A 57671-nucleotide genomic window follows, 5' to 3' on the forward strand; every position below is an offset into this window, starting at 1 on the left:
GTTATTTTCAGTTTGGGCTTATATTGAGGGGTATTACCCCCTATTTGCCAGCTGTATCCTCTCCGTTTCGGAGAGGGGCTTCAATATCCTGAGTTGGGTACGAAAAATTAGGGTTTTTAAGCCTCTCCCCGCTTCGGGGAGAGGAATGGAAGTGGGGTTCTTTAGAATCTGTCGAACTCACGTTAAATTAGCGTTTGTAACCTCAAGATGTTGAAAATTTAGATGGCAGTTAGTAGCGGTTAATATGAGGATAAAAAAGCGATCGCCCTCGTAATAGAGCGATCGCTTTCTTTACTTCAATCTCAAATTATTAGACCAAAAGCGTTTGCAACAAGGGTCTATCTTCTGATAACTTACCTGTACGCAACCATTCATTGAGTTCTTCTGGCGCTGCGGCTTGCTGGAGACGTTCCCGCAATTTTACGCCTTCCAGAATTTCTTGTTGCAGTAGTTCTTGTGCAGTCTCTTCTAGTAATGTGCGGTTATGTTGCAAAATACTTAAAGCGATGTGATGGGCATTATCTAATGTCTGCTTCACTTCGCGGTCAATTTCCTCTGCGACTTGAGGACTGATCGAACGGCGTGGATTTCCATAGCCTTCGATAAATTGCTGTTGAATCTTTTCAAATGCTACTGGCCCTAGTTTATCACTCATTCCATAGATGGTGATAGCGCGTTCTGCCAAATCAGTAGCTTTTTGAATATCGTCAGACGCACCAGTAGACACCTTTCCAAAGACAACTTCTTCAGCCGAACGTCCACCCAATAACGTTGCAATCCGTCCGCGAATTTCGTCTTCAACCATCAAAAAGCGGTCTTCTTCTGGCATTTGGATTGTGTAACCCAATGCACCTACACCACGAGGAACAACGGATATTTTTTCAACTTTACCAGCCCCAGGCATTAAAGCACCAATGATCGCATGACCAACTTCGTGATAAGCTACGGTCTTCTTCTCAGTTTCATTTAACACGCGAGAGCGTTTTTCTAACCCAGCCACCAAGCGCTCGATCGCTTCGTTAAAATCTGCCATGATGACCGCTTGCCGATTTTGACGAGCCGCTAGCAGTGCGGCTTCGTTGACTAGGTTGGCTAAATCTGCCCCAGCAAACCCTGGTGTGCGGATAGCGATGGTAGCTAAGTTAACATCCTCAGCTAATTTGACATTTCTCGCATGAACTTTGAGAATCGCTTCGCGACCGATTTTATCAGGTCGATCAACTACAACTTGGCGGTCAAAGCGTCCGGGACGGCGCAATGCAGGGTCAAGGACTTCGGGACGGTTGGTAGCGGCGATAATAATTACGCCTGTATTGGCATCAAAGCCATCCATTTCGGTAAGTAACTGATTAAGGGTTTGTTCCCGTTCATCATTACCACCCACAAATCCACCAGCACCACCGCGAGATTTACCCAGTGCGTCTAACTCATCGATAAAGACGATACAGGGAGCTTGTTTTTTAGCTTGCTCAAATAAATCGCGGACACGTGCAGCACCGACACCAACGAATAATTCGATGAATTCGGAACCAGAAATACTGAAGAAAGGAACCGCTGCTTCCCCAGCGATCGCTCTGGCTAACAATGTCTTACCTGTTCCAGGAGGCCCTACCAGTAATGCACCTTTAGGAATTTTCGCTCCCAAGCGGGTGTATTTGTCAGCATTCTTTAAGAAATCGACAATTTCTTCTAGTTCAACTTTGGCTTCATCGACACCAGCAACATCAGTAAATTTTACACCTGTGCTGCCATCAGAAGAGATACGCGCCTTGCTTTTACCTACCGTCAACGCCGCCGGGCCCCCTCCCTGACGATTCATTAAAAATCCCCAAATCCCGAAGAAAATTAATGGTGGAGCTACCCAGCTAAGTAAAGTACCCAGCCAGCCATTTGGATCTGGTGCTGGAGCTGCAAACTCAACATTATGCTCGCGGAGAATCTTCGGTAAATCGAGATCGAGAGCTACTGGTGTAGTAGTTAATACCTGTTCAGCAGCTTTGCCGTCGGAGGTTTGATTTTTGAGAACATACTCAATGCGATCGCTACCTACCATCGCCCGCTCAACTTTACCCGCTTGTACCTGAACAATAAAGTCGCTATAAGGAACTTGCGGCAATCGTGGACCTAAAAAACTTGGAACAATAAAGTTAAGCAGCAACAATGTAGTTAGTAATATCAGGAAGCTACCCCCGAACTGCTTTACTCTAGAAGGTTTCAATTTATTTTTGTTATTATTTTCAACAGGCATTTTTGATGTACCCTCAATTGGATTTTATCGTTAGTCATTAGTCATTTGTCCTTGGTTTTTAGAAATGATTAATAACTAGTTTTTCAAGTTAGTAGCAAAGCAAATAAACCAAATAAAGCAATGTCATCAAACACACCAAGACTGTTAGATACCAATGTGCGCAAGAAATTGCTGAGTGACAGTTGCAAGTGCGGAACGTGAATTGCAAAGTTTTGTATCTGTTAGGTCTATTCTAGAAACTAGATGGCGTAGACCAAATTCGTGTATACCCCACAGAACAATGCGTATTGCCGAACTTTTATGGAAAATAAGCTGGGATTGGTTGTGAAAGTGTTTCTACTCTCGATGATGCTCTCGCTCTTGATTAAGTACGCAGCGCCGAGTTTGATGATTCCGGGGACAGATACAATCGCCCTCGTTATGGTTCTGTTACCTGCTGTGATTATGGCGATCGCTTTATTGTGGCGATTCCAAGGACAAAAACAAAATTAGCTGATAACCCTGTAGGCGGAAGTTGCTAAAATCAACTAACCTAGCTGCATGATCTTGAGAATGCAGCTTGCCAACTGCTGGGAGTCTACCTGTGAACCTAGGTCAATGGATCGGCTTAATCGCCATCATCCTTTCTTTATATATCTTGTGGCAAATTAAAGAAGTACTGTTGCTGATGTTTGCCGCAATTGTATTAGCTACAACCTTAAATCGCCTAGCACGATGGTTCCAACGCTGGGGAATCAGACGTGGTTTCGCCGTCCTTCTCGCGGTTGGCATCTTTTTTGCCTTGATTGTAGGCTTTTTCTGGCTGATTGTGCCGCCATTTGCAGCGCAGTTTCACGAACTCACTTATCGAGTTCCCCAAGGTTTTGAACGCTTTAATAGTTGGGTTAATACCTTAAAAACACAGGTTCCCAATCAGCTAGTACCTTACATCCCCGATATAGACAGTCTGATCCAACAAGCACAGCCATTTATCAATCGACTAGTAGGAAACTCTTTTGCCTTTGTCTCTGGCTCGTTAGAAGCTGTCCTCAAAATTCTACTAGTGCTGGTTCTAACAGGAATGTTATTAGCCAATCCCCAGGCTTACCGTAAAGTATTTGTGCGTCTTTTCCCCTCATTTTATCGGCGGCGAGTAGATGGGATTTTGGATAAGTGCGAAACTTCATTAGGGGGATGGGTAATAGGCGCACTCATTGCTATGGGCGTAGTCGGACTGATGAGTGTAATTGGCTTATCAGCTTTAGGCGTGAAGGCGGCATTGGCTTTAGGTGTTTTGGCAGGATTTTTAAACTTGATTCCTAACCTTGGCCCGACAATGAGTGTAGTTCCAGCAATGGCGATCGCACTTTTGGATGCTCCTTGGAAAGCTGTTGCTGTATTGATTCTCTACTTTTTCATTCAGCAGGCTGAAAGTAATTTCATTACACCAGTCGTCATGGCTCATCAAGTTTCTTTACTACCAGCTGTGACATTAATTGCCCAGTTATTTTTCGTGACTTTCTTTGGTTTTTTAGGATTATTTTTAGCGCTCCCTCTGACTGTTGTCGCTAAAATTTGGTTGCAAGAAGTCTTAATTAAAGATGTTTTAGATGAGTGGGGACATAACTCTAAAAAAGAGGCTGAGTTAGTGATAGTTTCTAACTCTCCTGGGTTAGATGATCCTTGGGGAGAAAATAATCCAGATATTCATGCAGAAAGATCGATTGATGATGCTGTACAGCAAGAAGATTAGTAAAGCTGTGCGAAATTTACAACCATTTGATAAATGGTTAGACCACACATCGTAGGCTGGGAATCGCCCATTAAGATCTGCTCTCATGGACGTTTGAAGTACTGATGAGCACTGCCCAACCTACAAATATCGCAATCAAGCAACTGGGCCATCAGACATTAACTTTTACCCTTTACTTTTAAAAGAGTCTAGCCACTCTCGGACTTGCTCGCGGGCAATATCACGACCACCAAGACCAAAGGCTAAGGCAATAGCAACAGCGATCGCGCCTAGTAAAAGCCCAAATGCTAAATTCACAATGTCGCTAGCAACGCCAATCTGTCGCAGTGCCATTGCTGATACTAGAGTAATGATGGCAATCCGCGCCACTTGTCCTAAAATTCGTGCTTGAGGATTCTCAGAACTGGCAATGATACTAAAAGCTAGATTTGCCAAGAACAAACCAATGCCAAATACCAATAATCCGGCTATAATTCGCCCGAATATAATTAAAATGCCGGATATCAATGCTGTCAGCGCTGCAATATTTAGGATATTGACTGCTGCAACCGTCGCAAACAACAGAATGCCGACGAAGACGATAATCCCAACAATTTCTGATGGAGTCCGGGTTGGAGTCGATACTGGTGCGCCTGCTTCTGTGTATACGGCTGTTTGTCTCGGTGATGGCAAACCCAGGACAGCAAAAATATTGTTAAAGCCCAAACTAGTGAGGATAGTAGTAACCAGATCTGAAACAAACCGCCCCACAAAATAGCCAATAATTAGAATTGCTATGGCTGTAAAGATTGCGGGTAAGGCATTGAGAATTTGTTGTAGCATGGCGATCGCGGGAACTGAAATCGCATCAATTTTTAAAGCATTGAGTGCGGCGATCGCTACTGGAATCAAAATTAAAATATAGACAAGTGTGCCGAGAATATTTGACAACGGTTGTACACCCGCACTTGGAGAGAGTCCAAACCGACTACCTAAATGGTCTATTCCGGTTGCAATCAGCAAGTTAGTGACAATTCGACGGATGATATTAGCCAGAAACCAGCCGACAGCAGCAATTAATGTTGCTGCTAAGATATTCGGCAGAATTGACAGAATTTCTGTAATCAGAGCTTTTACTGGTTGTAGCGCCTCTCTTAGCCCCAGAGTATCCAGAACGGGGACGAGAAACAGTAAAAAGATGAACCAATACAGAGCATTGCCAATCGTTTCACTTAGAGATAACTGAGACACTCCGGTGGTAGCATCTTGTGTTTCTTGATTTAAACGCTCATCCAACCTTAAAATCTGGAGTCCGCGGACTGTAATAATCTTGACAACCGTAGCAAGTAGCCAAGCAACACCCAAAAGAATTGCCGCACCAACCAGCTTTGGTAAAAACCCCACAAGTTGATCGAGAAAATTATTGAGTGGTCGAGAGGCTACTTCCAGCCCCAAAGCTTGTAATACAGCTACCGCCGTCAACAGGATGATACTCCAAAAGACTAAGCCGGAGATTAACTGCTCCACCTGAGGAACATCCTCTCGACCAGTTACCCCTGAAGCAATGCGGTTATCTATGTTTGTGCGATTGAGGACTTTTCGCGTTGCTTTTGCAACAAAAAAAGCAAGTATCCAACCAATTGCCAAAATTGCCGCTGCTCCTAGCAAGCGGGGTGTAAACAGAATTATCTGGTCAAAAATAGCTTGAAGATCAGTAGTTCCCTGCCTCACGGCTGGTGGGTACGGTGGTAGACTTGGCGATTGTGCCAAAAGTGGCTGCACCCTCATCGACAAACCAATTTCCATTACCTGGATTCTTCCTAGCCAAGTTGCGTTCATGGTTTTTCGGAATTAAGAGTTAATTGTTAAGCCAGAACACTTAAGGTACTTCTGGCGTAGATTGTGATGCACAAACCGGCATCCCCGTAAGTTCACGAGTATTTTGCTTAACAATTTAACAGTAAAAACATATATGACATGCGGATCAAAAGTAATTTTTAACTAAATTCGCGAGGCGGTAATTCCTCCACTATGATGACGAACTCTTGGTTATTAACAGCCGATTTTGAGTTACTCTAAGTGCAGCAGCCGCATCAAAAATGTAGAATGTCGCAAGTTTTGGAACAATCAATTCAAATTAATGCCACAGCTACGGTGGTGGAGCACTGTATTACCGATCTAGCCCTCATGCACCGATGGCTTAACCCAGTTTTACGTTGCGAACCTGTAGGCAAAGTTTGGAGTACGGATGTAGGTAGTCAAAGTCGTTTTATCATCCAAATTCCTGTAATTCAGCCTACCTTGAACACTGTTGTCGTAGAACGCCAACCAGGTTTAGTTGTTTGGGGATTTAAAGGATTTTTTCAAGGACGCGATCGCTGGGAATGTCAACCAATATCCAAGGGAACGAACCTATTAAACCGTTTTGAGTTCGATATTCCCAACCCCCTAGTAAGTTGGGGCTTCAATACCTTTGCAGCATCTTGGACAAAAGAAGATATGCAAGCCCAACTGCGCCGCCTCAAACGAGTGGCTGAAAGTGTGTAACAAATTTAGTCAATAGTCAACATTCAAGAGTTATTTCTCCCCTGTCCCCCTTATCCCCTCATCTACCCAACTCAGCCAACAACCGTCGGATTGCGACTGAATCCTCTGCGTCAGGAACTTTGGTTAGATAAGTTTGCAAGTCGTCAGCAGCTTGGGGGTAGTAACCGAGTTGATAGTAAATAAGACCGCGATCGCGTAATTCTAAGCTCACGCCAGGAAACAACAGTAAAATTCGTTCAACCGCAGCTAAACTTTTTTCTAAATTTTTCTTTTTGAGGTAAATAAATTTGAGATTCGTTAGCATCCGTGCCAAAATTTGTCGATGGCTGACTGGAACTAAAAATTCTGGCTGTAACTGCACAGGTTGCTGAAACATTTGAGATAGCCGTTCTTCACAATCTTGAGCAAATAAAACTTCACCCCGATTGAATGCATCCACAAAAATTTCCATATCTGAAATATCTGGGCGGATCAGGAAATGTCCGGGCATTCCTATCCCCACCATTGGAAAATCAATTCGTCGGGACACCTCCATATAAACTAGAGCTAAAGTAATAGGAATGCCTAACCGACGGTCAATTACATCATTTAAAAAGCTGTTGCAAGGATCGTAGTAGTCTGCTTTATTCCCAGCAAATCCTAAGTCATCATATAAATAGTGATTTATACTTTGAATCACTCGTAAAGGATACCATGAATCAGGCAAGCGTTCTTGTAGTTCTGCTGCCATTGTATCGAAGGTATTCAGGTATTCTTCTGGGTCAAGGTCAGGATATTCTTCCTGTGCAATATATAAACTTGCCTTTACCAGGTCGATTTTCTCGTCAGACTGCTGAATCTCCTGGTAAAAATATTGTCTCGCTGACGAGAAATTCATAAGCACTTGCTCGGTGGAAGTATGAGGTTGAAGCTGGTCAACTGATAGCAGTTTTCCGTACCTACTTTTATCTTAAGGATATTCAGAAGATTTTGAAAATTTAATTTTTACAGAGGTTGCAGGCACTAAATATCTCCAAAGGATGAAGATTATTTAATAAGTTTTTCTATGTCAACAATCACCATTTTCCCTTAACATTCTGATTTTCTAGCTGTTTTTGCTATTTCAGTATAAAGACACAAATCAAAATAAGTATGTAAAGAAGGATAACTATATTACCACTCTCTTACCTTGTACCTTGTGCCTGATGAAAATAACCAATATTTACGCGAATCTAAACAATCTGCTTATTACCTTGATATTAGAAAATTCCATTGTGGAGGATTGTATCCTCTATCTATAGGAATCCGATTTGATTATTGTAAAAATCTACGTATATGTAGGGGAGCCATTTCTTCGGTTCAGTTAAGAAAATTCCTCTGTGGAGATAAGGGAACCTGGCCGTGCCAATAGAGTTGAACTTGCTTATACAAAGTGGAAGACTTTTGCATATGAGCTAGTTGCGACAGGCCCAACTACTCGTCTAGCTTTTGAGGATCTATGATGAAGCCTCTAATAGTCTGGGTGCATACCTAGATGATCTGAAGATAACTGCTGTTCCTGAACCTGCTACAGCTTTGGGTTCTTGGCTGTAAGTGCGGTTGTTGCTACTTCACTGCACAAGCGCAAACAGCAACAGAAACCTACGTATTAAAAGTATAAATTAGTTAATACTACTTATAAAGATGCTGTGTCTACCGTTGCTAGACATAGCTTTTTAAATCTGAGGTTACTTCAGACAATTGACAAACTAGCTTAATTTATTCTCTGAGACCCCAGTCTTAAGAATCAATTTATGGCGGTGAATGGGGTCGTTCAGTGTTAATCTGAAAAGTGACATTACTTCATCTTATGTCGTCTACGACCCTATCTGAAATATAGCTTCAATCATTAGGCTCAGCATGGTCACCACCGCAGAAAAAACAAACATCGGTTACATTACCCAAATCATTGGTCCTGTTGTAGACGTTAAGTTTCCCGGCGGGAAATTACCGCAAATCTACAACGCTTTGACCATCAAAGGCTCCAACGAAGCTGGACAGGAAATCAACCTGACTGTTGAAGTACAGCAACTGCTGGGCGACAACCAGGTGCGGGCTGTTGCTATGAGCTCCACCGATGGCTTAGTGCGTGGTCTGGAAGTCGTTGATACTGGCGCTCCCATTAGCGTGCCAGTTGGTAAAGCCACCTTGGGTCGGATCTTCAACGTCCTGGGCGAACCCGTAGATAATCAGGGGCCTGTAAATGCTGAGGCAACATTGCCTATCCATCGAGAGGCTCCCAAATTCACCGATCTGGAAACTAAACCTTCCGTATTCGAGACTGGAATCAAAGTTGTTGATCTCCTAACTCCTTATCGGCGTGGTGGAAAAATTGGTCTGTTCGGCGGTGCAGGTGTTGGTAAGACCGTGATCATGATGGAGTTGATCAACAACATCGCTACTCAGCACGGTGGAGTATCTGTCTTCGCTGGCGTGGGTGAACGCACTCGCGAAGGTAATGACCTCTACAATGAAATGATTGAATCTGGGGTAATCAACAAAGATAACCTCAACGAATCGAAGATTGCTCTGGTTTACGGTCAGATGAACGAACCACCTGGAGCAAGAATGCGGGTTGGTCTTTCTGGATTGACAGTAGCAGAGTACTTCCGTGACGTGAACAAGCAGGACGTACTGCTGTTTATTGACAACATCTTCCGGTTCGTACAAGCAGGTTCAGAAGTATCTGCGCTTTTGGGACGGATGCCTTCAGCGGTAGGATATCAGCCTACTCTGGGTACTGATGTGGGTGCATTACAAGAACGGATCACCTCAACTACAGAAGGTTCTATTACCTCTATTCAGGCAGTGTATGTACCTGCGGATGACTTGACTGACCCTGCACCTGCAACCACCTTTGCTCACTTAGACGGAACAACAGTGCTGTCTCGCGGTTTGGCTGCTAAAGGAATTTATCCAGCTGTGGACCCCTTAGGCTCGACTTCTACCATGCTTCAGCCCGACATTGTAGGGGATGAGCATTACAGCACTGCCCGTGCTGTACAGTCAACTCTGCAACGTTATAAAGAACTACAGGACATTATCGCCATTCTCGGTCTAGATGAATTGTCTGAAGAAGACCGTCTAATTGTGGCGCGCGCACGTAAGGTTGAGCGCTTCTTGTCCCAGCCGTTCTTTGTAGCGGAAGTATTCACTGGTTCTCCTGGGAAGTATGTGAAGTTGGAAGATACCATCAAAGGATTCCAGAAAATTCTGTCTGGTGAGTTGGATGACTTACCAGAGCAGGCTTTCTACTTGGTTGGCGATATTAACGAAGCGATCGCCAAAGCTCAAAAAATCAAAGGTTAGTCATTGGTCATCTGTCATTAGTCATTAGTGTAAGTGCTAGTGACTAATGGCAAATTACAAAGCGCAAAGTTGAGCCAGTCGTGTGGTGAGGCAGCGCGGTCTTGGGGGTTTCCCCCATGAGCGACTGCCGAAAGGGTCCCCCGACTTGAACGAACTGGCGTTGAGCAGAAGTTTCCTTCCTACACCCTTGGGTGTAGCCCTTGCCGTAGGGTAGGGGTTGCCGAAAGCATCAGACGGCAGTTCCTTTAAGCGGGGTAGCCCCGCCAACAGACTGCCTCAACTTTGTAACAGAGGACAAAGGACAAAGGACAAAAGACAAATGACATTAACCGTTCGTGTAATTTCCCCAGATAAAACTGTGTGGGATGCCGAAGCTGAAGAAGTAGTTCTACCCAGCACCACTGGTCAGCTAGGTATCTTGACTGGACACGCACCGCTTTTGACCGCCTTGGATACAGGTGTAATGCGAGTACGTCCCAGCAAAAATCAAGATTGGCAAGCGATCGCTCTTTTGGGTGGCTTTGCCGAAGTTGAAGAAAATGAAGTCACAATTCTGGTAAACGGTGCTGAACGTGGCAGTGCTATTGACCTAGAACAAGCTCGTGCTGCTTACAGCGAAGCACAAACAAAGCTAAATCAGGTAACAGCAGGCGATCGCCAAGCCCAAATCCAGGCAAACCAAGCCTTTAAACGCGCCCGCGCTCGGTTTCAAGCTGCTGGTGGTTTGGTCTAAAATTATACTTTGGATTTTAACTTCTGAGGGTGGGCTATTTGTCCACCCTTAAAAATATATTCATTCCGCTAAAAAAATTACACCAAGTTTAAGAAATTTTGTGCCGCCCAAGTGAAGTGATAACTTAGATAATTAGTTGCCCAGAAGGGCACACATTATGAATAGGTTTCAATCTTCCTTTGGTAAGCGCAAACAAAATAAATTAGTTCGTTTTGCTGGATCTGTTGTTGCATCATTAGCAATAGCTGGTAGTGTTAATTATGCTAATGCTGCTAAGGCAACAACCGTAAGAACACTTACAACAAACGAAATCGCCTCAGTTTCAGTCCAACCTGCGCAGCAACAACCCGTTATTGCTCAGTTACCAACCAGTACTACTCAATACCAGGCAATGCAATTGGTGCCTGGGGGAGTAATCCCAATTATTATTTTGGGGGGTGTGATCGTATTTGTCCCCCTATTCTTTGGTGGTTTGGTAGTGATTGGGGAACGGGAAGTTGGCATTGTAGTCAGGAAATTTACCCTCTCCGGGCGTGGACTGCCGGCAGGACGGTTGATTGCCCTGAATGGTGAAGCAGGTTTGCAAGCAGATACTCTGGCTCCTGGTTGGCATTGGGGTTATTGGCCTTGGCAGTACTCAGTTCGCAAAGAACAGGTAGTCGTTGTGCCTCAAGGTGAAATTGCCCTGATTGTAGCGGCAGATGGCGCATCCAACCCGCCAGAACGCATCCTCGGTAAAATTGTCGATTGCGACAACTTTCAAGATGCTCGAAAATTCCTTACCCACGGTGGGGAAAAAGGTCGTCAAATGGGTTTTTTGACGGCTGGTACTTACCGCATCAATACCGCTTTGTTTAAAGTGCTTATGGCATCAAATGCCACGGCTCATGGCATGAATCCAGAACAGTTGCGGGTATATAGCCTACCATCTGACAAAGTTGGTATCGTTACTACCTTAGATGGTCTGCCAATTCCCGGTGGTGAAATTGCTGGGCCGACAATCGCGGGACACGACAACTTTCAGAACGGACAGAAATTCATTGATGCAGGTGGACGCAGAGGCTTACAAGAGCAGATTTTACTCTCTGGTTCTTGGAACTTGAATCCTTGGTTTGTGCAGGTTGAACAAGTACCAATGACAGAAATTCCCATAGGCTATGTGGGCGTGGTCATTTCTTTCGTAGGTAAAGCCCAAGAAGATGTCAGTGGTGCCGCCTTCACCCACGGTAACTTAGTGAACCAAGGACATAAGGGTGTATGGGTTGAACCACTTTATCCTGGTAAGCATCCACTCAATTCCCGAATTATGAAGATTGAATTGGTGCCAACGACCAACATAGTTTTAAACTGGTCAGGTCGTACCGAACGCCACAGTTATGATGCTCAACTAGCCTCTCTGACAGTGCGATCGCGTGATGGGTTTGCCTTCGATTTGGAAGTAGCGCAAATTATCCACGTCGGTGCTTTAGATGCCCCGAAGGTGATTTCCCGCGTTGGTTCTATGCAAAATTTAGTAGACCATGTATTAGAACCCACTATTGGTAACTATTTCCGTAACTCTGCCCAAAACTGTACTGTCTTAGACTTTCTAACTGCTCGGAGTGAACGCCAAGTTGAAGCTGCGGACTATATTAAGGTAGCGCTACGAGCTTACGATGTACAAGCAATAGACACTTTAATTGGCGATATTCAGCCACCGGCGACTCTAATGCAGACACAGACCGACCGGAAAATTGCTGAAGAACAGCGTAAGACTTATGAAGTACAACAAGCAGCGCAAACTCAACGACAACAACTTGTCCGGGAAACAGCACTGGCTGATATCCAACAAGAAATGGTGAAATCAGAGCAGAGTGTCCATATTGCCGATTTGAAAGCGCAAGCCCAAATTAAACAGGCGAATGGTGAAGCTGAAGGTACAAAATTGCGGGCAATGGCTGAGGCGGAAGGTATTCGCGCCACAGGTAATGCTAAAGCTGAAACCTACCGCACTGGTGTGGAAGCTTTGGGGCCACAAGGTTATACAGCCATGCAACTGATGCAAATAATCGGCGATCGCAATGTCCGCCTAATTCCAGATATCCTTGTTGGTGGTAGCAATGGCAGCACTAATGGTTTAGTGGATGGGCTATTATCAATGATTTTATGGAATCAAACTGGCAAGCAAGGTGAAGCTTTACCAACACCATTGCATCCGCAACCAATCGTGAAAACTCAACCAAACGGACAAAGCAGTATTCCGCCAATAGTTGTTGATTTTCCTGTAGATAAGTAAAATTATTAAAACGTATTAGTTTTTAGGTAGTCAGCACTTTAGCGCTCAAGAATTTCTAAAGTGCTGATACTAATTCGATATGAAGTATTTTTTGTACCTTTGATTGAAACTTTCATACCGTTAATCAGCAATGTCTTAAAATTACTACTCTTGAGAATTCTCAAATAGAGATTTTAGATTATGTTTACCACTAACAACTCTGTTAATTGCGATCGCTAGTTTTTTCCATATATATAGTAATGAATTTTAAGCACAGGAGAGTATCAACCTAACAGCCCTACTCCTGTGCTGAATCAGAAATTTGTCCCCTAACCCAAGTGCGAAAAGCACGGGTTGTAGTGATTTCTCCATTCTGTTTACTCTCTTGAATAAATCGAGGCATTTCCCTCACTGCTACAGGCGTAAAGGTGGGGCTAACTTGGACTTCTAAATATTGCCCACTTTCTAGTTTGTAAATCCGCAACACACTGCCGTTGTAGCGCCAAAATTCGGGAATTCCAATTGCAGCATAAAGCTGCAACTTGTCTATTTTAGGCCTGGAGTATTCGACCTCTAAAACAAGGTCTGGCGGTGGGTCGGTTGACAAGTCTATATTTTCTTTGCCTCTAACTAAAAACTCATTTTGAATGTAGTAGCTGCTATCAGGCTCTCCTCCACGTTCTAAATCATCCCGTGTTAATGTTAGAGAGCCAGCCCGTTTAATCTCCAATCCCAACTCTTCGCATAGTACCACTACTAAGCCTTCAATTAGGCGGTTTGAGTTTTCGTGTGGCATGAGTGGAGTCATAATTTCTATTGTGCCATTGTCATAAGCCAGTCTATTTTTGCGTTCTGAACCCATCTCAGCCAGCATAGTTTTGAATGTCTGCCAGCTGATGTTCTCAAGTAAGACTCTCGTTTCTGCGGGTGTTGCGGTGGTCACCATTGTTTAATAAAGCTACTGTTATATCGAATTAGTATTACTACATTTATGTTAGATCTAATCTGGCTGATAACTCTGGCAGGGAAATTTTGCTAATACAAAATCGTTATCGTGTACTCCAGCTAATTGGTAAAGGGGGCTTCTGCAAAACCTACCTCGCTGTAGATGAGAATCAATTTCCCCCAGTTCCTTGTGTAATTCAACAATCATCCTCCCAAAATCAAACACCAGAAAGCTTTGTACAAAAAGCACAACAGCTAAATCTACTAGGCCAGCATCCTCAAATTCCTGCTTTACTGGGGCACTTTCAGGATGATCAACACTGCTACTTAATACAGGAGTTTATCGCAGGTAGTAATTTAGCTACCATATTAGAAGATGAAGGAGCTTTCAGTGAAAATCAAATTTGGCAACTTTTAGTAGATATATTACCAGTTTTGAAATTTATCCACGATCGCAACATTATTCACCGCGATATTAAACCAGAAAATATTATCCGTACAGCCACTGGAGAGTTAGTCTTAGTTGATTATGCTGTGGCTCAACTTGTTAGCGTAATTGACCAGTTTCGCAGTAAAGACTGCATCGGCAGCCCAGAATATATCGCACCAGAACAAGCAAAAGGAAAAGCAGTTTTTGCTAGCGATCTTTATAGTTTAGGTATCACTTGCATTTACCTAATGACCCAGATTTCGCCCTTTGATTTATATGATGTTGCTAATGATTGCTGGGTCTGGCAAGAGTATCTTAATATCAACTTAAATCAGCGCCTTACACAAATTCTCAGCAAACTGCTGCAAAAGTCCATCAGCCAACGCTTTCAATCAGTCGGTGGAGTCATGCTAGCAATGGGGATTGCAGATACACCCATTCATCAGCATTTATCTACGTCTATCAGCGGTGCAAAATTCCCCACTCCTCTGTGGCAATGCCTACATACATTAAGCAGTCTTCCTAGCGTATCTACGGGGATAAACTGTGTTAGTTTTAGCCCAGATAGCAAAACATTAGCTAGTGGTGATGACAAAATCATCAGATTGTGGGATTTAAATACTCAAAAAATCTTAGCTACCCTATCAGGGCATTCCCAAGCAGTAAAATCACTAGCCTACAGTCCTGATGGCAAGATATTGGCAACGGCTAGTGACGATAATACTATTAAATTATGGGATCTCAATCAATTCCAGGAAATCTGCACCTTAGTTGGACACTCACACGCGGTAAAATCAGTAGCTTTCAGTCCCGATGGGCAGATTATCGCTAGTGGTAGTTGGGATAAAACAATTAAACTCTGGGATGTAAATACTGGCAAAGCAATTTGTACCCTTACTGGTCATCGCTTACAGGTGAATTCAGTTGCGTTTAGTCTGCAAGGACAGCTTTTAGCCAGCGCTAGTTTTGACCGCACGATTTGCTTGTGGCAATTACCTACTACTGAGGTGTTGTTAAAATATAACGAAGCAACAGGAGAATTTAAAAACCGCCCAGATTGCACCTTGTTAGGCACCTTTTCAGGTCATGCATGGGCGGTTTTAACGATCGCTTTTAGTCCCGATGGGAAAATTTTGGCGACGGGTAGCGACGATAACACTATTAAATTATGGGAGGTAAACACTGGTCAGGTAATTACCACACTGTTAGGCCATTCTTGGTCTGTCGTAGCAGTGACGTTCACGGCTGATGGCACAATGCTGATTAGTGCTAGTCGCGATCGCACTGTTAAACTTTGGAAAGTTAGCACAGCAGAAGAAATTGCTACTCTTTCTGGCCATGCAGACTCTGTATCTACCGTTGCTGTTAGCCCTGATGCGCAACTGATTGCTAGTGGCAGCAGGGACAAGACCATCAAACTGTGGCAACTTGTAGAACAGCAGGGAGACTAATTGGGAAATTTCAAGCGCTACCTGTAAAGGCAACTTCAGGAAATTTCAACTGCGCTTCTGCCATTGGACGGTTTCTGCCTTCCTCTTGCCAGTAGTTAATTACTTCTGTGGCTTTATTGAGTAACTCAACCCGATCCAAATCGCTAATCCAGTGTTTAGACTCCAGTTCCTTCTTTAACTCTTCCCAAGCATCATTTCTGGGCCAGAAAAAGTACTTGGTTAGAGGACTTGTGCCTTTGCCTACAATTTGATCGACAGCAAGAGCAACGTTCTCGTCTAACCACAGAATTTTTAAAATAAACTTGGTCAATCAAACCTCCGGGGAATATCCAAGCATTACTTACTAAGTTCGCGATCGCTTATTTTAACGCAATACCTCACCACATGGCTAAAGAGTGATTGCTAATTAGCAGCCAGGATTAGATAATGAGCTTTTTTGAGTTTTCAATCTATACCATCTTATGACAGAACAACTTTCACCAAAAGCGATCGCAGTCTTCGATATTGACGGCGTTATTCGCGATGTTAGTGGTTCCTATCGTCGCGCGATCGCAGATACTGTCGAGTATTTTACCAATCAAGCTTATCGTCCGACACCATTAGATATTGACCAGTTGAAATCCGAAGGTATCTGGAATAACGATTGGGAAGCATCCCAAGAATTAATTTACCGTTACTTTCAATCTCAAGGACAGCCCCGCGCACAATTACAACTTGACTACAACACTATTGTTGGTTTTTTTCAATCCCGTTACCGAGGTACAGACCCCGAAAATTTCACCGGGTATATCTGTAATGAACCCTTATTATTACAACCTAGCTACTTAGAACAACTTACACAAGCTGGAATTGCTTGGGGATTCTTCAGCGGTGCAACGCGTGGTTCGGCTAACTATGTCTTAGAAAAACGCCTAGGCTTACAGTCTCCAGTTTTGATTGCGATGGAGGATGCACCAGGTAAACCAGACCCTACAGGACTTTTTGCAATTGTTCAAATCCTGGAAAATGGGTGTATGAATTTATCAACTGTATTATATGTAGGGGATACGGTAGCTGATATGTATACAGTTGAGAAAGCACGAAATTTGCACCCGCAGCGTATTTGGATTGGTGTAGGCGTTTTACCACCTCACGTGCTGGAAACAGCAGCCCGTCGTAATGCTTATGCTGAAACACTAAAAAAAGCGGGAGCAACAGTAGTTTTGAGCAACGTGGAGGAATTAACCCCAGGACAGATTCAGGAATTGGTAAAATCTTGATCTGAAAGATGGGTGCGATCGCCCATTACTTCTTAAAATAAACTACTGGGCAGCATTTACCTGTATGCAAAGCATTAAGTATTGATACTTCCCTAAGAAATCATTGGAGTTTCAAAAACTTATCCAAGGCTGCTACCAAGCTAGGCGGCCAACGGCGAGTATTTGTTACCCAGTTGATATCTTTGTAACGGCTATCCAATCCGACGGCTGCTACCCAGTTACTTTCGGCTTCGCCTTTTTGTCCCCCCACCCAGTATGCAGCTGTCAAAGCAGCACGCACATCGGCAAAGTTAGGATATTTGCGGGTGATGTTTCGCAATTCGCGGATGGCTTGGTCAGTTTGACCTGTTTCATAAAGCGCAACAGCATAGTTAGCGCGAGCAAAGGCGAAATTTGGAGCAATTTCAAAGGATTTTTTGTAATCAGTGATCGCATCTTCCCATTTTCCCAAACCTGCTTTGGCATTGCCGCGATTGTTATAAGCCATCGCATCCTTGGGATCTAGCTCTAGGACATGATTATAATCTGCGATCGCATCTTCCCATTTTCCCAACCCTTCTAAGGCTGTACCGCGATTTAAATAAGGATCGGTGACGTTCGGGGCAAGCTCTACGGCTTTGTTGTAATCGGTCAGTGCTGCTTGTAACTTGTTCTGGCTTACCCTAGAATTGCCGCGATTACTCCATGCACCAGCATTGGTAGGAAATTGCTCAATTATCTGTGTCCAGTAACTTTCAGCTGTGGCAAAATCACCCTGATTGGTAGCCGCAAAGGCTTTATTCGCCAACTCATCCCCTTGTTGTAACTGCTCTTGAGTCACGCTCGGAGGTTGGGATAGTGCCATGACTGGTGTACCCCAGCCAAACACAAGCAACAGACTGAGAAAAATACTAATTAACTTAATCATCTGGCTTTACCTGTGTCTATCTGCGGTTGAATCTCACAATTTATCATGGCGAAAACTTTCGCAAGCATCAAGGAGGAGAGCAGAAGAAGCTGGGGAACAGAACAAGAATAAATAGAATTTATTCTTGTGTCTCCTTGCCTCTGCGTCCCTGCATCTCCACGCCTCCTTGTCTGGGATGATTACAGCAAAGACAACTGTTCGTTAGGCGGCTTAAAACCCAAATGCTTGTATGCTGCGGTTGTCGCTGTTCTGCCACGGGGAGTCCGGCTTAAATAGCCAATCTGCATTAAATAAGGTTCGTATACTTCTTCAATAGTTTGGGTATCTTCACCTGTAGCGGCGGCTATTGTTTCTAATCCCACTGGACCACCATTAAATTGCTCAATAATTACACTCAACATCTTGCGATCTGTCCAATCTAAACCGCATGGATCTACTTGGAATAGTTGCAATGCCTCGGCTGCAACACTTTCATTTATTTCTCCGGATGTTTTAACTTCCGCATAATCACGTACTCGCTTCAGTAATCTATTAGCTATCCGTGGTGTTCCCCGCGATCGCCGAGCAATTTCTGTGGCTCCATCTTCTGTAATCGGAGTTTGGAGTAATTGAGCGGTTCTCAGTACAATTTTGCTCAGTTCGTCAACTTCATAGAATCGCAGTTTTTGCACTAAACCAAAGCGATCGCGTAGTGGTGAAGTTAAAGCGCCTACTCGAGTTGTGGCTCCCACTAGAGTAAATTTTGCCAGGGGTAAGCTTCTGATGCGAGCGCTGGAGCCTTTGCCAATGGTAATATCTAGGCGATAATCTTCCATTGCGGGATAGAGAATTTCTTCCGTCATCCGCGAAAGCCGATGAATTTCATCCACAAATAGGATATCTCCTGGTTTTAAGTTCACCAGTAGCCCTACAATATCCCGTGGACGTTCTAGTGCTGGCGCACTGGTAATTTTGTAGTTAACCCCCATCTCCGATGCTAAAATCATTGCCATTGTGGTTTTACCCAATCCCGGCGGTCCGTATAGTAGCAAATGATCCAGCACTTCACCCCGTGACTTGGCAGCTTTGATGGCAATATCTAGCACATCCTTTAAGTCTTTCTGCCCTATGTAATCGGCAAATCGCTGCGGCCGAATACTTTCTTCTTGTTTACCTTGTTCATCAATCGCAGCTTCAGGTTGCAAAAGTTCTTCATCTACAGAAGCTTTCACTGACTCCTGAGACTGCTTTTTTGGTTGTCCATTGGGGTCTTGAGGCTGTTTTTTCGAGGAGATAATCGCCATAATTCAGCTATCAACTTTGACTTGGGGACTGTGTGAGCGCTATTTTGATGAGTCCAGTCGGCGGTGTCGGTTTCCGTCCCGTCGCACTGGCGATCTTCGTAGCGGTAGCGACGTTCGCGTAGCGTCTCCCCTTGGGAGAAGGAGCGTCACCCGAAGGGCTACAAAACTAGACATAAACAAGGCATACAAAGATTTTCGCTTGAGAACACGCACGCCCATTTAAAATTTAAATTCCGGACAATTACCCAGGAGTAAAAAAATTATTATGTTATCTAAAAGAATCTTACCGTGCTTAGATGTGAAGGCGGGACGGGTTGTAAAAGGAGTTAACTTTGTCAACCTGCAAGATGCAGGCGATCCGGTAGAACTGGCAAAGGTTTACAATGATGCCGGTGCTGATGAGTTAGTATTTCTGGATATTACCGCGACTCATGAAGACCGAGACACGATTATAGATGTAGTTTACCGGACTGCTGAACAGGTCTTTATTCCATTAACTGTCGGTGGTGGGATTCAATCCTTAGAAAATGTTAAAGGTTTGTTACGAGCAGGAGCAGACAAGGTTAGTATTAATTCTGCGGCAGTACGTGAACCAGACTTGATTAATCGGGCAAGCGATCGCTTTGGTAATCAGTGCATAGTTGTTGCTATTGATGCTAGACGCAGAGTTGACCCAGGAAATCCAGGTTGGGATGTGTATGTGCGAGGTGGTAGAGAAAATACGGGCAAAGATGCCTTACTTTGGGCACAAGAAGTTGAAAAACGCGGAGCTGGAGAACTGTTGGTAACAAGTATGGATGCTGATGGCACTCAAGCTGGTTATGATCTGGAATTGACAAAATCTATCGCTAATACTGTACAAATTCCTGTGATTGCTTCTGGTGGTGCTGGCAATTGCGAACATATCCATGCTGCACTGACCGAAGGAAAAGCAGAAGCAGCATTACTTGCATCACTTTTACATTATGGGCAATTGAGCGTAGAACAAATCAAAAATTATTTGCGCGATCGCTCTGTGCCAGTAAGAATGCTTACCTAAACTATTATTTCTCCTTATATGCACATCTATCCTAGGTCAGAGACGCTTTCCCAAAACAGTGTTAATATAAATTAACTAGTATGAATAAATATTAATAAATATGTTGATCCCTATTTTATTATTTGATGTAGCGCTGGTGGCTTGGTCACTGCACCTAATGGAGAAAGCCTTTGAGCACAAGGAATTCTCTTTGATGTTGGCAGGCACCTTAGTTGCCCTCGCTGCTGCGGCTATGTTAGTAGTTTACTTTTTAATGGGGCACTGTATGAGCTACTTGCTGCAAGTATCTTAGCAAAGTGCTGAGTGTTTAGTTCTGCACTACAGCAATCATGCTTTAAATTAATTAATGACATATTTATAATTGACAAACTTTATTTTTTCAGGCATAATCAATAACGCATCTCAAGGGGTTATAGCTCAGTTGGTAGAGCGCTGCAATGGCATTGCAGAGGTCAGCGGTTCGAACCCGCTTAGCTCCACTTGTACATTAAATAATTGTTGTCAGTTTTAAAAAATTATTGTCCAATTTGACCAATCTAAAAGACATAAGTCACCTATTCTCTATTTCATAAAATATCGCCTGTCGAGGCGATCAAATTTAGTTCACAATTAATCCATTCTTAATATTAAATACTTTTTTAATTAAAATGAAGCAGAAAGACTGCCTCATCTCAAAGTTGTGTTTACGCCGCTAGATATCAGATGAATTGGACTTAGAATTAAGGCTACCTAAAGTTACCCCCAATTGCACAGCAACCATCCCAACTACCATACTACCTAACCAATAGAGTAGAGCTACTGTTGTATTGCCTTTATCTATTTGGGTAAATGTTTCTAATCCGAAAGTCGAAAAAGTGGTATAGGCACCACAAAAACCAGTTGCGATCGCTAACCGAATTTCCGGTGAAAGGCTTTTAAACTTTTGCTCGTTTAAGGTATAAAACAAAGCAATAATAAAACAGCCCATTACATTAATAAAAAACGTTCCATAGTAGGAAAAATCTTTACCAAAAGTTGCTTTGGTAAATTCAGTTATAAAGTAGCGTCCTAAAGCACCTGGAATAGCACCCAAAGCGATTGCCATGACGGTGCGAACAAAAGTATTTTGCATTATCAAAAGTTTTCTTTGTAATTCAGTAATTGGATACAAATTATTATTTTCGCTCTAGTAAATCGGTATTATCCTAAAATTAGCTGCGCTAAATAACGACCTAATATAATACCAATTACCGCTAAAATTGCACTGCCTGCCCAGTAAAAAATGCTGGCTCCCTGTTTACCATTCCGCCACAGCGTCAATGTATCGTATCCGTAGGTTGAAAAAGTTGTATAAGAACCTAAAAAACCAGTTCTTACCAGCAAATCCATCTCAGGTGGAAATCCTTGAATTCCCTTAAATAAGGTGAAGCAAAAGCCCATTAGTAAACAGCCTGTGAAATTGATAATAAAAGTACCGTAAGGAAAGTTTGTTCCTAAAGCTCTTTTGCAAAATTCCGTCAGATAATAGCGACTCACAGCACCAGGAATCGCACCGATAGCGATCGCAAGTACACTGAACAAAGTAACATTTTGCACTAATTAACACACCCCTTAGCTAATTACATCCACTCGCAAGGAATTTAACTACCGAAAGTCAAAACCCTTAAGAATTTAAGGTAATAGGACACGACCGTAAAGTCTAATGCTTTATAAGCATTCACGCCAAATCTGCACCTGTTTGCCGATAGCCATGCCTCAATGATTGCTCTGGTTGCAGCAGGGCGAGGGGTAGCCATCATGCCAAACGAGGCGGAAGCACTACCTTATCCCCAAGTTGTGTTTATGCGGCTCCACCATCCCATACACTACGCCCGATCGGCTGCCGTATGGCGGAAAGAAACACCTGCTAAATCTTTAGATAAATTTATCAAAATTCTGTTTGAGCATGTTCAAGAGTAATATCAGGTGCGGTTGCTCACCTGCGTTCGTTTTCATCTGATAAGGTATGTTATTGACTTTAGTCCTAACGCACCGTTAATTTACGACTTTTGGTCAACTAATGCCTGGTATTTCAACTTGTGGTCAATTAAATACTTGTAGATGGGTTTTTCTGCTGAGATCGCAGTTCACCTCATCACTGCGATCGCATACTCTATTGACTCCTCCCGCTGACACATATACAATTCAGATCGAGTAGAAGGGGAGTAGCTGCTGGTTTTGAATTACCAGCGCATCTGAATCAACATACTGGCGATGAGCCTGGTTCAGATGACAAATATTAGATATTTGGAAGCGAGACCTTCACTAAGTTCACACCAAAATGTGTGAAGCTTGGTGAAGTTTTAGCGCTTTCATCAAGCTTCACATCGTTCAACGATTTTTCAGGAGCTTGAGAGAGTGCTAACAGCTTTTACCGCAGGTTTGTTACTAATTACAGTTTCAGAGCTAGGTGATAAAACATTTTTTATCGCCGTAATTTTAGCAATGCACCACTCGCGGCGTTTAGTATTCATCGGGGTGATAGCCGCTTTAGCTGCAATGACAATCCTTTCGGTGATATTAGGACAAACGGTATCTTTGCTGCCAAAGGTTTATATTCATTATGCTGAAATCGCTTTGTTTATTGCTTTTGGTATCAAGCTCCTGTATCAAGCTAGTAAGATGTCTCCCGCCAGTTGTGATACGGAAGTAGTAGAAGAAGCCGAAGCTGCGGTGAAGCAAGCCGATTTACAATTACCTAAACGCAAAACGCAACTGGCAATTATCACCGAAGCCTTTGTTTTGACATTTATGGCAGAGTGGGGCGATCGCACGCAAATTGCTACTATTGCTCTAGCAGCCGGGAATAATCCAATTGGGGTAACTATAGGTGCAGTGTTAGGACACGCTATTTGTGCTGCGATCGCAGTGATTGGTGGCAAAATGATTGCAGGTAGAATCTCTGAACGTCAACTAACTTTGATTGGTGGATGCTTGTTTTTAGTCTTTGGTGTTGTTGCTGCTATTGAAGGAGCATAATCAAAAGCAAAGTTCAAATTGTTGGTGTCTTTGTGGTCAACAAATTATTTTTAAACTACGAAGACACTACGATACTAATAAAAATATCTTTTTGTACTAAAGTTTGGTTTAATCAGAAAGTGTATATAGTTTATAAGACTATTTAGTTTTTATCAATAGGAATTTCAATACAAAATTCTGTACCTTGTCCTACTTCAGATAGAAACCACATAGTTCCACCGTGTTTTTCTTCAATAATTTGCCGACTTATAGACAATCCCAATCCGGTTCCTTTGCCTACAGGTTTAGTAGTAAACATCGGTTCAGATAATCGCTGTTTGACTTCTTCTTTCATGCCAATACCATTGTCGGCAATTTGAATTATCACCACTGAACGCTGTTCATTAATATCAGTACGAATTCTAATCTGCCCTTGGTATTCTCTCACTGAAAAATTACTATTGACAAATGACTCTTCTATTGCATCAATTCCATTAGCGAAGAGATTCATAAAAACTTGGTTCAGCGGACCTGGAAAACATTCTACCAGTGGCAAAGTTCCATACTCTTTAATAACTTGAATTTCCGGACGTTCAGGGTTAGCTTTGAGGCGGTATTGCAAAATTAATAATGTAGAGTCAATACCTTCATGAATATCTGTAGGTTGGGCAATTGTATCATCTCGGCGGGAAAAGTGCCTGAGTGCATGAATCATCTGTGTCATCCGCTTTGTGCCTTTATGCATAGATGAGATGATTTCTGGAAAGTCGCATATCAAGTAATCTATATCAATTTCATCTATTTTGTTGATTATTTCTTCCTCAGGCTGAGGATAATATTTTTGATAGAGACGTAACAAATCAATAAAGTTTTGAGTATATTCTGAGGCGTGACCTAGATTGCCTAAAATAAAGTTGACTGGATTATTAATTTCATGGGCAATCCCAGCAACTAATTCACCAAGGGCAGACATTTTTTCTCGTTGTACCAAGCTAACTTGAGCTTGGTGAAGATTATGTAGAGCTTGAGACAGTTGAGATGTTCTTTCTTCTACGCGCTGCTCTAACTCTTGAGTCAGCTTTTGTAACTTCGCTTCAGCTGCAAGACGTTCTGCTACTTCTTGTTTAAGTTGCTGATTTTGAGCTTGCTGTTGCTTGGTGAGGTTACGTATTTTGAGATGAGTCTTAACACGAGCCAGTACTTCTTCTTGCTCAAATGGCTTAGTAATGTAATCTACCGCACCTAAACTGAATCCTTTAACTTTATCGACAGTTTCTGAGAGGGCTGTCATAAAGATTATCGGGATATCACAGGTCACAAGATTTGATTTTAAGCGATCGCAGGTGGTAAATCCGTCAATTCCCGGCATCATCACATCCAATAAAATGATATCAGGACAAGCATATTCAGCTTGAGCGATCGCACCTTCACCATTTACAGCAACCAATATCTCCCAACCAGTATCCATCAATGCTTCCGATAGCACTTCCAAATTATTGGGGTTATCATCCACAATCAAAATTACTCCTGTTTCCAGAGCAGATATATTCATTGTTCACCTTCTCGATATAGCTGAATAAATTCCTTGATTTTTTCGATTTGAAAGCTTTTTGCCAGTTGCAGTAACTCTTCAGCAAAAGGTACAAACTTTTCATCTAAATTTTTTAGCTGCTGTGCTTGCTCTCGAATAGCTTTAATGTTACCTCTCATTGCCAATTCCAAAAGTTGTTCAATTTCTTCAGGTGGAATCACAATTGAGTCAGTACTTTTTTGCTGAGCATTCACAGAAGTGACTTCTAGGGTTTTTTGTTCTTGTGGTGACTCATAAATCCACTCAAATTGCAAGTGTTGCTGTAACTTCTCAAATAATTTATCTGCTTGCACTGGTTTTAGTAGAAAATCATTGCTACCAGATTCTAGACTTTGATGCGCTTCAGATTGAAATATATCAGTAGAAGAAAAAATAATTGGCAACTCTTGAAATTCTGTTAGCCTTCGCAGGCGACGGCTCATTTCCAGTCCATCCATATCAGGCATAGCGAAGTCAGTAATAATCAAGTCTGGTTGAAATTGAACTGCTTTATCTAAGCCTTCTTGACCGTTAAATGCCTCTGCTATTTCAAAGCCCATATCTCCTATAAGATTAATAATTACCGAACTGTTTTCTATATTGTCATCGACAATCAAGATTTTTCGTTTATTGCCAGTAATTCCTATAATCTTTTTAGGAACAGCTACGCCAGAACTAGTTTGCTGATGAGTATTGATGAGTGTTTCACGATCCGATTTTCCTGGGCCATTTTCGTAAATCCATTCAATCTGTAAATATTTCTGTAGCTTTTCTAGTAAATCATCAGCATGTACAGGTTTGGGGAGAAAGTCATCTGCACCAACTCCTATACTCTTGTGTTCGTCAGATTCAAAGACGCTGGCAGATGAAACAATGATTACCAATTCCCCAAATTCTGGCATTTGTCGGAGGCGGCGTGTTAGTTCAAAGCCATCCATTACAGGCATTGTCAAGTCAGTAATTATTAAATCAGGCAAAAATTGCAAAGCTTTTTCTAAAGCTTCCTGACCATCAGTTGCTTCTGCCATTTCAAATCCAATTTCCTCTAGCAAATTGACAACAACAGAACGGTTTTCCCACTTATCATCAACAATCAAAATCCTGCGTTTACCATTGGCTATACCAACAATTCTGCCATCAGTTACAACTTTAGCCGATTGTATCCAGTCAGCCGATTCTTGTAAGTCTAAGTCAATCCAAAAAGTACTACCCTGACCTAACTCACTTTTGACCTGAATTTTACTGCCCATTAATTGCACAATCTTCTGACTAATTGCTAAACCTAACCCTGTGCCTTCTGATTGCTTTTTAGTATCTCCGACTTGCTCAAATGGTAAAAATATTTTAGCTACCTGTTCTTGGCTCATTCCAATTCCAGTGTCAGCAATTTGGCAGCGAATTGTCTTAGTTATTTGTTGGCTATTCTCGGTTAACGAAGGTTGCTCAACACAGCTAACATCAAACTTCACTCCTCCTTTTTCTGTGAACTTAATAGCATTGCCTAACAAATTAATTAATACTTGTCGCAGTCGCTTTTCATCTGCGCAAATGCCAATAGGTAAATCTGAAGTTGGTTGATAAATAAATGAAATACCTTTTTGGTCAGCACGAATCCGACAAATTTCCACAACACTTTGCAGAAATGCGGGAAAATGGAAGTCATGGTTGTAAAGTTCCATTTTCTGAGCTTCTATTTTGGATAAATCTAGAATATCAGTAATTAATGTTAGTAGATGTGAACCGCATTGATGAATAATTCTTAAGCCATTTTGCTGTTTAGTAGTTAAGTTTCGATCGCGTTGGAGAATTTGAGCATAACCCAGAATGCCATTGAGTGGGGTTCGCAATTCGTGGCTCATGTTAGCCAAAAATTCACTTTTGGCACGATTCGCTCGGTCGGCAAGTTCTTTTTTTCCTTCTAAGGAGCGGTAAGATTCAGCTAAGGTTGCAGCCATTTGATTAAATGCATCTGCTAGTTGTTCAATTTCATCTTTAGTTTGAATATTTAAGCGGTATTCTAGATTTCCCTTGCCGATGATTGCTGCTCCTTGTTGCAACTTTTGAATTGAGCGAATTACTGGGAGGAGAATCAACAATAATTGACCGACAAAAACCAGCAGCATAGATAAAATGAGAATTTGTCTGACCAGTTGAGTATTATGTTTAAAATGCTCAAATTCTTGCTTTGCTAACACATCCTGTTTTTGTAGCTTCTGAATTAAGACATCTAAATAGAGTTCAATATCCCTAGAAAAAGCGTTAATAACTCGAAAATCCTGTTGAGATTCGGCTAATTCTAGGGGTTTTTCGATATGAGATTGACTGGTTAGTTCTGTGACTAGTTCAGCAAGAAGACTATGGCGATCGCGGATTTTGCCTAACTCCGAAGCTATCCCTGGATTTAAATTTTCAAGCTCAGACAAATCTGTAACGAATGCAGTTAATGCGTCTTGGTATTTCACCAAACTGGCAGTATCGCGCCTTAGTAAAATTATGTCTTTGAGTGCAGCTACCTGGTTATTTAAAGCAACATTTATTTTTAAAATAGTTGTCAAAGCTTTAGCATTTTTAGCTTGAGTATCCTGCGCTGTACTTTCGGCTTGCCTGATGAAGATGTCACCGCCAATTAAAGTGGAAACAACTAGTCCAACGACAATCGCAGACGACCCAATGCACTTGGTCGTGATTCGCATAATTTTGTGTCGCCTTATTTAGTTGGAACTCGCTTTTGAAACTCTCTAATGATGTCGTAATCTCCATCTTGCACCAAAGTATATCCGGCTCCGATTGCGCCACTAGGATCTATCAGACCTGCTGGTGCGTCGATCAGTGCCTTTTTCAAGGTATGTTTCAATTCGATAGAGACTTTACTAGAAGCAACAATAGGTACGCTAGGAAGAGGAACAGATTCCCAGATAATTGTGTATTTTCTTGGGTCAAACTTTCCCTCTTTGACTTGCTCAGTATACGATCGCCGATCATCTGCGATCGCATCTACTTCTCCTTTGGCTAAAGCTTGCTTTGATTTATCATGACTGCCAGAGAAAACTACCAAGCTAAAGTCTTTGTTGGGGTTGATGCCAAATTCCTGCAATTTAGCCATTGGTACAACATATCCAGAAGTCGATAACTTGGTGACAAAAGCAAATCGCTTGCCTTTCAAATCTTGTAGAGTTTTGATACCACTAGTCTTGCTAGTAATAATTACAGATGTGTACCAAGGTCGCTTAGTGTCTCGATTAATTGGGGAAACAAGGGGTTCAATTTTAGGATCGCGAAGATGGGCTGCGATGTAGCTACTCGGCCCGAGGTATGCTAGTTCTGCCTTCCCTTGAATTAAGGCTTCAACGGCTTGATCGTAATCCTTGGTAATTTGAAATTTAAAGGGTCGCTTCAGTGCTTGAGACAAATAGTCAGCCAAAGGTTGAAGTTGCTTGTCTTGCTCAGTTGTAACCTGCCAAGGAATAACTGCCATTGTGAGAGTTGCTTGTTCGTCTCCTGCTTGATTGGGTGCGCTAGCAGGCGACTGAGCAGTAATTGGTTGAGTTGCAGATGAACTTTCACGAGTGGGAGTACAGGCTGTACTAAATATAGCGATCGCTAATGCTGAAATCGAGAAAGTAGCCTTTTTGCTAGGGAAACTATCCACAACTTTACAAAAAAGTTGCTGATACATAAATTTTTTCCTTTTGAAGCCTGTTCTGTGAAAAAAGCTTTACATCTTTATTAATCCCAAAACCGTACATTCACTCACATCAACGCTGCTAAATTTTTATTTTTTGGTTTTGTAAGTATTTATGCTTAAAATAGCAGTTTCCATTTGGACTTTAATAGAGTCAGGAAAACTTGACGGTGCAAACGTCCAATATGCTCGAATTCCATAGCGATAGCGTTACAGCATGAAGATTTTCCTCGTTTCAAAAGCACAGATAACCTACCTCAACTGCAACAATTGCATTTTGTCATAGTTCTTGGTTAGGGGAGTTTTGCTAAGTTAGGGGCTGCTATTACAATGGAAACTGATCGATTATGAGGATACAGTAAGCAATGACCCAAGTGCTTTTAGGAGAGAACGAAGGAATAGATTCAGCGCTGCGTCGGTTTAAGCGCCAAGTTTCCAAAGCTGGTATATTAGCTGACGTAAAATATCATCGGCACTTTGAAACACCGTTAGAAAAGCGTAAACGTAAAGCAGTGGCAGCTAGACGCAAACGACGTTTTAAATAAATCTATTTTCGTAGTGGCGCTGTTTGAAGACAAGTTCTTAAACAAACAACAAGACGTTGCCATGATTCTTACAAAAATTAATCAATATTTACCGCACCCTGATTGGGGTGTGAGTTAATTCCTTTCCCCATGTCTGGGGCGTCTCAAATGTCGTAGGTATGGTTGGATGGAGTTAGCGATAATCGCTACCCATCAACCAAAATCAATGTCAGATAACCGTTTAGTTTTTTCCGAGCAAGCTGACTAAGACTCAGAAGTTTCGATGGTGCGGCTGTTACAACGGTTCATAGCCTTTTCTACTCCTTGTTTGAGGCTGAGTTCTATGCACTCAACTACAAATTGAAGTACAAGAGACATCATTTGAGTTTCGCTAGCAGAAAAACGTCCCAGCACATGGGAGACAGTCCCAGAGTGGTCGGTATTGGTTGCACATTTTGGTTTACCAATACCGATACGCAAACGTGGAAAGTTTTGGGAACTCAAATGTGCGATCGTGCTTTTCATTCCATTATGACCCCCGGCGGAACCAGACAAGCGCAGGCGAGTCTTTCCTAGCGGTAAATCCATATCATCGTAAATTACCAACACTGACTCTGGCGGTAATTTATACCAACTAGTAACTGCATGTATAGCCTGTCCTGACCGATTCATATAAGTCAACGGCTTAAGCAAGCGGATTTTCCCACCAATCGGCGCAACACCTTCACCGTACTCCCCTTGAAACTTACGATTTTCTGTTAAGGGAATTTGCCACGAACGAGAAAGAGCATCAATAGCCGCAAAGCCAATATTGTGGCGCGTTTGGTCATATTTAGGCTCTGGATTCCCCAACCCGACAATTAGCTGGGGAATTACCAAAACTGGTTTTGTAACAGCCTCTGTCATTTTGACTCTAGTCAATCGATATGCAGCACCTAATTTAGCTTTTTGGGGAAGAACTAGCAGTGTCATGCTCCAATTCGGCTGCTTCGATTTGCTTGGGTTCAATTTCAGCAGTAGTTTTTACAGCTTGTTCTATTTGTTCTGCTTCACGCTTGAACTCGGTTTGAAATTCATTAGAAGCTTCTTGAAAGCCACGAATTGCTTTACCCAAGCTACGACCAATTTCTGGCAGCTTTTTCGGGCCAAAAACTAATAGTGCTACTACCATAATTACAGCCATTTCCGGCAGGCCAATACCAAATATATTCATGGGGTTTCTCCTATAAATCTATAGGTCAAGCAGGGAAGGAGAATATTATCTTCCCATTTATCTATGTTGACTTGTTTTGGATTAATTTTTTCAATATGAAATCTACAAAGAAACCCGGACGAGCCGGGTATAGCTTCGCTTATTCTAAAAGCTCAATAGCCTTGTATAAGTTAACGACCTATACTCCGCCAATCAACAAATACATCCTGGATCAGGATGGTCTTGTTATAGACTTGTAGAATAATCAGCAGAAAAACGAAAAATAATAGCATAAAAACAGCCATTACAGGTGTAGTTCCCCAACCCGGAGCAACTTTACCATACTCAGAGTTTAGGGGTCTCAGTATATCTCCCAACCTAGTCCTTTGTGCCATAGTTCACCTAAGATAGCTTGCCAAAGCTTTTTTTAATCTTCTGTAATATTCTATAAGAATAGCACTCATAATCTATCTCTCAATTATGGAACCCGCAATAGTTCTTAGCATTTCTGTCGCTGCCGTTGTTATAGCCATCACTGCGTGGGGAATCTATATATCTTTTGGGCCTCCCAGCAAAGAATTAGCAGATCCATTTGACGATCACGAAGACTAGACGCACATAAGGTTACAGACGCAATTCATAGCGTCTGTAAAAATCAGGGTTGACTTTCTGGTAAAATCTTAAAGCTGAGGATTTTCCAAGGGTCGATCGTGAAGATTTGTTGCCTAGATGAGAATTCAGTAGTGTCAGAACGCTCTAATAAATCTACTGGCTCTCCCAAATTTAATCCTAAATCACTCTGCAAAGATAACTCAGCTGTGTCTCCGTGACATTCATAACAACGCAGAATTAACTGCTGTTGATCATCTTCAGATTGCTTGAATGCCATCAAGATTAAATTATCTGCGGATAAATTTAGGAAACTCATTTTGTCAGTAGTCGTGAATTCTGAGTTCTGAGTATAGGGTGGATTTACAACTACTTGCAGCGGAATGTTCAACTCATAGCCACGCTTGACTGTATAGGCTGACTCCCAGCTATTAGGGTGAGGGTATAAAGCATAGGTAAATTCGTGAAAACCTCGGTCAGCTTCGGGATTTGGCCAGTTAGGGCTGCGTAGTAGTGTCAGGCGTAATTGATTTGGTTGACTGTCGTAACCATATTTACAATCATTCAACAAACTAACTCCATAGACACATTCATCAGTTTCCCCAGTCAAATCAGCCCAACGCAAGGCTGGTACTTCCCACTTTGCTTTTTCTGCGGGGGTTTGGGGTTTAGTTGGGCGGCGAATTGCACCACAAGGAATTTCATAAGTAGCAAAGTCTGCTGTAACGTTGAGAGGAAAAGCAGCTTTCACCAACACGTGATTTTCTTGCCAATTAACAGTAGTGGCAATTTTGAGTAGAGGTACACCAACTGACAATATATAGTCTTGGCAAAATTCTGATTCGCCCAACTGACGCACCACTCGCAAACGGCTTTGCACTGCACCTTTTTCTAGCCACTGAATCGATTTGAGAGTAGTTGGCGGTAAAGGATGCTGGGCATAATTGGGATCAATATTCCAAGCATCCCAATATTGTCCGCTATCTTGAAAAGCTTGCAGTTGATTACCTGCACCACTTAATACTTCGCGTTGATGAGTTTTATCAAAAACACTAGATAAATCTCCTGTGTTGGGATCAACTACAATGCGCAGGTATTCATTTTCCAGAACCCAGTCAGATGGAAGCGGTGGGTTCGGGGGAAGGAGGGAACTGGGAACAAGCCAAAATAGGCGGTAGCCGACGGCGGGAATATCAGTGGCGAGAAACAGCAGAGTTGATGGTTCACTTAGCTGAGATCCGAGTTCCTTTCCAGAAACATCGTAAACTTGCCATTGTTGGTTAGCAGTTTTGGGTAAACTGACAGACACCACCTCAGAACGCTGCCAATTCAGCGAATTGAAAACGACAATAGGCAAACTATTGGGTTGTGGTGGTTGTGGTGGAGTAATTTGGGATGCGATCGCTAACAATGATTCTTGTAATATCTTTGTTCCTATTTGTTCAACTTGTTGCCATTCCGGTAGAGCATCCAGATAAACTTGGGTAATTGAAGAACCAGGTAAAATATCGTGAAACTGCTGAAATAGTAGCTGCTTCCAAGCTGTTTCGATTTCTGCTTTCGGATATTCCACACCACAACTGATGCTTGCCAAAGTTGCAAATAATTCAGCCTGGTACAATAAGCCTTCACATCGCCGATTCCAACGTTTTTGATCTCCGTGGGTAGTGTAGCAGCCGCGATGGAATTCTAAGTAAAGTTCATCTTCCCAGACGGAGAAATTGCCACTCACGGTGTCTCCTCTGCTGATTTGCTGTAAATATTTTTCAGTAGTTGTAAATTCTAAGTTAGGGAAGAAAGGTGAGTGTTGCCAGCGTTGGGCAGTCTCTAACATATCACGAGTAGGTCCGCCACCATGATCGCCAACACCAGGGAGCCAGAGGGCATCTTTTATTCCAGTTTTAGTTTGCCATTCATAGGTGTAAGCTGCCATCTTCACTGGATTGATACCTTCACCAATGAGTGCAGACATCATACTAAATACTTGACTGCCATCAGGCGATCGCCACCAGAAAGCTCCATAATCAAATTTAGTAGTATCGTTCCACAGCAACTTTTGGGTGACAAAATATTCAATCCCAGCATTCACGAAAAACTGCGGTAAAGTTGCACAAAAACCAAAGCTATCGGGTAACCATGCTACAGGCGAAATCTTGCCGAATTTTGCTTGGGTATAGCGCTGACCATATAATAGCTGACGGACAATCGATTCCCCAGCAATCAAATTTAATTCTGGTTCCACCCACAAACCACCGATAACTTCCCAACGTCCAGCAGCTACCGCCTCTTGAATTGCCTTAAATAAATCTGGGCGATGTTCTTCAATCCAAGCATACTGTGCTGGCATCGAATGGCAGTAAATTAACTCTGGAAAATCTTGTTGCAACTTTAGCACCGACTCAAAAGTACGTTGTGCTGCATTCCAGGTTTCACTGACAGGCCATAGCCATGCTAAATCTAAGTGAGCATGACCAACTAAATAGATTTTGGATTTTAGATTTTGCGGAAAGTTGCCTGGAGGGTTTCCCTCCGTAGCAAACTTTCCAAGACAGATTTTGGATTGAACTAGGTTATTGCGTACAGACAAGAGTATTGTTTCCCACTCTTTCTTTTCTTCCTCTGTGTTCTCTGAGTCTCTGCGGTTCGTTACCTCCCTCACTACCTCCGCCAAAACATCCAACTTATCTGGTGCAAACTGTTCTAAATAAAGCTGCACCACAGCCAACTCATCAGCGACAAAACCGGCATCAGGACGATTATAATCAGGAGATTCGTAGACAAGGAGCGATCGCACCAAAGCACCATCATCATGTCCCGGACTCGCCAGCCGTAAAGACACAATAAATTCATCCCCTGGCGTCACTCCCTGACTCAGAAGTACTCTGGGTGAGCAATCAAATAAATCTCCCTCCAGCACTAACTCCCCATTTACATAAATCTCAGCAGCATCAGCCCACCAAAGCAGTGCTAGCCGCAAAGATAATCCAACCAAGGGATAACTCTGTAAATCCTGGGGAACTATCAACTTTTGAGCCAGCCACAACACTTTCTTCCCGGCTGTCCAAGCAATATTTCCTTTAGCATTTAGCTCAACAGGCGTCCATTGAGACAAATCCGATGCAGCAACATCAGTAATATTCCAGTCAGATTCTTGGTATAGCCAGGTAGACTGAAGATTTACTTGACAACAAGAGCGCAGTTGCGCAATTGCTTCTGATATTAAATTAGTATGAGATTGGCTTACAGGAAGGGTCATATTTTGGCTAAAATCAGGGCACTTACGATAATTAACAGTTTGTCGTTTTGACTGTGCAGTGGGAGTCTCGCAGATCAATCAAGCTCTAACTAACAAATCACTACCATGCCTTCTGGTTCCTCTGGTCGTTATCAAAGCAGAATATTTAACTTCGTTAACCAGCAATCTCGGCGGTTGACAGAACAGCTGGAACACACCATCCGGTATGTACAAGTTGCTACTAAATGGGGTGTTGGAGTACTACTTTACCCTGTATACCTGCTGTTGCAGTCAACCGAATCTTCAAAGAAAGCTCTGTATACTAAAGAACCTCAAACCAGACTACAGTTAGAAGCAGCAACTCCCTCAGATGTTGATACTCCTATTGAGAACGTACTAGAGACTGTCAAAAATTTACCATTTGCGGAAACCCCTGCTACATCTTCAAATAGCATATCGGCACCTGCAAATCCCTTGGCGGTTTTAGAATCCTTATGGTTGAAATTTATTCCTCGTAAACCAAGCAATAACTCTGGTCTTTCTCAATCATTAACTATTTCAGAGCATCCAGCAGGCAATCTCAACCCCTCACCTATACATCCAATGGTACAGGGAATTGCTACACATTTAGAGAAGCGCAATTTATTACTGATTACTGCGGATAATGAAATTTTGGATGTTTTAAAGCCTCAAGAACAAGCAAAATTAGAAGCTTTAATTATTAGTGAAGTTGCTAACTACTGGCGTTCTAGGCGCTTATTAGAAGAAACAAAACAAACTAATTTATTACCAGAAATTGAACGCTTGTTAACTAAGCTCACTGGTGGTAATCCAGAACAGATAAATGTTCTAAGTCCAGGTACAGTAACTGACGAGGTAAATGAGTCTAATTTTTTACCAAATTCACCAAAAGCTTTAGAATTTCTAGATGCAGTTGTGGCAAATATAGAATCAAATGCTCTAGTTCCAATCCAACAACGTAGCCGAGAGATTATCCAAGTTGCCCAAACTCAGTTCAATATATTTCTTTATGGCAAAGAGCAGTTAGCAGCTAGAGGACAAATTACAGTTAATACTGATGTTTTAGAAACTCAGACACTAAATATTCAAGCTTTGTTTGCGGCGGCGCTAAATTACTTTTTTGGTACTGGTACTGACAAAAAATTGGATACTCAAGAGACTAAAATAACATTACCAGGCAAACAATTACCTCTATCTAACAGCTGCCAGTTGAAGAATGAGGTTTTAAGTGCAGATTCTTGGTTAACATGGGGTGATTTGTTTGGTGACTCTGAAACGCCTGTAGAACAGCTAGTTACAGCCTCCCCAAGGACAAATCCAACACTAACCTCCAGTCCATCAGCAGCCCCTTCTGCGTCAAAGAATTTGATTAAGAGTTCTCAAAAATTTTTACAACTACCACAACTAAATGCTGGGTTAGTAAAAAAGAAAAAATCATCTGGTAATCACTCTCCTGCTCAGAAAAAATCTGGCAAAGTTAACTCTGCCAAACAAACTACCCCCCGGATTTCTAAACCTAGCAGTAATAGTAAACAAGGAGAAATTTCTCAGCGTTACCAAAGCACTCAAGTAGAGGCTAAACCAGATTGGATAGAAACAAAAGCAACACTAGTTGGATATGAAAAGCATATTTTAGAACAAATCTTAGAATTTCTTGATAGTATTATGCTTTGGTTAGAAACTATATTTGGAAACATTATTAGCTTTTTGCAGGGTTTTTTTCGAGTTAAGTAAGCTAGTATCGTTACCGAGTAAGTAGGGTGAGCAGTGCCCACCCTACGTAATATTTCTACGTAATATTTAAAAAATCAAGTATGAATCCTATAGTATCGTTACCAAGTAAGTCAAAAGTTAAAAGACTCTGATTTAAATTTTTGGTCACTGTGTGAGGTGATATATTTATTTGCGCCGCGCTGTATTAAAAATGGTATGACTACTATTCATTTTTTCTATTTTGAATTTTTAATTGTCGAGTACTATTGGTGGGTTTCTTAGTGAAAGTTACTGTTTACTGTAAGTACTTCAATTTCAAAAATCCACTAGAAAAACCAAAGATGGAAACGTTTGTTGTGGATTTACCTCAAATCCCAAAGATTGGGGAAACAATTGTGGTTGAGAGAATGTCGCCTACCAAACAGTGTGTAATTATTTTTGAGTACACTGTCACTGCTGTGCAGTTTAATGCAGCCAGCGAATCGGCTGATGCACCAAATGCCAGGCTCAATGTATGTTTGAACCACTGTTGGGAAGGTACATCCAATTTTAAGGTGACAAACTTTTTAGAAAAGTAATTCTTTACCAAAATAAGTGATTAAGGAAATTACGCAATAGCTTTGGTCCACTTGGTTCTTGGTAATCTGTAGGTAATAAAGCAAGCATTGCATCTTGCACTGCCAAAACAACTGCATCGACTTCCTGACGCTTTGGTGTAGTAACAGGAGAAAAGTATAACGGCTGACCAAATCGAATAGTTAGTTCTTTTCCCAGATAAAGGTCATGAGTACCAATCAATGCTATCGGTACTATGGGTACGCCAGATTTTAGGGCATAAATTACAGTCCCTCGCTTCAAAGGGATGTGTAATTTACCCACAGTTTCTCCTAACCGTCCTTCTGGAAACAGAACTATGCCATCACCACGAGCCAAGATTGCCAGCACAATGCGATCGATTTGTCGTAGTGTTTGGATATCTCTGCCTGTGGGTACGTTCTGTTCAATTGCTGTCGCTAACTCTAGCAAGTCTTGTCGTCCTGCTTTAGCCTCTGCAATGACAGCAAATTCTTCTTTCCACATCCTTTCCAAAGGAATTACACCCCCAGCAAAACTGAGGATCAGGCGCTTCCACCATTTGTTGTAGAGGGTACGGGCATCACCAAGGATGTAGTAATAAGGATGGGCGGGGATTTCGCCTAGTAAGAGAAACGGATCGATGTGGTGGAGATGGTTAACAGCCAGAATTGCAGGTTTTTGCGGCAATCTTTCTAAGTTTTCTACCCGCACACGGAAAAAAGCATGAATGAGCGATCGCAATACGAAGCGACGCAAACCTCCACTAGCTTTCGGTTCGCAATACTCCACAGTAATTGTTGCCAATTGCTCGAGTGTTTCCCCAATCCTCTGGCGAACAGCTGGATCAACAGCCGCAGCCAAACCCTCTTGCACCCGCTGGATTGCTTCAGTAGTCAAAGGCGGTAAGCTATTTGATTGTGTTTGATTTTCTGGTGCCTGAGAAGTTGCCCCATCAGCGCAGTTTTGAGTCACAAAGTCCCTAGAATTATTGTGAATAATAACCTCTTTGAATTCGTAAATAAATCTTAGTTCTTGATTTCATCGTATTAACCAATCTATGGTGAGAAACTTAAGAAAAAATGCCAAAAATTAACACTATGTTTTACCACAGTGAAGGTACTTTCAAAGGTGTGGGGAAGCTTGACCTGTATTACCAAAGGTGGTTACCAGAAGGTAAATTACGGGCGATATTGGTCATTGTGCATGGATTGGGAGCGCATAGCGGACGGTATGGAAATGTAATTGAGCAGCTCTTGCCTCAACAATATGCTGTCTACGCTTTGGATCAGCGTGGTAATGGACGCTCACCAGGACAGCGAGGCCATATCAATAGTTGGGCGGAGTTTCGTGAAGACTTGAAAGCCTTCATCGAGTTAATTAAAACCCAGCATCCAGGCTGCCCAATTTTTGTTATGGGTCACAGCTTAGGTGGAGTAGTTGTCTTAGACTACATTTTGCACCATCCTACAGAAGCATCGACATTGCAGGGTGCGATCGCACTTGCACCTGCTTTAGGAAAGGTGGGCGTGTCAAAAGTTCGGCTACTTATAGGAAAACTCCTCTCCCGCATCTGGCCGCAGTTCACCTTAAATACTGGCATTGACCTGTCTGCTGGTTCACGGGATGAGAAAATTTTAGCGGCTTACGCCCAAGATCCCCTACGCCATACCTTAGGCACTGCCCGTCTCGCTACTGAGTATTTTGCCACAGTTGCTTGGATTTATTCCCACGCTGCTGATTGGCAATTGCCACTACTAATTCTCCACGGTGGAGCCGACCGGGTAGCTTTACCAGAGGGAGGTGAAATATTTTACCAGCTAGTACCCTACAAAGATAAGCTGCGAGTGGTGTATCCCGAAGCCTATCACGAACTGCAAAGTGACCTCAATTACCAAGAAGTACTGGCTGACCTAGAAGACTGGTTAGAACAACATTTACCCGATGAGGTGAGTAAAGCCACATTCAGCATATAAATTAATACTGCTAGATCTACCTTAGGGTTAAAGATAATTTCTGAGCAATTTCCTAGCTTAATTTGTAGAGATTACTTAAGTGCAGAGACAAGATTTGAGATGGTAAACGAGGTTTCTGCTCATCCCAACAAGGATAGAAATGGCTCAAAAACAACAGCAGGCAAGTGTACACGATCTGATCGTCATCGGCGGATCGGCAGGCGGAGTTACGGCATTAACTGATTTAGTTAAGCAGTTGCCGGCTGCTCTGAATGCCGCTGTCATGGTAGTTGTTCACGTACACAGCGAAAGTCCGTCTATTTTGACGGAGATTTTGAATAGTGCTGGAAAATTGCCAGTTTCTACAGCCCAAGATGGTGAAGCCATTGAGAAAGGAAGAATTTACGTTGCTCCACCTGACTATCACCTACGGGTGAAACCTGGATATTTGCAGTTGACAAAGGGACCAAGAGAGAATCATCATCGCCCAGCCATTGATCCACTGTTTCGCAGCGCAGCGCAAGCCTACGGACGACGGGTGGTAGCTGTAGTGCTAACGGGGATGCTGGACGATGGCACCGCAGGACTGATGGCAGTAAAAATGCGGGGCGGTGTGGCAGTTGTTCAAGACCCCGATGATGCAATGTATTCGTCAATGCCGCACAGCGCCCTTGAAAATGTAGACAACATTGACTACATTTTGCCACTGTCAGAAATACCATCTATCTTAGTAACTCTAGCTAATACGCCGACAGAAAACTCCCAACAAAGTAACCTTGAATCCGATCTAGCACAATCAAATATGGAAGCGGAATCTGGTGATCTAGCAGGTAAACCATCAACATTCACCTGTCCTGATTGTGGTGGTTCTCTCTGGGAAATTGAAGAAGGAAAAATGTTGCGTTTTAAGTGCCATGTAGGTCATGCTTTCGGTGCAAAAACTCTTTTGGCAATGCAGTCTGAGGTCTTGGAGGAGGCGTTGTGGAGCGCTATGAGGGCACTGCAAGAGAAAGCTATGCTTTCAGAACGCATGGCTTCCAAAATGCGCGATCGCAACCTCAAATTGGCAGCACAACAAATGGAACGAGAGGCGGAAGCTGCCAAACAGCGCTCTCAGCTGATTCGGGAAGTCCTAGAAAAGGGGATTGAAGTTAAGTAGTTTATGACATCTACCATCGGGTAGATTCGTAGAATACCAATAGTTAGATTTCTGAAAAATAGTCATGTGATTTAATGAGGTCAGCCATATAGGTATACGGGCAGTACCTTAGTGAAGCGTGACAAAACAGGTAAATTTATCCACAGTTGGGGACGAGAATCGAAACAGGCAGTTAATCTATCGCTAACCAAGACAGCTTGGCAGATGCTCAAGCAGGAAGCAAGTAAACGCGGCGTTTCCCGTTCTGAACTGGTGGAACGCTTTGCTCGGAGCTTGGAATCGAGTTCTGCGGAAAGCTATGTTGGTGAAGCCGACGGCAAAATCAGCGCCTGGGAAGATTTTCAGCGATCTGCGGCAGTTGTGCCTAAAACAGAAGAACAAATACTCCAGCAGCAGGCACAAATCCAAGCTAATCAAGGCCAATGGCTAGAGGCTGTACTAAATCTGCTACCCATCCCCCTACTATTTATTGACCCTAATACGGCTTGCTTCACCTTCGCAAATCAAGCGGCGAAAGAAATGGCAGGAGGTGAAATTTATAGCGATCGCCCAGCTGGGGTATATGACAGAGATTTTTACTGCACTGATGCTACAGGAAAACCAATACCGCCCGAACAACTGCCAGCAGTCCGAGTCGCACGAGGTGAAAAAATTCAAGGGGCGGAATTGAATTGGCACACCCCAACTGGCGTTTACCCGTTGCTTGTTCATGCCGATACCTTACCTGCAATGCGCGATCGCCCGGCAATATGTGTGATGGTGTTTCAAGATATTCGCTTACGCAAGCAAACAGAACTGCAACTTCAACAAAATCAGCGGTTTATTCAACAAGTTGCCGATGCTACACCTGGGATTTTGTACATTTATGACCTGATTGAGCAGCGTAATGTTTATGTAAATCGGCAGATAGGGGAACTCTTGGGTTACACTTCAACGCAAGTGCAAGCAATGGGCAACCAGTTATTTGCCCAATTACTGCATCCCGATGATGTTGCCAGACTACTTGCTCACATGCAGCGGATGCATCAAGCACAAGATGGGGAAATTATTGAGTGGGAATACCAGATACGCCACAGCAATGGAGAATGGCACTGGTTCTTGAGCCGGAATTTAATATTTACCCGGACAAACAATGGCTCACCGCAGCAAATAATTGGCCTTTCTCATGATATTACCGATCGTAAACAAGCAGAAGCCGCTCTTAAACAAAGTGAGGCACAAGCAAAGGCCCGAGCAGAGGAATTAGAAGCATTTATGGAAGTTGTCCCGGTTGCTGTCTGGCTTGCTCACGATCCCCAGTGCAATCAAGTAACTGTAAATGCAGCAGCCTATGAGTTAATCCGGGCAATCCCTGGTTCTGTCGCTACCGCCACACCTGAGGATGGCGTGTATCGCTTCAAGTTTAAGACGCGACGCAACGGTCAAGATCTCCTGCCAGAAGAATTATCTTTACAAAAAGCCGGGCGAACTGGACAGGAAGTATGCGAAGAAACAGAACTCGTCTTTGAAGATGGTGTGGTGCGGCATATCTACGGTAAAGCAGTTCCCATCCGCGATCAAGAGGGTAATGTCCGTGGTGTGATTGGAGCATATGTAGATATTAGCGAACGCAAACAAGCCGAGGAAGCTTTACGATTGAGTCAAGAGCGCTATCGTTTCTTAGCAGAATCCCTACCGCAACTTGTCTGTATGTCTGATGCGGATGGGATCACCAATTACTGCAATCAAAGTTGGATTGATTACACTGGGCTAACTCTAGAGGAAACCCAAGATAATGGATGGCAGCAAGTTATACATCCTAACGATCTGCCTTTAATCTTAGATAGGTGGACAGAGGCTTTAGAACGGGGCAATGGCTACACAATTGAGTTTCGGCTCAGAAGGTTTGATGGTGTCTATCGCTGGCACTTGAGTAGAATCGTTCCCATCAAAGCAGACAATGGCAGTATCGTTAGTTGGTTAGGAACAGGAACAGATATTGATGACCGCAAACGTACTGAGCAACGAGAGCGGTTTTTGGCTCAGGCTTCACAAACTTTTGCCGCAGCTAGCTTGGATTTGCAAACTATTTTAGACACCATCACCCAACTGATTGGCGATCTGACTGGTGATGCTTGCATTTTGAGTTTGTTATCTGAAGACAAACAATGGCTAAAGACGGTTTCCTTGCACCATATCAATCCAGAGGTAAAAGAATTTATTAGCAAACTGCTAGAGCATCCGCGTTCTATTCATGATGGGATGGCAGGAAGAGTAGTACAGACAGGTGAGATGATTTTCTTGCCAGTTGTATCGCCAGAGCAGCTGCATAATTCCATGACACGAGAATATTTGTCTTATTTAGAGCGCTTCGGCATTTATAGTTTGTTAATTATACCTTTGAAAGTGCAGGAGCAAATCATTGGCACACTAGGTATTTCGCGGGACATACCGGGAAATCCCTTTAACAATGACTATCCAAGGTTATTACAAGATATAGCAGACCGAGCCGCAATGGCGATCGCGAATGCTCGACTGTATGAACAGGCACAACAAGCACGCCAGCAAGCAGAGCAACTTGCTAACCGTACCACTCGTCTACAGTTGGTCACGGCGGCCCTCTCAGAGTCGCTGACACCGGCTCAAGTCGCTGAAGTTATTGTAGAACAGAGCATTTCTGTACTCAATGCCACTGCTGCTTTAGTAGCAATTGTCTGTGAAAATCGCCGTGAACTGGAAATTATCCACTCTGTTGGTTTCCAAGCAGATATCGTTAATACATGGCGGCGGATTTCAATTACTTCATCAAGTCCGCTGTCGGAAGCTGTGCGGACTGGAAAACCTGTTTGGGAAGAGTCGATAGATGAGCGCGTCACTCGCTATCCTCATCTAGTAGATACTTATGCTAGCTATGATTATACCGCTTGGATTTCCTTACCCTTGATGATTGAGGGTCGAGCAGTGGGAGGAATCACCCTTGGTTTTAGTGAATTTTCTTCCCTAAATCAGGATGAGCGGGCGTTTATCTTGGCTGTATGCCAGCAAGCAGCCGGCGCGATCGCTCGTGCCCAACTCTACGAAGCCGAGCAGCAAGCTAGAGCCGCAGCAGAAGCGGCAAACCGGACAAAAGACGAATTTCTCGCTGTTCTCTCTCACGAACTACGAACACCCTTAAATCCCATTCTGGGCTGGGCTACATTGCTGCGCAAGGGAAAGCTTGATGTTAACAAGACAGATATAGCCCTAGAAACTATCGAGCGCAATGCCAAATTACAAGTTCAACTGATTGAAGATTTACTCGATATTTCTCGGATTTTGCAAGGTAAGCTCAGTTTAAATTCTGCTCCAGTTGACCTGAAAGCAACTATCACAGCCGCAATTGAAACTGTGCGTTTGGCAGCCGAAGCTAAAGGTATTGAAATTCAAACCAATTTTACATTCAATGTCGGTCAGGTTTTAGGCGATGCGGCTCGTTTGCAGCAAGTTATCTGGAATTTGCTCTCGAATGCGGTGAAGTTCACGCCTACAGGGGGTCGAGTTGATATTCGCTTAGAGACAATTGATACAGATGCTCAAATTCAAGTCATAGATACTGGCAGAGGTATCAATCCGGAATTCTTGCCCTACGTTTTTGATTATTTCCGCCAAGCTGATAGCAGTATCACCAGAACCTTTGGTGGTTTAGGCTTGGGGCTGGCGATCGTGCGGCACATCGTAGAATTACATGGAGGAACTGTCAAGGCTGAAAGTCTTGGAGATGAGCAGGGAGCCACCTTCACAGTTAGACTACCACTGCTGTTAACACCGACTTCCACAACACAAGCGGAAGCATCGACACAAGAAATGCGAACTTTGCATGGAATTCAGGTGCTAGCTGTAGATGATGAAGTAGACAATCTAGAATTAGTCGCTTTTATTCTGGAACAGGCGGGTGCTAGCGTTATCACCGTTTCTTCGGCAACCGAGGTGTTGCAGGTACTCAATCAAACTCAACCCGACATTTTGCTAGCTGACATTGGTATGCCAGAAATGGATGGCTATACATTGCTACGCGAAATTAGAGCCTTGCCACCGCAACAAGGGGGACTGATAAAAGCGATCGCTTTGACTGCCTACGCTGGGGAAATAAATCGACAACAAGCCTTGCAAGCCGGATTTCAGATGTATCTCTCCAAACCAGTTGATCCAGAAGAGTTAATTGAGGCGATCGCTCAAGTTCTGAAGTGCGAGTAAATTATTGCGATCGCATCAGGCATTGAATAAACTGTAGTGTTACAAAAATGTATTAACAATAAAGAATTCAGGAGTCAGGAACCAGAATTCTCCAATTGAATTCTGTGCGACTGGCGAATGAATAAATGGGTTTAACTCCGCCACCAAATCATAGATTTAGTGGTCTTCAATCAGTGGCGGGTTTAAATCCCCTACTGATTGCATTCTGAATTCTGAATTCTGAATTCTGAGTTCTGGTTTAATGCTTCCATGCTGATAGGTGTTTAAAAAACAGTAGATATTTAATTTAGGGCTTTACACCGGGGTCATTTATTTTCCGCCTCAGTTGTTTACATTTTATGAGAAATAGGTTGCTGAAGAGTGAGAGTTTTTTACAGCCAAGATAGGTTCCCCTTTTATTCCTCCACGATTAAGAGTACAAATTTTATAAAAGTTTTCACAATCGAAAATTGCCAGAACTAACTCTTTTCCTGTTGAGTAATAAGATGGTAAAGGTTTCCCTACCTCGCATTCCATATCTATTTCAGTGTGACGCCATTGTAACTTCCAAATCCGCTTTTCGGTTACTGTTGCTTGAATAGAACTAGCGATCGCACTATATACCTGCTCAGCTTTAACATTATCCTTGGCTGCTGGAACAAAAAATTTCATAGGCTGTGGTTGTAAATATACATTTCATTAGCACCAGCGTAACGTAGTTACCAAGGTAATCTACTGCCATCCCAAGAAAAAAATTGCCCACTATCACCTTCCTGAAGTTGCTCAATCACATTCAGCAATTGGGTAACAGTGCGTTCTACTGAAAATAACTTTTCTGCTGGTACATTTTTCTGGAACGGCTGCGAAAGGCGTGTATCTGTTGTTCCTGGATGTAATGTCACTACCAAAGTTTTAGGACTGCTTCTGCCATACTCAATTGCTGCTGTGCGCATCAACATATTCAACGCAGCTTTAGAGGCGCGATAACCATACCATCCACCAATTTGGTTATCGCCAATACTACCAATTTTGGCAGAAATACTAGCAAACACACTACGTTCTCCATGTTTGAATAATGGCAATAGATGTTTAGCTAGCAGCACCGCACCAATACTGTTGATTTGAAAGTAGCGCAGTAAATTTTCTGAATTTATTTGTTTTAAACTTTTTTCTGGTTGCAAAGTCCCTTCATGTAGTAATCCTACACAGTTGACTACCAAATGCAGCTTATTAACTTGGGTACTTATCTGTTGAATAGCTTCAGCAATTTGCAATTCCTCAGTGCTATCCAGCGACAAACAAATTAATCTCTCAGGATGTTCGCTGGCAAGATTAATTAATTCAAATGCTGAATCTGGTTGACGATATGTAGCATAAATTTTGCTAATTCTCTCATCTAGCAGCAATTTTTTTACGAAACCTAAACCAATACCTTGGCTTGCTCCTACAATCAACGTATTGACTTGATTAATTTCATCGATAAAAGACATATAGCACGCTATTTTGTGGACTTATCCTTATTTTGTTACTACAGGAAGAGTATAATCAAAAATAAAATCAGAAATAGTAAGTAATAGAGAATTTTTTATAGTTATATAAGGGTAAAAGATTTTGGTAACTATTAAATGTAGAAATATCACATTTTCCAATATTCAAGCGATTTTGTTTGATAAAAATGGTACTCTAGAAAACTCAGAAGTGTACTTGCGATCGCTTGCACAAAGAGGAGCGCGGTTGATTGACGCTCAAATACCAGGTATTGGGGAACCCCTACTCATGGCATTTGGCGTCAATGGCAATAACTTAGATCCAGCTGGTATAGTGGCAGTCGCAAGTCGCCGCGAAACCGAAGTTGCAGCTGCCGCATATATTGCCGAAACAGGTAGGGGCTGGTTTGAGTCCTTAAAAATCGCTCGTCAAGCTTTGGATGAAGCAGAAAAATACATTGATCAAACTCCTTCGCCACTGTTTGTCGGTAGCTTGGATGTGTTAAAGTCTCTCTTTGAAGCAGGATTAAAACTAGGCATCCTCTCAGCAGCGACAACTCAAGAAGTCCAAAGGTTTGTAGCTTATCACCAGTTAAGTGACTATCTCCAGCTAGAAATGGGGGTAGATGAAGGGCCGAGTAAACCAGATCCAGTACTATTTTTGCAAGCTTGCCAAGCTTTGGGCGTAGAACCAAGCGCCACATTGATGGTAGGTGATTCTGTTGGTGATATGCAAATGGCACGCGATGCTAAAGCCGCAGGTTGTATTGGTATCACTTGGATTGGAAAATCAGATCATGTCCAAGGTGCAGATGTGGTGATTAATCAACTGGATGAAATTCAAATTCTGGAAGCTTAAATCTTAGGTAGTTTACCAAAATTACTTGTACGAAGAGATCCAAACAATTTGAGATGTGTCTTTAGGCTAGATCGCAGGTTGGAAATCAGCCTGCAAACAAGCGTGTAATTACTCCTCATCAGTTGAAGTCAGAAAAAATACTAGTGTGAAGATGATGTAAGGGAATAAAGCTTATTTAACTAGATATTTGTTTCCGCTACACTATTTAGTCATAGTTAGTATCATTGTCTTCGTTCGTTCTCTGTACTATTAGGTAATTGGTAGTCATTTTTTGACAAGAGCTTGTTAGTACTTATCAGGACAACAATTAACATCAGTAGCTGGATTTGCCAAGGTGCTAAAACCAAGCTCAAAACGAAGCAAATGAAGCCAAATACACCAGCAATGTAAGCTATTTCATCAGTAGATTGCTTAACTAAATAGCCAGTTAATAAAGCCGTACAAAGTGGAACTAGAAAAAACAAAGCCATTTTTACTAACCTCTAAAATCAAACGTATAACGCTGATATAAACAGATTAAAACGGTTTTTGACCCTGTGGTTAATTTTACATTCCAGCAAGTTATAGAAACTACTGCCTATGTAAAATAACGGTGGAGAAAATTAAGATTTTGTAATCATCTGGTAAATTAGCTTAACACTATTACGATTGCATTAAAAGAACGATTAGCATATTACCTTGAGAAGTACCGTTTTCCACTTAGACACTCAATGCTGAACATTCCTCAACTACTGGCAACTGAACTAGACCTTAAACCCTTTCAGGTGCAAAATGCGCTGGAACTTTTAGCAGAGGGTGCAACTATTCCCTTTATCGCGCGTTACCGCAAAGAGCGCACCGGCGAAATGGATGAAGTTCAACTGCGGGACTTATCCGATAGGTATACCTACTTAAGCGAACTGGAGGAACGAAAATCGGTAATTTTAAATGCGATCGCCAACCAAGGTAAACTCACTGATGAACTCAAAGCGCAAATTACTTCTAGTTTACAAAAAACTGAACTTGAGGATTTATACTTACCTTATAAACAAAAGCGCCGCACCCGTGCCACTATCGCCAGAGAGAAAGGCTTAGAACCACTGGCGGAGTTTATTAAATCATTGAATGTGAAAAATCCAGTATCTGCTTCTTTAGAAACAGAAGCTGCAAAGTATATTTCGGAAACTCAGGCAGTAAAATCTGCTGAAGAAGCGCTGAAAGGTGCGTCTGATATATTAGCCGAGGAAGTCGCAGAAAAAGCTGAATCACGAGCATATATTCGTGATTACCTCTTAGAATCGGGGGTATTTACCTCGCGGATTAAAGACGAACATCCTGAAGGTACAACGAAATTTGAAATGTACCGTAACTATCAAGCTAAGGTGAAAAACATTGCACCTCATAATATCTTGGCGTTGTGTCGAGGTGAAGCGGAGGGAGTTCTAAATTTTGAAATCGCCTTTGATGAAGATGTGGTACTTTCCTATCTGGAGTCAAAGGAGATAAAAACCAAAGTCCGCGCTATTCGCGATTTTTATCAGGCGATGGTGAAGGATGCATTTAATCGCTTGATGAAAGCATCACTGATAGGGGAAGTAATTGCTGAGAAGAAAACCTACGCTGATTTTGAGTCAATTAAAACCTTTGAAACTAATTTGCGGGAGTTGCTATTATCTGCACCAGCTGGGATGAAACCAACTTTAGCAATCGATCCTGGGTTCAGAACTGGGTGTAAAGTAGCAGTAATCGACCAAACAGGGAAATTTTTGGAATACCAAGCCGTGTTTCCCCACCAAGCAGCAGAACAACGCACTAAAGCTGCACAAACTATCAAAAATCTCATTGAAAAGTACAAAATTGAGTTGATTGCTATTGGTAACGGTACAGCTTCCCGCGAGACTGACGAGTTTGTCTCCCAAGTACTGCAAGCTATAGAACGCAAACCAACAAAGGTAATGGTAAATGAATCGGGTGCATCTATCTATTCTGCTAGCAAAGTAGCATTAGAAGAGTTTCCCGATTTAGATATTACCGTGCGCGGTGCCATTAGCATTGGCCGGCGGTTGCAAGATCCTCTGGCGGAACTAGTGAAAATCGATCCGAAATCGATTGGCGTGGGACAATATCAGCACGATGTTGACCAGAAATTGCTGAAGAAAAAGTTAGATGAAACTGTAGAAAGCTGCGTTAACTATGTTGGTGTAGACTTGAACACGGCTTCTAAAGAATTGCTGACATTTGTCTCTGGAATTACGCCAGCAGTTGCCAATAATATTGTTACCTATCGCAACCAGAATGGAGCCTTTAAAAATCGCCGCCAACTGTTAAAGGTGCCAAAGCTGGGCCCCAAGGCGTTTGAACAAGCAGCCGGGTTTCTGCGAATTCGCAACAGTGAAAATCCTTTGGATAATACAGCCGTACATCCAGAGAGTTACTCCTTAGTAGAAGCGATCGCATCTGACCTCAGCGTACCCTTAAATCAGGTTACACAAATTGCGGCAAAACTCCAAAAGACCAACCTGAAGAAATACGTTACCGATACCGTAGGCGAACCGACACTGCGCGACATTCTCAGCGAACTCGAAAAACCAGGCAGAGATCCCCGTGCTGAATTTAAGTATGCCACCTTTAAAGAGGGAATTACAGAAATCAAGGATTTGAGCGAGGGTATGGAATTAGAAGGTATCATCACCAATGTCGCCAACTTCGGTGCATTTGTTGATATCGGCGTACATCAAGATGGATTAGTGCATATCTCCCAACTTGCTGATAGATTCGTAGACGATCCGAAGAAGATTGTCAAAGTCGGACAAGTTGTGAAAGTCCGGGTACTGGAAGTTAACGAGAAACTGAAGCGAATTAGTTTGTCAATGAAGTCTGTTAGACAGTAAATATAACGTTTCTATCAATAGTTAATCTATAGGGCTTATCGCTTGATTGCAATACAGTCGGAACCCCACCCCGCATTTGAAGCGCGCAAACGCGGAGTGGGGTAAAAGCGTACTGCACCTAACTGAGAAACGCTATAGTATCACGTCAGTAGTGGACTGACACGCCTAAAATGATGCATTAGATTTCTAGTTTAGAAGGCGCTAAAGCGCAACTACGAACATTTTATATTGCACTATTTTAGTCTAGACACGCCAGTAGGGTGCGTTACAGCAAAACGCTTAACGTAGCACCGATAAGATCAAGATGGTACGTTAAACTTTGCTAAGCCACCCTATGAATATGGCACAATTCATTTTTTGATATTCCCTGACACTTGTATACTCTTTTCGACATACTTTGTATAAAATTGCCCCAAAGGGAGAAAATAACAACAGTTATTTCTTGTATTGGTAATAGCAGATGGCAGTTTATCAAGTTCGACTCATCAATCCTGCGATTGGGTTAGATCGCACCATTGAAGTCCCAGACGATCAATATATCCTTGATATCGCAGAAGACTTTGGTATCCGCCTTCCGTCTGGGTGTAAACAAGGCGAATGTTCTGCTTGCGTTGCTAAACTTATCAATGGCGAAATTGATCAAAGTGAGCAGAAATTTCTCCGTCCACAGGAAATACAGGCTGGCTATATTGTTACTTGTGTTGCTTATCCCTCAGCGGATTGCACTTTAGAAACGCATCAAGAACAAGTTTTATATAAATCGTCGCTTTACTACAAGCAATAAATTCTAGGAATTAGATGTCTCTGGGTTCGTTTACAAATTAAAAATTTAATTCTCGTACGCTAAAACTTAAGATTTTCTTTAAAAATTAACTATAAAATTTTTACTAGTAAAAGATGAAATAGAAAATTAAAAACTAATTTTTGAACCTTGCTCATTTCTCAGTCGAATGATAGAAGGAAAATCTACCTTGCTATTGATGCTCAGACAGATTGGTTAGGTAAGAATAACTGAAGGTAGTTAATTTTATCGATAATCTGTTTCTGAGGTAAAAATAATGTTGGGACCAGTGTTAACAGCAGTAGCTACAGCTTTGAGCCTACTAATAGTTGATTTAGTTGTTCCAGGCGTTAATATTGCTAATTTTCCCGCAGCTATAATTGCAGCGTTAGTTATTGGTTTGATTAATGGTTCAGTAAAGCCAATTCTTTCAACCTTATCTTTGCCACTTAATTTCTTAAGCTTTGGAGCATTTTCGTTAGTCGTTAACGGCATTTGTTTCGCATTAGCAGCAGCGCTAGTTCCTGGCTTTTCTGTTCGGGGAATCATTGGTTTTCTGCTTGGTCCAGTGATCCTATCTTTTGCTACCACATTCATTAACAACTACTTTGTTGAAAAAAATCTGGCTTTAGGCAGCGGAGATGTTAAGAACAAGGGAGAATTACCCTCGAGCTAATTATCATTTAGGCAATCTTTGTGTAAATTCTTCAGTCGTCGAATTAATATAACTCCATAGGTGGATTTGCTAATTCGGTGACATTCATACAACTGTAAGTAAACCAATCGAAAATTAGAATCAAACCCATGAAAATAACTCGCTTACTTCTTGGTCTGTTGTTGCCTCCAGTAGGAGTTTTTCTAGAAGTTGGTATTGGTCCGACTTTGCTGATTAACATTTTGCTCACACTCTTAGGTTGGCTTCCTGGTAGTATTCATGCAGTTTGGGTTATTGCCAAGCATGAAGAGCAAATAAATAGACAGGATGGTATTTACTAACCATGTCAAGTTGGTAATGGGCTTAAAATACTCCTAGCAGTATCCCGTTACCAATTTTCTTATTTAAAATATAGATAAAATACTAACTAAAATCATCAAATAATAATTTTATATTTTTAATTAAATTTCTCCTTTGAAAAGAACCTCAACCCTAAATTTATACTAATTTTATAATTTATAAAAAACAAAATTCCCGACTTCTTCAAGAAGTCGGGAATCTTAATATTACAATTTCCACAAATCAAATTAGCTAGGAGGTAGCTTTGGTTTATCACTATGATCTTTCTCTTTGAACAATTCAGCCGCTGCTAGCAGTAACTCTCTTAATGACTGCTTTAGCTGACGTTCTCTTTTTGCGATCGCACTCCCAGCTTCACCCAGTTTATCATCGAGCTGCGATCGCTTCTGTTCTACTTGTACAGCTAAGTTTTCTGCTTGGGGACGAGCCTGATTATACCAGTGTTTAGCTTCCTCTAGATAGTCTTTGACTTCCTCAGAACGTCCGCCATAGCGTGCAGCTAAATTAGCTCGAACAATAGCGAGTTGCGCTTGTAGTTGCGCATAGCGTTTCTTTAATATAGCTGCTTCTTCACTATCTTTGATGCCATTGAGTACAGAGTCAAGGACACTTTTTGTACTAGTAGATGTTTCTTTACCTGTCTCTTCAATCTCTGCCAAAATGACATCAACTTCTTGTTGGAGTTGTTCTTCTTCGCTATCTAATTGAGTCTGTAGCTTTTTAATTTCTGTCTGAGTTTTAGCAATATTTTCGTGTCGTTTGCTATTAACTCCTTCCAATACTCCTTCAATCGAAGCCGTTACTTCTTCTTTAATTTCGCTACCTTTTTCTTGGAAGGTTTCAATTACAGCAGAAACAGCATCTCTGACAATACTACGCAGTTCTACAGAACCCGCTCTAAACTCAGAACCTACTTGAGACACTGCGGCTTTGACAATTTCTCTAATTCTTTCACTTCTCAACTGTCCAGTTTCTTTGACCTGTTGCAAATCTGTCTGAATTTTCTCTTTGATATTGTTAGGCATTTTCAACTCTTGGTATTTAGGTAATTTGGATATAATTTTCCAGACAAGCTCCTCTATTGCCATTATGGTGCAGCCTGTTTGGATAAGGTACTTCCTTTAGATAGAAAATCACCGCAGTATGAATTATTAATCTTACTGTTTCGATAAGCCTTGGCAATCTTTAGTAATCTCTAAAATTCTCTCTTTCTTTTCTTGGTGTCTTTGACGGTTTGTTAATCTTGGCTTTTTACCCACTTAAACGGGTTGTTACAGCAGTTAATATGTAACGGATATCCATTTTGTGAGATGATTAATATTTATTGATTCAGCATAAAAGTTAATTATGTGGCAAGTAAATATCACTTGTTCAGGACAAGCTTGGAAAATCTATGCAACTGAATTTAAAGCATTGGCAGATAAATATACAGGCGATTGCATTACTTCTAAAAAAATGCCCGATGGCAAGCGGATTATGGCATATAAAATTGAAGATGTTAGTGATGCTGAATCCTTTCAGGAAGAATGCCAAAAGTTTGTTGGGTTTATGGCAGACTTTGAATCGTTGTAGTATTGTTACTGCATTTATGTGCAGCTAAATCAGACTAAAAATAGGAAAATGCAAGTAATGAAACTAATAAAATTGATATTAGTTGCTTTCTTTATATTGACAAGTATTCTTACCCCGTCAGCGAAGGCAGCGGATATAGTTAGTGGTGCACAAATCTTTGATATTCATTGTGCTGGTTGCCATGTTAATGGTGGTAATATTGTCAGGCGAGGTAAGACTTTGAAGAAAAAAGTACTCAAAAAATATGGAATGGATTCTTTAGAGGCAATATCATCAATTGTTACTAATGGTAAAAGTAATATGCCAGCGTACAAAGATCGCCTGACTACAGAGCAAATTCAAGCTGTCGCCGCTTACGTTTTAGAACAATCTGAAAAGGATTGGCGTTAAATAATTCAAAATTCAAAATTTAACATGGTACTACCCGCAGCAAGCTATCTACAATTTACTCCCGATTTAAACATCTGCCGGATTTTAAATGGAATGTGGCAAGTATCTGGTGGACATGGACGCATCGACCCCAAAGCCGCTATTCAAACTATGTTTAAATATGTGGATGCAGGCTTTACTACTTGGGATTTAGCAGACCATTATGGTCCCGCCGAAGATTTGATTGGTGAGTTCCGCCGTCAACTAATTGCAACTCGTGGTAAAGAAGCTGTCTCTCATATCCAAGCCTTCACCAAGTGGGTTCCTCGTCCAGGCAAAATGACTAGAAAAATTGTCGAGGACAATATTAATATCTCCCTCAGAAGAATGGATGTGGAATCATTAGATTTGATACAGTTCCACTGGTGGGAATATCAAGATAAGAACTACCTCGATGCTCTCAAGTACATGGCGCATATGCAAACTGAGGGTAAAATTAAGCATTTAGCCTTGACTAACTTTGATACTGAACATCTACAAATAATTGTTGAAGCAGGTATTAAAATCGTTTCTAACCAAGTGCAATTTTCTCTAGTTGATCGTCGTCCTGAAGTGAGTATGATTCAGTTTTGTCAACAGCACGACATCAAACTTTTTACTTATGGCACAGTTTGCGGCGGGTTACTGTCAGAAAAGTATTTGGGTAAACCAGAACCACGAGGATTTGACCTGGCTACAGTTAGCCTAAAGAAATATAAGAATATGGTCGATGCTTGGGGTGGGTGGCAATTATTTCAAGAGTTGCTTGCTACCGTCAAATCTATTGCCGATAAGCATGAAGTTAGCATCTCTAATGTGGCAGTACGTTACATCTTAGATAAGTCTACTGTTGGAGGCGTAATTGTCGGTGCCAGACTTGGGATATCTGAACATTTAGCAGATAACGCCAAAGTATTTGATTTTGCTTTAGATGCTGAGGATGTAAATCAAATAGATGCAGTGTCTCGACAGTCACGAGATTTATATCAGTTAATTGGCGATTGCGGCGACGAATATCGACGATAATAACTTCTACTGCCTTCAAGCTGAAAGCTTGGGGCTATACATACATAGCCTGCCGTCGCAGGCTAATCTCAATATTCATCAGCTTAGGCAGTTAAAATGCGAAATCCATAAAACTTACCCTTGAAAGCCCCAATTAATTCGCTCACCAAACTCGATATCATAACTGAGGCGCGATCGCTTAGACATTTACCTTGGCTTTTGACCAAACACCGTTTTCATCTTCATCAAATTGCTGATGAACTGCTTCCCAAGCAGCTTGTTCGGCGGTGAACTCGTCACTTGTTTCACTGAGTGTAACGTTATAGCGTTCAATGAAGGTGCGCTGTGCTTCTGGCGAAAGATGAGAGCGAACTTCTGGAGATAAGTCCTCTGGCTTGTTACAAGGGCCAGGACAAGGACGAGCAAAAGTTTTCTCAGCGGTGTGAATTTCTTCGCCGCCAGCGCTTTCTAGTAATAATTGAAATTCGCCAGCGCGATCGCTTGGCACTTCTGCCATTAATAAAAACTCGCCGGCTTGTAAGCGGGTTTGGTAAATTGCTGCTTTATCTTCTGGCATTCCTAAGGTAGTTAGAACTGACACTAATCCAGCACCAGCACTACCTGCGATCGCGCCGCTTGCAGCCCCAAGTAACAGTGCGCTGATTGGGCCTGCCGCCACAATCGGACCAACAAAGGGAATAAACAGTACGCCTACCCCTGTCAGCAAGCTGAGAAAGGAACCAAATAAGGAACCGAAAATTGCCCCGGTTCTCAAACCGCCAAAAATCACATCTTTTTTGGTAATGAAACCAGCAATTCGAGTTTCTGACTGAAAGTTTCTGCCCAATACGGAAATATGATCTCTGGGGACACCTCGATCTAGCAAACGGCGAATTACATCATCAACTTGCTTTTGTTCTTTAAATACAGCTGAAATAGTGCGTTCTGCTGTGTATGTTTCTACCACAGGAATCTCCTTGAATCTTATTTTACAAAGTACAGATGAAATAGGCAGCTGCGGGTAAATTTCTTTTTCCACAGACTGCCATTTAAAGTTAGATGTTATGCTTACGCGACTGAGCTACACACCTACAGGAGTTTGAGTGTCAGCTGCTGCCGATTGAGTATTTGGATCTAATGCTTGCCCTTCAATAAACGAGCGTAGCATCCAAGCCATCTGCTCATGCTCTTCCATCAATCCAGTTAAAAAGTCAGCAGTTCCTTGGTCATGAAACTCATCACCAGAGCTATCTACATGGTCTCTAAGATTACGAATTACCTGTTCATGATCTTCTACTAGTTGAGCTACCATACCTGTGGCTGTGGGAACTTGACCAGCTTTTTCTTTGATGGTGGCAAGTTTCAAAAATCCCTCCAATGTACCAACTGGGTAACCACCCAAAGTGCGAATCCTTTCTGCGATCGCATCAATGTTTAGTGTCAGTTTTTCGTAGTGTTCTTCCCAAAGTTGGTGCAGAGTGCGGAATTGAGGGCCAACAATATCCCAGTGATACTTTTTAGTTCTGACTAACAACACATAAGAATCTGCTAAGTCTTGATTTAACAGATCAATCACACCTTGACGCTGTTGTTCTGTTAACCCTATGTTAATTTTAGGCATTACTTTCCCTCTCTTGACGAACTTATTTACTAAGTTCACAAATTCAATCCTGAACTTACATCAGCCTATAGAAAGATAATAAATTATTTTAAATATCTGGTTAATATTTTATTTTTATGCTAATGGATAGATGGTCAAATTCTTTAATTAGTATCTATTTAATAGTAAGAGACATCTTGAATATTCTTACTAATCAAGATGCCTCTACTAAAAGCTACACCAATTTATTGTGACAAATAACCTGAGATGAACTTGGATTGTTAATAGGAGTTAGATCACAATCTTGGCAAAGATACTAGGTGATGGAAAATCGCGGTTGATGTGAATAGACAAATGTTAATTCACCGCGCCTTTCCGGAGTTTACCATTAATGCAACCTACTTCTTACCTGTAACTTTTTCCAGGAAATTTTCTATTTTGCCTTCTACTGACTCTGCGGCTTTTGTATTATCAGGACGCTTCATCTGGTCGATATCTGCATCTCCCTGAACTTCATTCAGCCCCTTATTTGATTCTTTTTGAACCTTATCTAATCCTGGAGGTGCTGATCTCTCTACTTCGTCAGTTTTGCGCTGAATGTCCAAAAGTTGTGTAGTGGCTTCTTCGGGATTGCTCTGATAGCTATCAATAGCAAAAGCGGGAACTGCATTAGATAGCAATAACAATGCACAGGTAAAAGCGACAAATAGAAAACGTACGGGACGTAAGATAGATGTAACCAAAGCAATAATTTTCATTTGCATTCCTCAATAACAGCGTCAAAAACGCAGAACTTGTACTTCAGTAGAGAAGCTTTTACCTGAATTAGGTTAATTTAAAAAACTAATTTCTAAGGTATGCCTCTTGAAGTAATATGTTTATAAACCTAGTGCAGAACTAAACTTCTTTTGGTTAAGTTGAATAATAAACTGATAGATAATTATTATTCAACAGATACAATGATATTTGGAAGTCGTAGGTTCTTCAAAGGTTCGATAGTCTATTTTTATCCTGATTTTTTAAAGATTGCATCAATCTGGAGAATGAAATTATTTTCACAATGATTTGCAATAAAATCACTCTCAAGGCAGAGCTAGCTAATGTTGTTTATCCAGGTGAATTCTTTCAGTATTTAGATGAAGTAAATTTATTAATAACTAAGATTATTTATATTCTAATTATTAATAAACTGATTATCGACGATTTGGCGATCGCCCTCATTTAGACCCAACTGTTTGGTATTCTTCTATGCATCAAGTCTGTGCTTGACTCAATTACCCAGGTGGCGATCGCCCTATCAAAAGTGGGGCGCAAGCTAGAAATCCGCATCATCTGTTTACTGACGGAACTCCGCTACCACTTCAATCAAACCAACAATATTGCGATTGAATTCCGGTAAATCTTGTGCAGGTATCCAATATTCTTGGTGGATGGAAGCACCTACAGTTTTGATTGAGTAGCGACTTAAGAAATCTGCACGCACTTGAAAGCGCGTTACATAGCCGATATATCCTGTATCAGCATTGGCTGCATTCCAATCACGGGCAATTTGAGAAGCGTATTCTTCGTTAAGTACTGGGTAGAAAATAGGCTGTTCTGGAAGTCGAGGCGGAAACTCGCGATCCCCACTTTCTTTGATTAGAGCCAGTTCCTTAGGGCCAGTAGGACGGAAAAGAGTGATTGTTTCCGCTTCCCAATTAGGTAAAGGCTCCCGTGCTTTTAGCCAATCTGTGGGAATCCCTTCTAAACCTGTAGACATTGCTACAATTCCACCAGCGATCGCACAAGTAGTATCTCTATCCCCCAACCCACTCACAGTTAACCACAGCGCTGCTTCGTAGTTATCAAGCTGTTGAGCAGCACACCACAAAGCAAAGGGAACTGTGTCTTGAGCTGAAACTTTAGTACCATTTCCTAATACCGCAACTGCTGAATGTACTGGGATATTCGCTGACAAATCACGAGCTAGGCGAATTTTTGAACTCACCTCACTGTCTGGAACATAAAGCAAAACCTGGTTGAGGAACTCTTGCTGAGTTGGTAAAAAATCTTTTAATCTCCAAGCCAAAGCAGCCGCCACTGCAACAGCAATCGCCCCAGCGATCGCTTCTGGATGAGTGTGAGTAATTTCCGCACTTTTTACGGCTTGAGTCACAACCAAGTCCAAATCTTCGGCAAAAAATGCTCCCACAGGTGCAACTCGCATCGCTGCACCATTACCGTAGGAACCCTGTCCATTAAATAGAGTAACTACCTCTTGTTGCCAAGGTTTGCCATTGCGTATCTGTGCTAACAGCCCGCTTGTTGCTGCACCATAACCGCGATCGCTATCGTATTGTTTGGCAAAGCTTTCTGCTAGTTTATCTTGGTTAATTTCCCCATATTCTCGCAGAATAGAAACGATTGAGAGTGCCATCTGCGTATCGTCAGTATACGACCAAGGTGATGCCGGAATAGCACGGGCGGATACTAAAGTTTCTACCACATCTGGATGGAGAAAAAATCTCTCTCCAAAAGCATCTCCCACTGATAAACCCTCA

At 42.1% G+C, this 57671-nt stretch carries 53 protein-coding genes and 1 tRNA gene (1 of these 54 running past the window's edge); 29 read left to right on the top strand and 25 right to left on the bottom strand.

Annotated features, from left to right (window positions below; translation table 11 throughout):
• Positions 1-310: 310 nt before the first annotated feature.
• Complete coding sequence (gene ftsH, locus BV372_RS10950) at positions 311-2248, bottom strand: ATP-dependent zinc metalloprotease FtsH (protein WP_086686538.1); 1938 nt, start codon at positions 2246-2248, stop codon at positions 311-313.
• 300 nt (positions 2249-2548) lie between these two features.
• Here ftsH and BV372_RS10955 point away from each other — a divergent pair, with 300 nt between their 5' ends.
• Complete coding sequence (locus tag BV372_RS10955) at positions 2549-2740, top strand: hypothetical protein (protein ID WP_086686539.1); 192 nt, start codon at positions 2549-2551, stop codon at positions 2738-2740.
• Positions 2741-2831: 91 nt separating this feature from the next.
• Positions 2832-3980: an AI-2E family transporter gene (locus tag BV372_RS10960; RefSeq protein ID WP_086686611.1), complete on the top strand. Its 1149-nt coding sequence runs from the start codon at positions 2832-2834 to the stop codon at positions 3978-3980.
• 165 nt (positions 3981-4145) lie between these two features.
• On the opposite strand, the gene BV372_RS10965 is transcribed toward BV372_RS10960, so the two are convergent.
• Complete coding sequence (locus BV372_RS10965) at positions 4146-5798, bottom strand: mechanosensitive ion channel (protein WP_086686540.1); 1653 nt, start codon at positions 5796-5798, stop codon at positions 4146-4148.
• A gap of 267 nt (positions 5799-6065) precedes the next feature.
• Between BV372_RS10965 and BV372_RS10970 the strand changes: the two genes are divergently transcribed.
• Positions 6066-6506, top strand: coding sequence for an SRPBCC family protein (locus tag BV372_RS10970; RefSeq protein ID WP_086686541.1), 441 nt, complete (start codon positions 6066-6068; stop codon positions 6504-6506).
• A 58-nt stretch (positions 6507-6564) separates the two neighbouring features.
• Here BV372_RS10970 and BV372_RS10975 read toward each other — a convergent pair whose 3' ends face one another.
• On the bottom strand, positions 6565-7383 hold the full coding sequence (locus BV372_RS10975; protein WP_086686542.1) for a SirB1 family protein: 819 nt from the start codon (positions 7381-7383) through the stop codon (positions 6565-6567).
• 1001 nt (positions 7384-8384) lie between these two features.
• Between BV372_RS10975 and atpD the strand changes: the two genes are divergently transcribed.
• The 3 genes from atpD to BV372_RS10990 all read left to right on the top strand — a co-directional run bounded on the left by atpD (position 8385) and on the right by BV372_RS10990 (position 12841).
• Entirely contained in the window at positions 8385-9833 is a 1449-nt protein-coding gene (gene atpD, locus BV372_RS10980) for a F0F1 ATP synthase subunit beta (RefSeq protein ID WP_086686543.1), read from the top strand.
• 319 nt (positions 9834-10152) lie between these two features.
• Positions 10153-10566, top strand: coding sequence for an ATP synthase F1 subunit epsilon (atpC, locus tag BV372_RS10985; protein WP_086686544.1), 414 nt, complete (start codon positions 10153-10155; stop codon positions 10564-10566).
• Positions 10567-10723: 157 nt separating this feature from the next.
• Complete coding sequence (locus BV372_RS10990; protein ID WP_086686545.1) at positions 10724-12841, top strand: flotillin family protein; 2118 nt, start codon at positions 10724-10726, stop codon at positions 12839-12841.
• Positions 12842-13118: 277 nt separating this feature from the next.
• On the opposite strand, the gene BV372_RS10995 is transcribed toward BV372_RS10990, so the two are convergent.
• Positions 13119-13766: a Uma2 family endonuclease gene (locus BV372_RS10995; RefSeq protein ID WP_086686546.1), complete on the bottom strand. Its 648-nt coding sequence runs from the start codon at positions 13764-13766 to the stop codon at positions 13119-13121.
• An 86-nt stretch (positions 13767-13852) separates the two neighbouring features.
• On the opposite strand from BV372_RS10995, the gene BV372_RS11000 reads away from it, so the two are divergent.
• The gene (locus BV372_RS11000) at positions 13853-15646 is read left to right on the top strand and encodes a serine/threonine-protein kinase (protein WP_086686547.1); all 1794 of its coding nucleotides are present in this window, start codon (positions 13853-13855) and stop codon (positions 15644-15646) included.
• 10 nt (positions 15647-15656) lie between these two features.
• On the opposite strand, the gene BV372_RS11005 is transcribed toward BV372_RS11000, so the two are convergent.
• Positions 15657-15956 (bottom strand): 30S ribosomal protein PSRP-3, encoded by a 300-nt coding sequence (locus BV372_RS11005; protein ID WP_086686548.1) that lies wholly within the window; start codon positions 15954-15956, stop codon positions 15657-15659.
• 151 nt (positions 15957-16107) lie between these two features.
• On the opposite strand from BV372_RS11005, the gene BV372_RS11010 reads away from it, so the two are divergent.
• Positions 16108-16905 carry a TIGR01548 family HAD-type hydrolase gene (locus BV372_RS11010; protein ID WP_086686549.1) on the top strand — a complete coding sequence of 266 codons (798 nt, stop codon included), beginning with the start codon at positions 16108-16110 and terminating at the stop codon, positions 16903-16905.
• Positions 16906-17005: 100 nt separating this feature from the next.
• On the opposite strand, the gene BV372_RS11015 is transcribed toward BV372_RS11010, so the two are convergent.
• The gene (locus tag BV372_RS11015; protein WP_086686550.1) at positions 17006-17812 is read right to left on the bottom strand and encodes a tetratricopeptide repeat protein; all 807 of its coding nucleotides are present in this window, start codon (positions 17810-17812) and stop codon (positions 17006-17008) included.
• A 179-nt stretch (positions 17813-17991) separates the two neighbouring features.
• Positions 17992-19095 carry a Holliday junction branch migration DNA helicase RuvB gene (ruvB, locus tag BV372_RS11020; RefSeq protein WP_086686551.1) on the bottom strand — a complete coding sequence of 368 codons (1104 nt, stop codon included), beginning with the start codon at positions 19093-19095 and terminating at the stop codon, positions 17992-17994.
• A 265-nt stretch (positions 19096-19360) separates the two neighbouring features.
• On the opposite strand from ruvB, the gene hisF reads away from it, so the two are divergent.
• The 3 genes from hisF to BV372_RS11035 all read left to right on the top strand — a co-directional run bounded on the left by hisF (position 19361) and on the right by BV372_RS11035 (position 20613).
• On the top strand, positions 19361-20134 hold the full coding sequence (gene hisF / locus BV372_RS11025; RefSeq protein WP_086686552.1) for an imidazole glycerol phosphate synthase subunit HisF: 774 nt from the start codon (positions 19361-19363) through the stop codon (positions 20132-20134).
• 100 nt (positions 20135-20234) lie between these two features.
• A complete protein-coding gene (locus BV372_RS11030) occupies positions 20235-20426 on the top strand; it encodes a hypothetical protein (protein WP_015128896.1) in 192 nt (63 codons plus the stop codon).
• Between the two features lie 114 nt (positions 20427-20540).
• Positions 20541-20613 (top strand) — tRNA-Ala (locus BV372_RS11035).
• Positions 20614-20825: 212 nt separating this feature from the next.
• On the opposite strand, the gene crcB (BV372_RS11040) is transcribed toward BV372_RS11035, so the two are convergent.
• Entirely contained in the window at positions 20826-21245 is a 420-nt protein-coding gene (gene crcB / locus BV372_RS11040; RefSeq protein ID WP_086686612.1) for a fluoride efflux transporter CrcB, read from the bottom strand.
• Between the two features lie 68 nt (positions 21246-21313).
• Positions 21314-21709 carry a fluoride efflux transporter CrcB gene (gene crcB / locus BV372_RS11045; RefSeq protein ID WP_218776704.1) on the bottom strand — a complete coding sequence of 132 codons (396 nt, stop codon included), beginning with the start codon at positions 21707-21709 and terminating at the stop codon, positions 21314-21316.
• Positions 21710-21841: 132 nt separating this feature from the next.
• On the opposite strand from crcB (BV372_RS11045), the gene BV372_RS11050 reads away from it, so the two are divergent.
• The gene (locus BV372_RS11050; protein WP_256973165.1) at positions 21842-22072 is read left to right on the top strand and encodes a LysR substrate-binding domain-containing protein; all 231 of its coding nucleotides are present in this window, start codon (positions 21842-21844) and stop codon (positions 22070-22072) included.
• Between the two features lie 438 nt (positions 22073-22510).
• The gene (locus tag BV372_RS11055) at positions 22511-23131 is read left to right on the top strand and encodes a TMEM165/GDT1 family protein (RefSeq protein WP_086686554.1); all 621 of its coding nucleotides are present in this window, start codon (positions 22511-22513) and stop codon (positions 23129-23131) included.
• 142 nt (positions 23132-23273) lie between these two features.
• Here BV372_RS11055 and BV372_RS11060 read toward each other — a convergent pair whose 3' ends face one another.
• Genes BV372_RS11060 through BV372_RS11070 form a run of 3 tightly spaced genes read right to left on the bottom strand, consistent with a single transcriptional unit; the run spans position 23274 to position 28356 of the window.
• The gene (locus BV372_RS11060) at positions 23274-24662 is read right to left on the bottom strand and encodes a response regulator (RefSeq protein ID WP_086686555.1); all 1389 of its coding nucleotides are present in this window, start codon (positions 24660-24662) and stop codon (positions 23274-23276) included.
• A complete protein-coding gene (locus tag BV372_RS11065) occupies positions 24659-27373 on the bottom strand; it encodes a response regulator (RefSeq protein WP_086686556.1) in 2715 nt (904 codons plus the stop codon). The genes BV372_RS11060 and BV372_RS11065 overlap by 4 nt, the downstream gene beginning before the upstream one ends.
• Before the next feature lie 14 nt (positions 27374-27387).
• Entirely contained in the window at positions 27388-28356 is a 969-nt protein-coding gene (locus BV372_RS11070; RefSeq protein WP_086686557.1) for a phosphate/phosphite/phosphonate ABC transporter substrate-binding protein, read from the bottom strand.
• Between the two features lie 371 nt (positions 28357-28727).
• On the opposite strand from BV372_RS11070, the gene rpsU reads away from it, so the two are divergent.
• Positions 28728-28907, top strand: coding sequence for a 30S ribosomal protein S21 (gene rpsU, locus BV372_RS11075; protein ID WP_086686558.1), 180 nt, complete (start codon positions 28728-28730; stop codon positions 28905-28907).
• Between the two features lie 243 nt (positions 28908-29150).
• On the opposite strand, the gene pth is transcribed toward rpsU, so the two are convergent.
• The 3 genes from pth to psbH all read right to left on the bottom strand — a co-directional run bounded on the left by pth (position 29151) and on the right by psbH (position 30473).
• Positions 29151-29792 carry an aminoacyl-tRNA hydrolase gene (pth, locus tag BV372_RS11080; RefSeq protein ID WP_086686614.1) on the bottom strand — a complete coding sequence of 214 codons (642 nt, stop codon included), beginning with the start codon at positions 29790-29792 and terminating at the stop codon, positions 29151-29153.
• A gap of 34 nt (positions 29793-29826) precedes the next feature.
• Positions 29827-30099, bottom strand: a complete 273-nt coding sequence (locus tag BV372_RS11085) for a TatA/E family twin arginine-targeting protein translocase (protein ID WP_086686559.1) — start codon at positions 30097-30099, stop codon at positions 29827-29829.
• Positions 30100-30269: 170 nt separating this feature from the next.
• Positions 30270-30473, bottom strand: coding sequence for a photosystem II reaction center phosphoprotein PsbH (gene psbH / locus BV372_RS11090; RefSeq protein WP_086686560.1), 204 nt, complete (start codon positions 30471-30473; stop codon positions 30270-30272).
• A gap of 85 nt (positions 30474-30558) precedes the next feature.
• On the opposite strand from psbH, the gene psbN reads away from it, so the two are divergent.
• A complete protein-coding gene (gene psbN / locus BV372_RS11095; RefSeq protein WP_086686561.1) occupies positions 30559-30690 on the top strand; it encodes a photosystem II reaction center protein PsbN in 132 nt (43 codons plus the stop codon).
• Between the two features lie 43 nt (positions 30691-30733).
• Here psbN and BV372_RS11100 read toward each other — a convergent pair whose 3' ends face one another.
• Positions 30734-33943 (bottom strand): alpha-mannosidase, encoded by a 3210-nt coding sequence (locus BV372_RS11100; protein ID WP_086686562.1) that lies wholly within the window; start codon positions 33941-33943, stop codon positions 30734-30736.
• Between the two features lie 105 nt (positions 33944-34048).
• Here BV372_RS11100 and BV372_RS11105 point away from each other — a divergent pair, with 105 nt between their 5' ends.
• The gene (locus BV372_RS11105; protein WP_086686563.1) at positions 34049-35677 is read left to right on the top strand and encodes a hypothetical protein; all 1629 of its coding nucleotides are present in this window, start codon (positions 34049-34051) and stop codon (positions 35675-35677) included.
• 320 nt (positions 35678-35997) lie between these two features.
• Positions 35998-36234 carry a hypothetical protein gene (locus BV372_RS11110; RefSeq protein WP_256973161.1) on the top strand — a complete coding sequence of 79 codons (237 nt, stop codon included), beginning with the start codon at positions 35998-36000 and terminating at the stop codon, positions 36232-36234.
• Between the two features lie 4 nt (positions 36235-36238).
• Here BV372_RS11110 and BV372_RS11115 read toward each other — a convergent pair whose 3' ends face one another.
• A complete protein-coding gene (locus BV372_RS11115) occupies positions 36239-37204 on the bottom strand; it encodes a 1-acyl-sn-glycerol-3-phosphate acyltransferase (protein ID WP_256973162.1) in 966 nt (321 codons plus the stop codon).
• A gap of 125 nt (positions 37205-37329) precedes the next feature.
• On the opposite strand from BV372_RS11115, the gene BV372_RS11120 reads away from it, so the two are divergent.
• From BV372_RS11120 to BV372_RS11130, 3 genes are all read left to right on the top strand, one after another.
• Positions 37330-38205: an alpha/beta hydrolase gene (locus tag BV372_RS11120; RefSeq protein ID WP_086686617.1), complete on the top strand. Its 876-nt coding sequence runs from the start codon at positions 37330-37332 to the stop codon at positions 38203-38205.
• Positions 38206-38344: 139 nt separating this feature from the next.
• A complete protein-coding gene (locus BV372_RS11125; RefSeq protein WP_086686564.1) occupies positions 38345-39343 on the top strand; it encodes a chemotaxis protein CheB in 999 nt (332 codons plus the stop codon).
• A gap of 111 nt (positions 39344-39454) precedes the next feature.
• Complete coding sequence (locus tag BV372_RS11130; RefSeq protein WP_086686565.1) at positions 39455-43555, top strand: PAS domain S-box protein; 4101 nt, start codon at positions 39455-39457, stop codon at positions 43553-43555.
• A gap of 336 nt (positions 43556-43891) precedes the next feature.
• Here the strand turns inward: BV372_RS11130 and BV372_RS11135 are convergent, their stop codons facing one another.
• Positions 43892-44206 carry a hypothetical protein gene (locus tag BV372_RS11135; RefSeq protein ID WP_086686566.1) on the bottom strand — a complete coding sequence of 105 codons (315 nt, stop codon included), beginning with the start codon at positions 44204-44206 and terminating at the stop codon, positions 43892-43894.
• A gap of 47 nt (positions 44207-44253) precedes the next feature.
• Positions 44254-45024 carry an SDR family NAD(P)-dependent oxidoreductase gene (locus BV372_RS11140; protein WP_086686567.1) on the bottom strand — a complete coding sequence of 257 codons (771 nt, stop codon included), beginning with the start codon at positions 45022-45024 and terminating at the stop codon, positions 44254-44256.
• A gap of 121 nt (positions 45025-45145) precedes the next feature.
• On the opposite strand from BV372_RS11140, the gene BV372_RS11145 reads away from it, so the two are divergent.
• Positions 45146-45880: an HAD family hydrolase gene (locus BV372_RS11145; protein WP_086686568.1), complete on the top strand. Its 735-nt coding sequence runs from the start codon at positions 45146-45148 to the stop codon at positions 45878-45880.
• 221 nt (positions 45881-46101) lie between these two features.
• Here BV372_RS11145 and BV372_RS11150 read toward each other — a convergent pair whose 3' ends face one another.
• Positions 46102-46350: a hypothetical protein gene (locus tag BV372_RS11150; RefSeq protein WP_086686569.1), complete on the bottom strand. Its 249-nt coding sequence runs from the start codon at positions 46348-46350 to the stop codon at positions 46102-46104.
• Positions 46351-46590: 240 nt separating this feature from the next.
• On the opposite strand from BV372_RS11150, the gene BV372_RS11155 reads away from it, so the two are divergent.
• From BV372_RS11155 to BV372_RS11170, 4 genes are all read left to right on the top strand, one after another.
• Positions 46591-48750, top strand: a complete 2160-nt coding sequence (locus BV372_RS11155) for a Tex family protein (protein WP_086686570.1) — start codon at positions 46591-46593, stop codon at positions 48748-48750.
• 460 nt (positions 48751-49210) lie between these two features.
• Positions 49211-49534, top strand: coding sequence for a 2Fe-2S iron-sulfur cluster-binding protein (locus BV372_RS11160; RefSeq protein WP_086686571.1), 324 nt, complete (start codon positions 49211-49213; stop codon positions 49532-49534).
• A 274-nt stretch (positions 49535-49808) separates the two neighbouring features.
• Positions 49809-50207, top strand: a complete 399-nt coding sequence (locus tag BV372_RS11165; protein ID WP_086686572.1) for a phage holin family protein — start codon at positions 49809-49811, stop codon at positions 50205-50207.
• A gap of 128 nt (positions 50208-50335) precedes the next feature.
• The gene (locus tag BV372_RS11170; protein WP_086686573.1) at positions 50336-50527 is read left to right on the top strand and encodes a YqaE/Pmp3 family membrane protein; all 192 of its coding nucleotides are present in this window, start codon (positions 50336-50338) and stop codon (positions 50525-50527) included.
• A gap of 246 nt (positions 50528-50773) precedes the next feature.
• Here the strand turns inward: BV372_RS11170 and BV372_RS11175 are convergent, their stop codons facing one another.
• Positions 50774-51571: a histidine kinase gene (locus BV372_RS11175; protein WP_086686618.1), complete on the bottom strand. Its 798-nt coding sequence runs from the start codon at positions 51569-51571 to the stop codon at positions 50774-50776.
• Positions 51572-51893: 322 nt separating this feature from the next.
• Here BV372_RS11175 and BV372_RS11180 point away from each other — a divergent pair, with 322 nt between their 5' ends.
• From BV372_RS11180 to BV372_RS11190, 3 genes are read left to right on the top strand one after another with little or no spacing between them, the layout of a single operon-like run.
• Positions 51894-52118, top strand: coding sequence for a hypothetical protein (locus tag BV372_RS11180; RefSeq protein ID WP_086686574.1), 225 nt, complete (start codon positions 51894-51896; stop codon positions 52116-52118).
• 57 nt (positions 52119-52175) lie between these two features.
• The gene (gene petJ / locus BV372_RS11185; protein WP_373270760.1) at positions 52176-52508 is read left to right on the top strand and encodes a cytochrome c6 PetJ; all 333 of its coding nucleotides are present in this window, start codon (positions 52176-52178) and stop codon (positions 52506-52508) included.
• Positions 52509-52532: 24 nt separating this feature from the next.
• Positions 52533-53552: an aldo/keto reductase gene (locus BV372_RS11190; protein WP_086686575.1), complete on the top strand. Its 1020-nt coding sequence runs from the start codon at positions 52533-52535 to the stop codon at positions 53550-53552.
• Between the two features lie 178 nt (positions 53553-53730).
• On the opposite strand, the gene BV372_RS11195 is transcribed toward BV372_RS11190, so the two are convergent.
• The 3 genes from BV372_RS11195 to BV372_RS11205 form a co-directional block, all read right to left on the bottom strand.
• Positions 53731-54498: a ChaB family protein gene (locus BV372_RS11195; protein ID WP_086686620.1), complete on the bottom strand. Its 768-nt coding sequence runs from the start codon at positions 54496-54498 to the stop codon at positions 53731-53733.
• A gap of 114 nt (positions 54499-54612) precedes the next feature.
• Entirely contained in the window at positions 54613-55152 is a 540-nt protein-coding gene (locus BV372_RS11200; RefSeq protein ID WP_086686576.1) for a Dps family protein, read from the bottom strand.
• Positions 55153-55529: 377 nt separating this feature from the next.
• Positions 55530-55889: a hypothetical protein gene (locus tag BV372_RS11205; protein WP_086686577.1), complete on the bottom strand. Its 360-nt coding sequence runs from the start codon at positions 55887-55889 to the stop codon at positions 55530-55532.
• 302 nt (positions 55890-56191) lie between these two features.
• Between BV372_RS11205 and BV372_RS36195 the strand changes: the two genes are divergently transcribed.
• The gene (locus tag BV372_RS36195) at positions 56192-56356 is read left to right on the top strand and encodes a hypothetical protein (RefSeq protein ID WP_179198049.1); all 165 of its coding nucleotides are present in this window, start codon (positions 56192-56194) and stop codon (positions 56354-56356) included.
• Positions 56357-56467: 111 nt separating this feature from the next.
• Here the strand turns inward: BV372_RS36195 and BV372_RS11210 are convergent, their stop codons facing one another.
• Positions 56468-57671: the 3' portion of an ADP-ribosylglycohydrolase family protein gene (locus tag BV372_RS11210; RefSeq protein WP_086686578.1), read on the bottom strand. 47 nt of this gene lie beyond the right edge of the window; only the last 1204 of its 1251 coding nucleotides appear in the window; its start codon lies beyond the right edge, outside the window; its stop codon occupies positions 56468-56470.

This window comes from Nostoc sp. T09 (genome assembly GCF_002154695.1).
In the GTDB taxonomy this organism is placed as follows: Bacteria; Cyanobacteriota; Cyanobacteriia; order Cyanobacteriales; family Nostocaceae; genus Aulosira.

Excerpts from the sequence above, each read along its gene's own strand:
- ruvB (WP_086686551.1), bottom strand. The coding sequence starts at position 19,095 with ATGGCGATTATCTCCTCGAAAAAACAGCCTCAAGACCCCAATGGACAA.
- hisF (WP_086686552.1), top strand. The coding sequence starts at position 19,361 with ATGTTATCTAAAAGAATCTTACCGTGCTTAGATGTGAAGGCGGGACGG.
- BV372_RS11105 (WP_086686563.1), top strand. The coding sequence starts at position 34,049 with ATGCCTTCTGGTTCCTCTGGTCGTTATCAAAGCAGAATATTTAACTTC.
- BV372_RS11170 (WP_086686573.1), top strand. The coding sequence starts at position 50,336 with ATGAAAATAACTCGCTTACTTCTTGGTCTGTTGTTGCCTCCAGTAGGA.
- BV372_RS11100 (WP_086686562.1), bottom strand. The coding sequence starts at position 33,943 with ATGACCCTTCCTGTAAGCCAATCTCATACTAATTTAATATCAGAAGCA.
- psbN (WP_086686561.1), top strand. The coding sequence starts at position 30,559 with ATGGAACCCGCAATAGTTCTTAGCATTTCTGTCGCTGCCGTTGTTATA.
- BV372_RS11160 (WP_086686571.1), top strand. The coding sequence starts at position 49,211 with ATGGCAGTTTATCAAGTTCGACTCATCAATCCTGCGATTGGGTTAGAT.
- BV372_RS11180 (WP_086686574.1), top strand. The coding sequence starts at position 51,894 with ATGTGGCAAGTAAATATCACTTGTTCAGGACAAGCTTGGAAAATCTAT.
- BV372_RS10995 (WP_086686546.1), bottom strand. The coding sequence starts at position 13,766 with ATGGTGACCACCGCAACACCCGCAGAAACGAGAGTCTTACTTGAGAAC.
- BV372_RS10975 (WP_086686542.1), bottom strand. The coding sequence starts at position 7,383 with ATGAATTTCTCGTCAGCGAGACAATATTTTTACCAGGAGATTCAGCAG.
- BV372_RS11150 (WP_086686569.1), bottom strand. The coding sequence starts at position 46,350 with ATGGCTTTGTTTTTTCTAGTTCCACTTTGTACGGCTTTATTAACTGGC.
- crcB (WP_086686612.1), bottom strand. The coding sequence starts at position 21,245 with ATGCAAAATACTTTTGTTCGCACCGTCATGGCAATCGCTTTGGGTGCT.
- BV372_RS11190 (WP_086686575.1), top strand. The coding sequence starts at position 52,533 with ATGGTACTACCCGCAGCAAGCTATCTACAATTTACTCCCGATTTAAAC.
- BV372_RS11015 (WP_086686550.1), bottom strand. The coding sequence starts at position 17,812 with ATGATTAAGTTAATTAGTATTTTTCTCAGTCTGTTGCTTGTGTTTGGC.
- BV372_RS11135 (WP_086686566.1), bottom strand. The coding sequence starts at position 44,206 with ATGAAATTTTTTGTTCCAGCAGCCAAGGATAATGTTAAAGCTGAGCAG.
- BV372_RS11065 (WP_086686556.1), bottom strand. The coding sequence starts at position 27,373 with ATGCGAATCACGACCAAGTGCATTGGGTCGTCTGCGATTGTCGTTGGA.
- atpC (WP_086686544.1), top strand. The coding sequence starts at position 10,153 with ATGACATTAACCGTTCGTGTAATTTCCCCAGATAAAACTGTGTGGGAT.
- BV372_RS11200 (WP_086686576.1), bottom strand. The coding sequence starts at position 55,152 with ATGCCTAAAATTAACATAGGGTTAACAGAACAACAGCGTCAAGGTGTG.
- BV372_RS11205 (WP_086686577.1), bottom strand. The coding sequence starts at position 55,889 with ATGAAAATTATTGCTTTGGTTACATCTATCTTACGTCCCGTACGTTTT.
- rpsU (WP_086686558.1), top strand. The coding sequence starts at position 28,728 with ATGACCCAAGTGCTTTTAGGAGAGAACGAAGGAATAGATTCAGCGCTG.
- BV372_RS11120 (WP_086686617.1), top strand. The coding sequence starts at position 37,330 with ATGTTTTACCACAGTGAAGGTACTTTCAAAGGTGTGGGGAAGCTTGAC.
- BV372_RS11030 (WP_015128896.1), top strand. The coding sequence starts at position 20,235 with ATGTTGATCCCTATTTTATTATTTGATGTAGCGCTGGTGGCTTGGTCA.
- petJ (WP_373270760.1), top strand. The coding sequence starts at position 52,176 with ATGAAACTAATAAAATTGATATTAGTTGCTTTCTTTATATTGACAAGT.
- BV372_RS10970 (WP_086686541.1), top strand. The coding sequence starts at position 6,066 with ATGTCGCAAGTTTTGGAACAATCAATTCAAATTAATGCCACAGCTACG.
- BV372_RS11110 (WP_256973161.1), top strand. The coding sequence starts at position 35,998 with ATGGAAACGTTTGTTGTGGATTTACCTCAAATCCCAAAGATTGGGGAA.
- BV372_RS10990 (WP_086686545.1), top strand. The coding sequence starts at position 10,724 with ATGAATAGGTTTCAATCTTCCTTTGGTAAGCGCAAACAAAATAAATTA.
- BV372_RS11010 (WP_086686549.1), top strand. The coding sequence starts at position 16,108 with ATGACAGAACAACTTTCACCAAAAGCGATCGCAGTCTTCGATATTGAC.
- BV372_RS11175 (WP_086686618.1), bottom strand. The coding sequence starts at position 51,571 with ATGCCTAACAATATCAAAGAGAAAATTCAGACAGATTTGCAACAGGTC.
- BV372_RS36195 (WP_179198049.1), top strand. The coding sequence starts at position 56,192 with ATGATTTGCAATAAAATCACTCTCAAGGCAGAGCTAGCTAATGTTGTT.
- ftsH (WP_086686538.1), bottom strand. The coding sequence starts at position 2,248 with ATGCCTGTTGAAAATAATAACAAAAATAAATTGAAACCTTCTAGAGTA.
- BV372_RS11070 (WP_086686557.1), bottom strand. The coding sequence starts at position 28,356 with ATGTATCAGCAACTTTTTTGTAAAGTTGTGGATAGTTTCCCTAGCAAA.
- BV372_RS11155 (WP_086686570.1), top strand. The coding sequence starts at position 46,591 with ATGCTGAACATTCCTCAACTACTGGCAACTGAACTAGACCTTAAACCC.
- pth (WP_086686614.1), bottom strand. The coding sequence starts at position 29,792 with ATGACAGAGGCTGTTACAAAACCAGTTTTGGTAATTCCCCAGCTAATT.
- BV372_RS11165 (WP_086686572.1), top strand. The coding sequence starts at position 49,809 with ATGTTGGGACCAGTGTTAACAGCAGTAGCTACAGCTTTGAGCCTACTA.
- BV372_RS10955 (WP_086686539.1), top strand. The coding sequence starts at position 2,549 with ATGGAAAATAAGCTGGGATTGGTTGTGAAAGTGTTTCTACTCTCGATG.
- atpD (WP_086686543.1), top strand. The coding sequence starts at position 8,385 with ATGGTCACCACCGCAGAAAAAACAAACATCGGTTACATTACCCAAATC.
- BV372_RS10965 (WP_086686540.1), bottom strand. The coding sequence starts at position 5,798 with ATGAACGCAACTTGGCTAGGAAGAATCCAGGTAATGGAAATTGGTTTG.
- psbH (WP_086686560.1), bottom strand. The coding sequence starts at position 30,473 with ATGGCACAAAGGACTAGGTTGGGAGATATACTGAGACCCCTAAACTCT.
- BV372_RS11085 (WP_086686559.1), bottom strand. The coding sequence starts at position 30,099 with ATGAATATATTTGGTATTGGCCTGCCGGAAATGGCTGTAATTATGGTA.
- BV372_RS11060 (WP_086686555.1), bottom strand. The coding sequence starts at position 24,662 with ATGAATATATCTGCTCTGGAAACAGGAGTAATTTTGATTGTGGATGAT.
- BV372_RS11125 (WP_086686564.1), top strand. The coding sequence starts at position 38,345 with ATGGCTCAAAAACAACAGCAGGCAAGTGTACACGATCTGATCGTCATC.
- BV372_RS11140 (WP_086686567.1), bottom strand. The coding sequence starts at position 45,024 with ATGTCTTTTATCGATGAAATTAATCAAGTCAATACGTTGATTGTAGGA.